This window comes from Aeribacillus pallidus (genome assembly GCF_050478865.1).
Lineage (GTDB): Bacteria > Bacillota > Bacilli > Bacillales > JACDOC01 > JACDOC01.
Genome location: NZ_JBCNBW010000009.1, coordinates 1 through 43,786, shown reverse-complemented (window position 1 = coordinate 43,786; position 43,786 = coordinate 1). Strand labels below are relative to the sequence as shown.

Here is a 43,786-nt window from a genome sequence, read left to right as displayed (position 1 = left end):
CAGTATCGTTTAACAGACATTTATGCCAATTGCCATTGGACATCGATGAATAAAATAACAGCAAAAGTTATCCACAGTTATTTTAGGGTACAGCCTATGTTTTAAAGATACTACCAAATCCTTTTACAAGAGAAGAAAATTGAGAGACGGCGTTCATCATTTGTCCGGTTGTATTCATCACTTTGTTTAAATCAAATGTTCCATCTTGTGATTTAAATGATTTTAATACGGATTGAAAGCCACTAGGAGGTGGTTTAACGAATCCGCCAATCGGGTATGGATTAGCATATTGCGGTCCATCCATTGGTTCATAACTGTACGTCCATTCGTCATCAGGTTGCAATGGATTTTGAAAAATTTGTTCATGTAACGGTTTGGATGGAACGTGTGGTTGCGTACCAAGAGCGGTCATGCCATAATTAGGTATGTTTGGCATCATCGGTGGTCGATTGTATCCCCATTGTTGTCCAGACGGAAATAGAATTGGGGGACTATATGGTACTGGTGGGACAGTATAATAATGACTATTCGTCCTTCTGTATGGGGATGTAAAACTAAGTATCGACGGATAGGGCCAATTCCGTTGACGCTTTCGGAAAAAGGTTCTTCTATTTTTGATTGCCATGGTACTTCACCCTCTTTCTTCGTTACCATTCTTCTGTGCTATTATCATATGATGGTGAACATAAAAGGTGAAGTGTTGAAAAAGGGAAGAAAAAATTACGAACTATTTACTTTGCCTTTCTAAAGCCTCTTTCACACGGTGTAATATGTATAGACATGATTGCAACGTACTTTTCAAACGCTTCCAGCTACTTGTTGGATAAAAAACTTCCACCGCTAACTTTTCCATATGTTCTTTCGTCGTGATCAGTTGTTGCGGAAATATATGATTCGGTCGGTACTGTTGTACCCATGGCAAGGCTAAGTCATTCCATTGTGCCAAAAGATGATGAACATTATCGGCAAACGGTTTTACTTCATGGAAAAAGTCTCTTTGTTCATCCGTTCTTTTTACTTCTGTAAAAATGGCTTCCATTTTTGCACAGGCATTAATAAGCTGTTCGGTCAGATAATGTAGTTGGTTACTTTCCATGACTGTTTCTCCTCCTTCCCAAACAAAAAAAAGCAGCTAATTAGCTACTCTGAATTTCTTACCATTCTAACTAGTCTTTAATGAAAATTCAAGCGATTGCTTCCACGGAATGGCCCCCAACATATCGACACAATGTTCGAGTTCCTCTACATGTTCTTTAATACTCTCTTCTTTTTGCTGTAAAACCCATAAAGAATGCTGTTTTTCGAGAAAAACTTTTTCAATCACCTGTTCTTCTAATTTCGTTAATTTTTGTTCCATATCTTCTAAACACTGTAAGATCTCTTTCCTAAACAGCATGGGGAAAGCCTCCTTTTTTCCATCCTTCCAACAACATTGTTCCTGTTGTTTATCTTAACTATTCCATGTATGAATAAAATTCCCTTCCGTGTTGACAAAACTAGAACGAATTCGTCAAACATAGAAAAAATTTTCTTTTTTTATCCTTTTTTTTCGACAAGGATGAAAACCCACCTTGATGACAACATTATCAATAGGAGGTGATAAGATGTCTCGAAAAAATGAGAATAAACGAAAAACCGCCAAACCAACAAAAGCTGGGGAAGGAAACCCAAAACTTGAAGGTCCAAACCGACCGGCGACTTAATACCCATTTGGCCCATTTGAAGGGCCAATTTTTTTTATGTCAGAAGATATTTTCAACAAATGCAACCCCCATAATAGTTGCTTTCGCTTACCGTCAAACCATTTTGTAATATCATACGTTTCACTTACTTCTGGATTGTTAAACCATGCCTGTCGAATGTTTTTTTCGTTGGACCAATCCTTTATTTCGTGAATATGGTGTTTTTCTGGTGGATATACCTCACGAAGTTTTGGAGTGAAAAAAGCAGACGAAAAACGCCCAAATTGTTCATAATCATGTCGTGATCCTGTATGTTTCGTTTCGATAGCAAAATGCATAAACTTTTCAATTAGTAATGGGTGAAATAAAATGTGGTAAAGACACTTACCTAATTTAATCCGTTGATTCACATTAGAAAAATGGGACACATTAGCACCATACAACCTACCCGTTAATGTCGGAAATAAAACGGAACTAAAATGAAGACGATCTTGTAAAAGAAAAAATAAGCGATGAAATACGCCACGTTGATAATACGGGTGCTTAATTACTGGTTGTTCAATGACGTGTTGTTCATTGATAATTAATGCATACACAAGTCGTTTTCGATCTTTTGTTTTCCAATACCGTTCCCATTCTTTTTTCATAAATGCGGAAACGCGAAGCGCCGGGAGTAAATGAAATAGTGGTTGTCCAAGAATCGAAGACAAATGATAGATTAACAATTGAGGATATGCATCTTGAAAAATGAGCCAATTCGCTTTTTCATACGTCAAAAAAATTTCTCTTCGAACGTGTTTTTGTAAAGCTTTCTGAAAAGGTTCCGACTGTAAATCACACATATTCCATCCTGCATTTCGTGACACCATTGACGCTAAAAACGACCACTCGATATCTGGGTGTAAAAAATAAAAGTTTTGATAACTGACGGTGCGGGAAATGTTATCTTGATTTAATCGAGTTGTTTCGTTCTTGATTAGTTGGATGAAGATTGAAGGATGACTAAAAGGGGAGATTTCTTGTAATAATCCGAGAAAAAGAGGATTTTTGTCCATAAATCTCGCTCCAATCAGCTGAATTACCTTTATCTTGTCAAGAATGGCAAGTTTTTATTCTACACCTCCCATTGAATTTTGATATGATAGAATTTAGCTTGTGAGGTGTGATGCTATGGAATTTCATTATCCGAATGGGCGGAAATACGGTCGGCCATCCTCATCATCTCATTTTAAAAATGAAGCGATGAAGAAACATTCTTACAGTAATCGAGGAATGACCCTCGAAGAAGATTTAAACGTAACGAATGAATATTATCGTGAACAAGGAATTGCGATCATTCATAAAAAGCCGACGCCCGTACAAATTGTACAAGTTCATTATCCAAAGCGTAGTGCAGCTGTTATTACCGAAGCGTACTTTAAACAGCCATCAACAACGGACTATAACGGTGTATATAAAGGAAAATATATTGATTTTGAGGCAAAAGAAACCCAGAGTGAAACCTCATTTCCGTTGCGAAATTTTCACGAGCATCAAATTTCGCATATTGAACAAGTGCTCAAGCATGGGGGAATTAGTTTTGTCATCATTCGATTTAAATCATCCGATGAATTATATTTATTGGAGGGATGTCATCTTTTATCGTTTTGGGCAAGAATGGTAGATGGAGGCCGAAAATCGATTTCCAAAAAGGAACTAAATCAGAAAGGACATCTTATTCCATTGCAGCTAGCTCCACGGATTGATTACTTACGAATTGTGGACGAGCTTTATTTTTCATAACCTTTTTTAATGGGACACTTGAAAGGAAGTGAACAACATGTCACAACAATATAAATCGAGAGAAGAGCGTAAAAAACAACAAGGAATAAAACGTAAAAAACAAAAGAGAGGAAAAAAACTAGTGTTTCGTCTCATTTTTATGCTATTCCTTTTAGGGGTAATTGGAGCAATTGGTGGAGGAATCACCGCTGCTTATTATATTAGTCAAGCCCCCCCTTTAGATGAAACTTTACTAAAAGATCCAATTGCATCTGAGATTTACGACAAAGATGGGAATTTTATTACTCGAATTGGGACAGAAAAACGAAAATATGTGGAATATGACGATATTCCAAAGTTAGTGGAGGATGCGATTTTAGCAACCGAAGATAACCGTTTTTACAAGCATCATGGAATCGACCTTATACGTTTAGGAGGAGCGGTGATTGCTAATATTACCGAAGGGTTTGGTTCCGAAGGAGCAAGTACGTTAACACAACAAGTAGTTAAAAATTCGTTTTTATCTGATGAAAAAACGATTAAACGTAAAATACAAGAGGCATGGTTAGCTTACCAGTTAGAGCAAAACTATTCAAAAGAAGAAATTTTTGAAATGTATGTTAACAAAATATACATGTCAGAAGGCATTCACGGAATTGCAACCGCTGCAAATTATTATTACGGAAAAGAATTAAATGATCTCAAGCTGCATGAAGCAGCTTTATTGGCAGGAATGCCTCAAGCGCCGAACCGCTATAATCCATACAACAATCCAGAAGCGGCAGAAAAACGGCGAAATACTGTGTTGTATTTAATGTATAAGCACGGTCGTATTACGAAAGAAGAAATGGAAGCGGCGAAGCAAATTCCGGTAACAGAAGGACTCCTGAGTGAAGAGTCCCATGTAGCAAGTAATAAATACGAGGCATTTATCGACTTAGTAATTGAAGAGGTCGAAGCGTTAGGTAATTATAACGTATTTTCCGATGGCCTAAAAATTTATACAACGTTAGAACCAGAAGCACAAGAATTCGTGGAAAAAATGTTGACGAACGACGGGATGATTCCATTCCCTGACGACAAAATGCAAGCAGGTATCGCATTGATTGATACAAAAACGGGTGAAATTCGCGCTGTAGGAGGCTCTCGAGAAAAAGACGTCAAACGGGGATTTAATTATGCTGTCGATGCGAAACGCCAGCCTGGTTCAACAATCAAGCCGATTTTAGACTATGGTCCGGCCATTGAATATTTACAATGGAGCACGTACCACCAAATCGTCGATGAACCGTATACGTATAAAGACGGAACGCCAATTCGCAACTATGATGGGTCATATCAAGGACAAATGACCATTCGAAAAGCCCTATACCTTTCTCGTAATATACCAGCATTAAAAGCGATGCAAGCGGTCGGTCTTGAAAAATCACGGGAATTTGGTGAAAAACTCGGCTTACATTTCGAAAACTTTTATGAATCTTATTCCATTGGTGGAATGGGAGAAGGAGTTTCACCGCTCGAAATGGCAGGTGCATACGCTGCGTTTGGGAATAACGGTTTTTATACAAAACCATATGCTGTGAAAAAAATCGTTTTACGCGACGGAGAAACAGAAATTAATACAACGCCGGAAACGACAGTCGCCATGAAAGATTATACGGCATACATGATTACCGATATGTTAAAAGACGTGTTAACGGTAGGAACTGGTCAAAAGGCGCGTGTTTCTGGTGTTCCGATAGCCGGGAAAACAGGTACAACAAACTATTCTGCTGAAGAAAGACAAAAATACAACATTACAAACAGTAAAGCGGCACCGGATATTTGGTTTGTTGGGTATTCAACGAATTATACAGCTGCTGTATGGACCGGGTATGAAAAAAGAAGTGACCCGATCCTACCAAAAGATCAAAAATTAGCCCAATACATTTTCAAAACATTAATGACGGAAGTTTCGAAAGGAAAAGATAATCCTGACTTTAAAAAGCCATCATCTGTCGTTGAAGTCCCTGTTGAAGTCGGCTCCAACCCGCCAAAGCTTGCGAGCGAATATACACCGAAAGAAGAAATTGTGTACGAATTATTCGTTCGTGGAACGGAACCAACAGAAGTATCCAAAAAATATGACAAACTAGAAGCGCCGTTCAATATTCAAGCTAAATACCATGAAGAAGAACACGAAATTATCTTAACGTGGGATTATGAAATAAATGAAGAGGAAGAGATTCCTGTTGAATTTGAAGTTAGTGTATCCTTTGATGAAGGACCAAAACAAGTGTTAACGACGACGAAAGAAATGGGATTAAACATTACGAACCCAATTAATGGTGGCGTATATACATTCTATATCACGGCTATTCGTGGCGAACAACGAAGTGAAGAAAGATCCGTCACGATTCAAATTCCAGATAAAACGAAAGAACTTTTTGATGATGACGAAGACGAAGACGAAGATGATGATGAGAAGCCATCGAAAGATAAAAATCAACAGGACGACTCACCATCCTCTCCGCCAGACGGAGAAAATCCTCCATCGGATGGAACGAACGATATTATTGACTCACTAATCCCTAATCCGGATCGACAAAACGGTTCACCAAGTAACTAAAAAAGCTTGTCAGTTTTCTACTGACAAGCTTTTCTTTTTATTTAAAGCTAATGCCTTCGCCAATTGTTTTTGTTGTTCTTGAAATAACTCTTGTAATTGAATAAACGAATGATATAAAAAAGGTCGATTAACAATGAAGGTTAGCCGTTCCACCACGTTGACTGGCGTCAAAGAACAGTCTTTCAGCGCAAGTTCCCATTGGTTCAAACAAACTGGACGGCCATTCGACCAAAATATCATCATAAAAAATAAGGCAATCGATTCTATCATCAATCGTTCAGTCCCTTTTTGCCGCTCATGATACATTTGACTTAGCACCTGAAGCCGTTCATTCCAAAGGTGAACGAGCTTAGGAACAAACTTCTCCCGTTCATTCCACGGATACGTGTCAAAGTTACCTGTCTTCTCCATCAATTCATAGTAGAATAATGGATCAAGCGGACGAAAAGATTGTTTACTTTCTTCGATAGGGACAAAGATTAAATTTTTTGGAAAAAATAACGGGTGAGCCAACGTAGATGGAAGCATAACTTTTAACACGATTATGCCTCCTTCACTTTTTTTAGCCTTTTCTTTCCTTCACGACATAAATCGTTTAACGGACAAACGGGACATTGTGGGTTTTGGGCTTTACAATGATAACGACCAAAGAAAATCATTCGGTGATGAGTAATAGCCCACTCTTCTTTCGGGACTTTTTTCATTAACGTTTTTTCCACTTCTAAAACAGAATCTTTCCAACGACAAATACCTAGACGTTTACTTACACGTTCCACATGCGTATCAACGGCAATCGCTGGAATACCAAAGGCGACAGAAACAACAACATTTGCTGTTTTTCGTCCCACTCCAGGTAAAGTCATTAATGTATCACGATCTTTTGGTACTTCTCCTCTAAAGGAGTCAATTAATGTTTGACATAGCTTTTGAATATTTTTTGCTTTATTACGATATAGACCGATTGACCGAATGTCATTTTGTAGTTCTTCTACCGGTACTTTGATGTAGTCTTCCGGTGTTTTATATTTTTGAAACAATTTTTTCGTTACTTTATTTACTAATGCATCTGTACATTGAGCAGACAAAACAACGGCAATTAATAATTCAAATGGATTGGAATGGTTAAGTTCGCAATGGGCATCTGGAAACATTTCTCCCATGACATCTAAACAATGACGAATATGTTGTTTGTTTAACATCCATTGATTTCCTTTCTACTGATTATTGTTCTAGCCAATTGTACAAAGGAAGTTTTTTCGTTCGTTTTTCATCTAGTGGCACTCCTTTTTTTCGCTCGCGAAACTTTTGTCCATAAATTCTGGCTTGCTCGATCGTATGAATTCCATTTTTCTTCCATTCAAATAATATCCGATCAATATAACGAAAATTGAGCTTTCCTGACATCACGGCTTCCCGTAAAGCCGCTTTAATAATGCTTGGGTCATGGTGATCTTGATCCATCCAAATGGCTAATGTCTCACATTCAATCGGTGACAACGGACGACCAAACTCTTGCTCGAAAACGGTATATAAATCGGTTTCTTTCTGGGTAAGTTCTATTTTATTTTGTTTCGTGTTTTGGCGCAAATGACATTCAATCAATTGGTACCAAAGTGGCTTCAAGGAATAAGCTTCGTATCGAATTTGGTCAGATGTATAATAATCCTCAATTGAAAGAAACCCTTTTTGAACAAGATAACGAAGAAGAACCGTGCACTCTTCTTCACTTATAGTCATTTGGGATGCCAACTGTTCAGGTGTTGGGAATGGATTCCCTTTTTGAATAGAAGCGTGAACGTGCATAATTAACACTAATTCTTTTTCGTTCATCCCAAGGGTTGTATAGTGCGACAACAACAAATGAGGGAATTGTACCATCCCATCGTTCATCATCGAAATCAGTAACTCTTTCTCCATGTTTAGACACCTCTCATCCAGTATACCATGAAGATGTAATTCGTGTGGGTGCTTAAACAAAAAGAATAACCACGCACATGTTGTACGTGGTTACTTTTCTTACGGATACAGACGGTTAAGAAGACGTGGAAACGGAATCGTCTCACGAACGTGTTCAACACCACTAATCCAAGCCACCGTTCGCTCTAATCCAAGACCGAATCCAGAATGCGGTACAGAACCGTATTGACGTAGTTCTAAATACCATTGATAAGCATCTAGTGGTAAGTTATGTTCCTCGAGACGTTGTTTGAGTAAATCATAATCGTGAATACGTTCGGAACCACCGATAATTTCTCCGTATCCTTCAGGAGCAATTAAATCGGCGCATAACACAACTTCAGGACGATTTGGATCTGGCTGCATGTAGAACGGTTTTAACTCTGTTGGGTAATGGGTAATAAAGACCGGTTTATCGAAACTTTCAGCAATGGCCGTTTCGTGAGGTGCACCGAAATCGTCTCCCCACTTAATATCATCGAATCCTTTTTCATGAAGAAGCTGAATCGCCTCATCGTACGTAATACGTGGGAACGGAGCTTTCACTTGCTCCAACTTGGATGTATCACGACCTAAGCGCTGAAGTTCTAATTGACAATTTTTGAGCACCGATTGAACGATATGGGATACATATTCTTCTTGAACTTTTAAATTGTCTTCAAATTCATAAAACGCCATTTCCGGTTCAATCATCCAAAACTCAATTAAATGACGACGGGTTTTGGATTTTTCTGCACGGAAGGTTGGACCAAACGAGAACACTTTTCCTAACGCCATCGCCGCAGCTTCCATATATAACTGACCTGATTGAGACAGATAAGCATCTTCATCAAAATATTTTGTATGGAATAGCTCTGTTGTTCCTTCAGGAGCACTTCCTGTTAAGATAGGTGGGTCGACTTTTACGAAACCTCGCTCGTTAAAGAATTCGTACGTAGCTCGAATAATTTCATTTCGAATTTTCATTATGGCATGTTGACGACGGGAACGTAGCCATAAATGGCGATGGTCCATTAAAAACTCGGTCCCATGTTCCTTCGGTGTAATTGGGAAATCTACCGATTCATGAATGATGTCAATGTCACGAACGTGTAGCTCATAACCAAATGGTGAACGACTATCTTCTTGTACTACACCCATTACATAAAGAGATGTTTCTTGGGTGATGGATTTAGCTTTCGCAAAAACCTCTTCATCGACTTCGCTTTTAACAACGACCCCTTGAATAAAGCCAGAGCCATCACGCAATTGTAAAAAGGCAATTTTACCGCTTGAACGTTTATTTGCCAGCCAAGCTCCAATCGTGACTTCTTGTCCGACATATTTATGCACTTCTGCAATTGTTGTTTTCACATTCATTCCCTCCAAAAAGATTCAACCAGCTATCGTATGTATCGTTAATATTATACCGATATGAATAAAATCAAGCAATACGTATATCCTTCAAATAAAAATGGCTAAGATTACTTAGCCATTTTTTGTTCAACGAATGAATGAATACGTTGAATTGCTTTTTCTAGTAATTGTAAAGATGTCGCATACGATAAACGAATGTTATCCGGTGCCCCAAAACCAGAACCAGGAATCACCGCTACTTTGGCCTCTTCAAGTAACGCTTTGGCAAAGTCATCTACGTTAGCGTATCCTGTACATTCTGCCGCTTTTTTCACATTTGGAAACAGATAAAACGCTCCTTGCGGCTTGACACAAGAAAAGCCAGGAATTGCCACTAATTGGTCGTAAATGATATTTAACCGTTCTTCAAACGCTTGGCGCATTTCTTCCACTGGTACTTGCGTGCCTTCATACGCAGCAATGCTAGCAAACTGTGCGGTTGTCGTTGGGTTGGATGTTGAATGACTCGCTAAGTCCGTCATCGCTTTTATGATTTGTTGGTTACCTGCTGCATAACCAATGCGCCAACCTGTCATGGAATGTGATTTAGAAACACCGTTAATAATGATGGTTTGATCTTTTAATTCAGAGGACAATTGGGCAATCGAAACGTGTTTGGCTCCACCATAAATGAGCTTTTCATAAATTTCATCAGAAACGATAAGAACTCCTTTTTCGATACAAACTTCACCAATGGCTCTCAACTCTTCTTCGCTATATAACATCCCTGTCGGATTGCTAGGTGAATTAATTATAACCGCTTTTGTTCGTTCGGTAATGGCTTCTTTTAATTGTTCGGGAGTAATCTTGAAATGTTGCTCTTCTTTACCTTCAATGAATACAGGAACTCCTCCAGCTAATTTCACTTGTTCAGGATAGCTGACCCAATAAGGAATTGGAATAATTACTTCGTCCCCTTCGTTTAGTAATACTTGGAAAAGAGTATATAATGCATGCTTGGCGCCACTAGTGACGATAATTTCAGAAGAGGTATAATCTAACCCTTGATCTTGTTTAAATTTTCGAATAATCGCTTCTTTTAAGGCTGGTAATCCTCCAGACGGTGTATATTTCGTTTGTCCTGCATGCATGGACTCGGTCGCTGCTTTTAAAATATGTTCTGGTGTATTAAAATCAGGCTCCCCTGCACCAAGCCCAATCACGTCAATTCCTTTTGCTTTCATTTCTTTTGCTTTTGCCGTAATTGCTAATGTAGATGAAGGTGTTAAAGCACTCACACGGTCAGCTAAAGTAATTTTCATTTTACAAACCCCCAATTTTTTAAAGTTTTTCAATAGTTCTCCACCATTCCCCAGTATCAAAACGAATGTAATAATAATTTAATTGATCATGTTCGTTAATATAAGCAATCTCCCATAAGGGAATTGTCCTCTCCATCCCTAAATGGGCATGTAGAATTTTTTTTGGCGATTTATCTGCTTTTAATTTCTGAATGGCTTCTTGTTCTGATATTCCTTGGTCCCATCGAAGGACTGTCGTTTGTTTCGTTTCCTTATTTATCCAAACAACATATTTTTTTCCGTTTTCCCTTAACCCAATGACGACATAATAACTAGATGTTCCATGATACCAATAAAAGGTCTCTGGATTGGTAATGTCCGCCAATTGTTTAGCTAAACGAAAAGCTTCTTGTTCAGCGTTTTTAAAAGGAGCGCTTGCTTGAACATATAAGTAACCCGCTCCAACAAGAAGTAATAAGCCGAAAAAAATAATGGTAACCTTTTTTTTCATATTATCACTTCACATTCTTATGTACGATAAATGGTAAAAATAGCTTTATCTTTATTTTCTGGATCTAAGCTTAAACCAAACATTAAATCGTTACGTTTCAAGGTCCGATTTAATAAATCAACAATTTTGTACAGATCTTCATGATAGTCAACTTTTACAGATGATAAAATCTCGATTTTGCTATCCACTTCATCTCCCCCATTTCAAACAAAAATTGTTACAAATACATTGCATTTTGGTGGTAACAATAAAAGTAATGACACCTATTGAATATTATATCAGCAATGTAAGTCAAAAACGTTGTAAAGTCAATAAATAATCTTTCTAGTCCACTCACACGCTGAAAGGCTGCGATTAAATCGCAGCTTTTTTGCATGTAACATTCAGTTTAGTTCATTTTAGCTCTGGCGGCAATGTGATGACTTCATAATTCGTAGGAGAAAATTTTATCGTGACTAAGCCATGATTTTTCGTATAATACACGTCAATCCACGATTCATTCAATAGTTTCATTATGTCTTCATGTGGACGTTGATTTTTCGAGTAAAAAATAATGGCCACTTGCGGGTCCATATGATGAACAATTTGTTCTGTTATGGATTGTTCTTCGGCATAGTTAGCGACTTTAATAATATTCACATTTTTTAATGGCAATTGTAAAATGTGGCGCTCCCCATCCTTGGAACATGAAGAAAACCAAACCAATTGATGTTCATAAAAAGAAAACTGGAAATTTAATAGAAGCGGATTCATTTCTTTCCACAGTATTTTAGCATGTAATTGCTCCGAAAGAGAATAGGTCTTACCTTCCTGCCAAACGGTATTAAAAACGCTTCCTTTTTGAAAAAGGATTTTTTTTCCACTAATCACTTCTTGAACATGATATTTGTGAATGAGCTCGGTTAACAGTTCAACATCAATGGCATCGTGGGAGGTAAGAAGCATTCGTTGGATATGATTTACTTTAAAGTATGATAATTGCTCCTTTAATTGCTTCACATTAGTCGATTGACCATTTGTCAATAAAATATACTGATGGTCAGGCAAATGAATTAAGGCTATTTCCCCGTTGTTTAATGACAAAAACGTGATAGCCATTTCATCGTCTTTTAAATTTAAATCGATCATTTCCGCATAAGCGATAGTAGAATCAAAACATATGCAAATTAAAATTATGTGTAAAAAAAATCGAGCACCCATCATCATTCCTCCATCCATTTGTTAGGGTGCGTCGATTTGTAGAAATTTATCATAACCATTGATGAATAAATGAAATGGTTTCTGCAATTGATTGTTCGTATACTGGAACTTGTGGAATTGATGCTAAAAACGTCTCACCATATTTCGTCTGTACGATTCGTTGGTCAAACACAATGACTACCCCACGATCAGTCTCATGTCGCAATAATCGGCCAAAACCTTGTTTAAAACGAATAACTGCCTCTGGTAGGGAATAATAATAAAACGAATTTTTTCCTTCTTGTTGAACGCGTTCACACATCGCTTCATGAAACGGCTCATCAGGTGGAGAAAACGGTAGTCGAACAATACATAAACATGATAAATCTTCTCCCGGAATATCGATTCCTTCCCAAAACGTACTTGTCCCAAACAAAATCGCTTTGTCGAAGCTACGGAATAGTTTAGTTAGACGTTGTGCTGACCCTCCGGATACACCTTGCGCAAGTAGGACGTATTGGTCCAACAATTGGGAGTCTTTCATTAACTCGTACGTTTTCTTTAACATATCATAAGAAGTAAATAATATGAGCATGCGTCCTTTCGTCGCTTGCGCAATTCCAATTAATTGGCTCGCAATCGTTGTACAATACTCTTCCATCGACACATCTCGAACTGAAGGCACATCATTTGGGACGATTAAACGGGCATTTTCCTTATAGGAAAACGGAGATGGAATGATTTTTTTATATGCAATTTCACGTTCCGATACACCTAATTGACTTAAAAAGAAATTAAAGGATCGGTTAACCGTCAATGTGGCTGATGTCATAATGACGCTCAATTTTTCGGCAAAAAACAGGTCATACATTTTTTCTTCCACATATAATGGCTGCCAATTAAGCTGAATACTATTAGGTAGCGCCCGCTCGTCTCCTTCTGCCCATTGAATAAAACTGCTTCCCGTTCTTGTAAAAAAGTAGGTCAGTTGTTCTTTTAGCCGTTGACATTCTTCCAAATAAACGGTACCTTCATTAAACACAAGATAATCACCGTCAGATAAGTTTGTTTTTACGCCTTCCAAAAGGGCCAATCGTTCATTCAAATCCTCTTCCAATTCATTCATCATAAAAATTATTCGTTCGGCAATTAGTTTCGCCGTTTTCCATGTCTCAGATTCCCAGTCATGAAGTTGAATACGTAATTTCCCTTTTCCTACTTTCCATGAGCGTCTCATCCAGTTCCCAATAATCGTAAAAAATTCATCAACTTCTTGCGAAAGGTTCTGAACAAGTTGAACGACTTCAAATGGATGTTTTGTTGGCTGAAACCCGTATTTTTCAACTACATCTTCAAATCGTCTAAGAAGCTGTTGTTGCTCGTATGAACCCAACAAGCCTAAATGATATTTAACGAAAGCATAGCTTATTTGTTCACCAAAAAAGTGCGATGCTACCTTCGGTAAATGATGGGCCTCATCAATAATCACATATTTAAATGGAGGCATAGTTCCCTTTAAAGAATTTTGTAGTAAAAACGCATGATTGGTGACGATGATATGGGCATTCTCGGCTTTCTTTAATGCTCTTAAATAAAAATCATGCTCCTTCCATTCGTTTCGTTGCTTCGCTTTTTCCCACCCATAATGCTTAATTCGATTCCAAAATAATTTCCCCCCACTCGATAAGCTTAACTCGTCCACATCTCCGGTTTCCGTCTCCGTTAACCAAACTAATATTTGCATTTTTGCTAATATATGGTCGTACGTTGTATCTAATTCAGTTAACGTTTGTTCAAACTTAAATAAATCGATGTAATACGTTTTTCCTTTTAATACATGGACACGAAGTGGAAGAAATTCGTTTAGCCACTGAACTTCTTTTTCCATTAATTGCGTTTGCAGTTGAACCGTATGAGTACTAATAACAATTTTTTCTCCTGTCTGTAAAGCAAAATTGGCTGCTGGAAGTAAGTAGGCTATAGTTTTTCCAACACCCGTTCCTGCTTCAATAACCGCATGCTGCTGGTGATGTAAAGCACGTTCAATAACATTCATCATTTCGAGTTGTCCTTTGCGATGGCGATAGTTAGGAATAGCCTTTTTTAAAACTAAATGCTTTTGGTCCCCAATGCTTGTGCTAATTGCCTCTTTTTTTTCCGACAACGAATTTTTTTCATTATTTTTTAGAGCAATACCTCTGATTACTTTGTACGTGTTGTCATTCGATAGGATTCGATTTTCATCTATGGTTTCAAATAATAACCATAAATCACTTTTTAAATATTTAGCGAATTTTTTCAATTGTTTAATCGTAACTAGTGGTAGACGGTTCAGCTTTTGATAAAACTCGATAAATAATTGTGCAGTGACGAGGGCATCACTGTCTGCTTGATGTGGACGATCATGTTGAAATCCAAATTGTGCTGCTAGGTCAATTAATTTATAACTTGGTAGTGTAGGGTACGTTATTTTCGCGAGTTCAACCGTATCAATCACGTTTCCGTTAAACGATGGATAACCGACCTTTTCCATTTCATGATTTAAAAACGTTAAGTCAAATAAAGCATTGTGAGCGACAAACACACTATCGTGTAACAAATTCCAAACAGTCGGAGCAATATCTTTAAACGTTGGAGCATTTTTCACCAGCTCATCGTTAATTCCTGTTAACTCTTCAATAAATTCGGGGATTTGTTTATCTGGTCGAACAAGTGATTGAAACGCTTCAACTACTTGTTCATTTTCAACGACAACGGCTGCCAATTGAATAATTCGATCCCCTTTTTTGGGTGTATTTCCGGTCGTTTCTATATCGATGATTACAAATCGCTGATTCATGAATGACTCACCTTTTTCTTATGACCAACTCCCAAATGGAAATCGGGAGGTGATTGTATTGCTTGAGATGTCAACGTTTTGAGTATACTTATGTGCAAAACGTTAACACGAAACGAAAAATTGTGCAATGATTCATACTTAAAACGTTTTGAATTGGTTGGTTTTTCCTTACGACACGTTATAAAAAACTTTAGTTTAGGCTACTCTTGTTCGTTATAAATTTGTTCTATTGTAAAGGTACTTTTGGTTTGCTACACAATCCATATCTCTAAAGTAATTAAAGTGTTCAAATGGAGCGTATCAAAAAAGCTCGGAATGTCTTCCGAGCTTAATTCATGACTGTATGAGCAGGTTCATAGGTGATTAATTCCTTAATTCGGTTATTTTCATCCATTATCGCTACTTTTGGACGATGGCTACTTACTTTTTCTTCTGGAACTAAGGCATAAGAAATAATAATAACGATATCCCCTTCTTGAACAAGGCGGGCTGCAGCTCCATTTAAACAAATAACTCCGCTTCCCCGTTCACCTGGAATAATATATGTTTCAAAACGAGCACCGTTATTGTTGTTAACAATTTGTACTTTTTCATTTGGAGCCATACCAACCGCATCTAAAATGTCTTGGTCAATTGTAATGCTGCCAACGTAGTTTAAGTTCGCTTCCGTTACGCGAGCACGATGAATTTTTCCATTCATTAATGTACGAAACATCGTTGTTCCTCCTTTATTTCCGGTGCAAAATAATGTTATCGATTAATCTTGCTTTAGAGAACCGTACGGCAATAGCAATTATAACCGTCCCTTCAATAACGTCAATCGGTTCAAGTGATGGATAGGAATATAACTCAATGTAATCAATCTCACCTGATGTCTGGGAAGAAAGGTAATTTCGAACGACGTTAATAATGATTTCCGGTCGTGTTTCTCCTTGTTCAATTAGTTTCTTTGCCTTTAATAGACTTTGATATAAGGCAGGCGCCTCTTTTCGCTCTTGAGCGGTTAGATTGACATTTCGTGAACTTTTCGCAAGTCCATCTTCTTCCCGTACGGTTGGAATAGGAACGATTTCAATTGGGAAAAAGAAATCCTTTACGAGCCCATCTACAACTGCTACTTGTTGGGCGTCTTTTAAACCGAAATACGCTTTATGAGGAAAAATTAAATGAAAAAGCTTGGTTAAAACGGTCACTACACCATCAAAGTGTCCTTCCCGAGAGCGTCCACACAAAACGTTGACCCTTTTCGTTACGGTCATTTGAACAGATGCCTCATAGGGATACATCTCTTGAACAGAAGGAATAAATAAATAATCAACGCCCACTTCTTTGGCAAGTTGTTGATCTCGTTCAATATCTCGCGGATAGCGTTCATAATCTTCGTTTGGACCAAATTGAAGCGGGTTAACAAAGATACTCATCACGACAATATCACAGTCTTTTCGCGCCTGTTCAGCTAAAGTTAAATGACCTTCGTGAAGATATCCCATCGTCGGGACAAATCCAATCGTTTTTCCCGCTTTTCTTTCTGCTAACATGAATTGTTGAATTTCTTTTGATGATGTAATTACTTTCATCCTTTTGTTCCTCCATACAGGCTGTTCAACTCTTCCTCTTTCATCGTAAATGAATGTTGGGTTTTTGGGAATAGATTTCGCTTCACTTCATGAACATATTGCCTGAGGGACGCTTCAATCGACTCATTGACATTGGTATACATTTTGACGAATTTTGGCACTCTGTCTACTCCATATCCGATGAGATCGTGATAAACGAGGACTTGTCCATCGGCGTCCGCTCCCGCACCAATACCAATCGTCGGAATATCCAGAATGTCTGACACTTCTTTTGTTAATTGTCTTGGAACACATTCTAACACTAAGGCAATGGCCCCTGCATGTTGACACAACTTAGCATCTTCTATCAACTTTTGGGCAGCTTCTGCTGTTTTTCCTTGCACCTTATAACCACCGAGAACACCAACTGATTGGGGTGTCAAACCAAGGTGAGCAACAACAGGGATTCCTCCGTGTGTTAACGCCTCAATCATGTGAATAACTTGACCGCTTCCTTCGACCTTAACCGCGTGTGCTCCACCTTCTTGAACGATTCGAGTAGCAGCTTTTAGCGTATCTTTCGTTGAATAGTGATACGTCATAAACGGCATGTCTGTGACAATAAACGTATTTGGAGCTCCTCTTTTTACCGCCTTCGTATGATGAATCATGTCTTCTAATGTGACCGGAATGGTTGATTCATAGCCTAACACAACCATTCCCAGCGAATCACCAACGAGAATCATGTCGACTTCCGCTTTTTCGGCTAATTTTGCCGATGGATAATCGTAGGCGGTAATCATGGCAATTTTTTCTCCATTTTGTTTCATTGTTAAAAAATCTGTTACCGTTTTCATATCGTCCCTCCTTACGATTCAGAGGGAAAGAAACTTGTCCCATAAGAAAAGGTCCTTCCCTATAGGCGGCAGAAGGACCCTTACTCTTAGATGTTTGTTTCATCCCTCTGTCCTAGTCCGTTTTGGATCAAGGCAGAATCTATTTTTTATCATACTGAGGTAAGGTGCAGTTCATGACGATACTGCCCACCAAAATTATAACAAAGATTCCCTCTTTCTGTACAAGATTAACTTTTAATTTCGATATCTGCAGAATAAATATGATGAATGATCCCTTGAGCATCTTCTAGTTGTAATATGCCTTCATCAGTAATACCCAAAGCTTTTCCTTCAATTGTACCGTTAATCGTACGAGCAATAATATTCTTTCCAATACTTACTGCACGACTTTCCCACATGAGTTTAATCGGACGAAATCCTTCTTCCATATATAAATCATAATATATTTCTAGCTTTTCTAAAATTCGCCGGACTAATTGTGCACGGGGAATTTTTTTCTTTGCTTCAATCGCAATGGAAGTGGCGATAGGCTTAATGTCAGCGGCAAAGTCAGTCGACGACTGATTGACATTGACACCCATTCCTATAATGATGGAGTGAATTTTATCCGCATCTGCTTGAAGCTCTGTTAAAATGCCAGTGACTTTTTTACCTCGAATGAGAATATCATTCGGCCACTTAATTTCCGCTTCAATACCACTGATCTCCTCAATTGCTTGGGAAATCGCCACAGCGGCAATTAACGTAAATTGCGGAGCTTTTTGTGGTGGTAAGTTTGGTCGTAAAATTAAGCTCATCCAAATGCCAGTATATTTCGGTGAGTACCATGAACGGGTCATTCGTCCTCGTCCGGCTACTTGTTCTTCGGAAATAACAAGTGTTCCTTCGGGGTACCCTTCGTAACTCAGGCGATGAGCAATTTGTTGCGTGGATTCGACCGATTCTTCATAATAAATCGTTTGACCGAGACGCTTTGTTTGAAGTCCAAATTGAATTTCATTTTCAGTTACTTTATCTGGGGCTTGAACAATTCGATATCCCTTTTTACGAACGGCTTCTAATTGATACCCTTCTTTCCTTAATTCTTCGATATGCTTCCAAACGGCTGTCCTTGAACATCCTAATATTTTGGCTAAGGTCTGCCCTGATAAAAACTCTCCATTAGCCTCAGCAAAAGCCTCTAGCAATTGTTTTCGAATTGGTGATTGCACGACTGTAGCCACTCCCTTATTTGATCTTTATCATTTTCAACGACGCCGTGTAAAACCGCCAACTCAACCTTTTCTAATACATCTTTTACCCACGGGCCACCAGGACGTTTAAACCAATCCATTAAGTCATTCCCTGATATGGTTAGCTCTGAACGATGGTGAATAGGCATTTGATTGAACTTTTCTTCCCACACATACCATACGGATGACGTTATACCATTGATGGCGTCGTACAATTTTTCTACTGAATACGCAATCGGTTTCGTTGCTTGATACAGCGTTTGGGTGGTCCATTCTTGTTGCAATCTTTGTTTTAAAAAGTTGTGAATGGTCGAAATTTCTTTGCTCTGTTTCGACGGTAATCTCCACTCTTTAAAAAAGGTTCGCTCATTTATCGGTTGAAGAGCGTAAAGCAAAAGAGCCCACATTTCATTGACAGTTAACGAATCGTTCATCCATGAAATTGCTTGATGTAGCTTTTCTCCCTTTCCCTTTAACATCGGTAAATAGTTATATAACTGGGTTAACAGTAATAACTGAAACGCCTTGTGACGATATGGTCCGGATAACAATTTTTCAAATTCGACAAGCTTTCGCTCAACAGCAATATGGGCTAATAAATGGTTATGCTTTTCCAACGCTCGCTTGGTCGATTCTTCTAACTGAAAACCTAATTGACTTACAAATCGAACGGCCCGCATCATTCGTAAAGCATCTTCCGTAAACCGTTCATCGGGGGAACCAACCGTTTGCAAAATCTTTCGCTTCATCGCTTCTTGCCCATCAAATAAATCAATAATCTTCCCATTTATGTCCATCGCCATCGCATTAATCGTAAAATCCCGTCGCTTTAAATCTTCTTCTAATGACCGAACAAAGGTCACTCGTTCTGGTCGTCGAAAATCTTTATAGTCCGATTCTGTTCGAAAAGTCGTCACTTCGTAGCCTTTTCCATTATGTAAGATTAAAATCGTTCCATGTTCAATACCAACATCAACAGTTTTTGGAAAAATCCCCTTTAGTTCATGGGGTAATGCTGACGTGGCGATATCTACATCGGAAATCGGACGGTCGAGAAGATAGTCTCTGACCGCACCTCCGACAAAATACGCCTCAAAACCATGTTGTTGTATTTTTTCAATAATTGGAATCGCGGATCGAAAAGGTTCTCTCATCATTCTAATTCCTTTCTTCCATTAAACGAACATAAAGTTGTTCATATTGTTGAACGATTTTTTCCGAATGGAATTTGTCATAAACCGTACGTACAGCCTGCTCGGAAAACGTTTTGTGCAAATCTTCATCTGTTACTAGTTGAAGGCTTCGTTCGGTGATTTGATGAATGTTTCCAACCTCACAAATAAATCCGTTTTCACCATCTGTGATAACTTCTGGAATGCCTCCGATGTTCGTTCCGATACATGGTACACCACAGGCCATTGCCTCTAATGCCACTAACCCAAAGCTTTCTTTTTCTGAAAGTAAAAGCATCACATCACTAATCGAATATAGCTCTTCTAAATTATCTTGCTTTCCTAAGAAAAGAACATGTTTTTGTAAGCCCAGCTTTTTCACTAATTGACAAACAACGGTCATTTCTGGACCATCTCCAACGAGCAATAACTTCGCCGGAATCTTTTGCTGAATGTTGTAAAAAACTTGTACAACGTCTGGTACTCGTTTGACTACTCGAAAGTTTGAAACATGAATGAATACTTTCTCCTGTTCGTTTATGCCGTATTCTTTTTTTAATGAACTAGACTCTACCTTTCGGTAAACTCGCTCATCAATAAAGTTATAAATGGTTTGAATATTTTTATTCGGTCGAATCAAATCATACGTTTGTTGAACGAGGGCATTGGATACGGCAGTGACACTATCCGATTGCTCTATCCCAAAGCGAATCGCTTCCTTTAGCGATGGATCGTATCCTAAAACGGTGATATCTGTCCCGTGTAGGGTAGTTACAATTTTTACATCATTGTTTGACATTTGTTTTGCTAAAATGGCACAGACTGCATGAGGAATCGCGTAATGGACATGCAAGATATCTAACTGTTCTCGTTGAATGACTTCCGCCATTTTATTCGCTAATGCAATATCGTACGGTGGATATTGAAAAACGGAATAACTGTTCACTTCTACTTGATGGAAATAAATATTTGAGTACATTTTTTTTAAACGAAACGGGACGCTTGATGTTATAAAATGTATTTCGTGTCCTCTCTCTGCTAAAAGCTTTCCTAATTCTGTGGCGACAACCCCTGATCCCCCAACCGTAGGATAACATGTTATACCAATTTTTAATCGCATTGATCATCACCTAGCAAATCATGATGTAATAACACCGGCTGCTTTGTCATAAACCCTTCCGCATAACGAACTCCCACTTCTTTTCCGAGAATTCGTTCTCTAGCCGTAACAGCCTCAATATACCCATCTGTTAAAGGGGTCGCGACACCATCAGGAGATAATGTAAATTGGCTTTCATACGCTTTTAAGCTTTGAATTTTCTTTTCGATAAACGGAGAGATGTCAATTGCTACATGCGGTCGATAAAAGCCATTAATCATGTAATAGAAGACCTTTTTTACTTTATGGGCATCATAAGATGATATAAATTTACGTATCCCTGCAGAAAATACCGCTTCATCCACTAATTTGGAGCAGTTGCCATGATCAGGATGCCGATCTTCCCAGTACGGGGCGAAAACAACGGTTGGCCGGTACTCACGGATGACATCGACGACCAATCGAATATGTTCGTCCGTCAAATAAAGCCCCCGATCTTTTAATGGCAATGTGATTCGTTTTTCTACACCAAGAATATGGGCGGCATGTTGCGCTTCTTTTTTTCTTCGTTCAACGGTTCCGTTGGAGGATAGCTCTGCTTCGGTCAGATCACAAATAACGATTCTTTTCCCCACCGAAGCGAGCTTGGCAATCGTTCCGCCCATTCCAATCTCCACATCGTCAGCATGGGCCCCAAAGCATAAAACATCGATTGGTGTATTCATGAAGTCTATTAGCCTCCGTTTCTTTTATGTACATTTCGCCATTGTAGGTCTCCCCTTTGTAACCCGTGAATTAAAATTTCAGCGGTTCCCATGTTGGTTGCTAACGGGATTTGGTACACATCACATAAACGAATTAATGCTGATACATCTGGTTCGTGAGGTTGAGCTGTTAATGGATCGCGAAAGAAGATAACGATATCCATTTCATTTTTAGCAATTAACGCTCCGATTTGTTGATCTCCACCTAATGGTCCAGACTGGAATCGGTGGACTTGCAAATTAGTAGCTTCCAATATCCGCTTACCCGTTGTCCCTGTTGCATATAACGTATGTTGTTTTAAAATCGGTTCATAGGCAATCACAAATTGTACCATGTCATCCTTTTTTTTATCGTGAGCAATAAGCGCAATGTTCACTTCCATCCCCCCGATGTTAATCCATAATATGCTCTAACCCGTACACCAACGTTTCTAAGTGCATAATTGTATCCACGCAATGCTTAACTCCTGTCATAAAAGACCCTCGGTGATACGAATCATGACGGATCGTTAACGATTGTCCTTCTCCTCCAAACATGACTTGCTGATGGGCAATTAATCCTGGTAAACGGACACTATGAATCCGCATCCCTTCAATATTTGCCCCTCTTGCTCCGGAAAGCGTTTCTTTTTCATCAGGGTGACCTTGAGTCTTTGGTGAACGTACTTCTTGAATTAATTGTGCTGTTTTCACTGCTGTTCCTGATGGAGCATCAAGCTTTTGGTCATGATGCATTTCAATAATTTCAACATCCGGTAAATATTTGGCGGCCATTTGAGCAAACTTCATCATCAATACCGCACCGATCGCAAAGTTTGGAGCAATAATACATCCGAGTTTTTTTTCTTCCGCTAATTGTTTTAGTTCTTCTAACTGCTCATTTGTAAAGCCCGTCGTACCTACCACTGGGCGAACTCCATACATTAATGCCGTTTTCGTATGTATGTAACCTACTTCCGGTGTCGTCAAATCAATAAAGACATCCACGCTTTCGTTTTGAAACAATTGGTCGATGTTTGTATAAATCGGAACATTTACTCCCGGAAAATCTGGTATGTCACTTAATAGTTGACCATCGTATTTTCGGTCTAATACAGCGACTAGTTCAAAATGATCCGTTTGTTGAACCATTTTCACTGCTTCTCTGCCCATTTTACCGCGTGGTCCCGCGATGGCAACGCGAATTTGACTCATCATTTGTCCTCCTTTCTTGTCCAACGATCTTTATCTCTCGTGTGAAACTTTTCCATGACCATGTCATGCGCTGACTGTAAATCGATATTTAACGAATTCGCTAAACAGATTAATACGAAAAGTAAATCACCAATTTCTTCTTCAATCGTTTTTTCTTTTTCCGTTTTTTTCTTAGGTTTTTCTCCATAATAATGATTAATTTCTCTCGCTAATTCTCCGAGCTCTTCGGTCAGCCTTGCTAACATGGCTAATGGTGAAAAATATCCTTCTTTAAATTGACCAATATACGCATCGACTTCTTGTTGAAGCTGTGCGACAGTTTTTTGCTTCTCCAAGTCCATCGTCCCCTTTCTTATCATAATTCATGTTAGCTAATTCCTTATATTTTTACAAATAATTTTTCTTTACATAATGGAGAGCATCCAAATATTGCTTGATCATCAAGCTTTAGCTATAATAGGAATTCCGATGATACACAATTTTATTCACGGGGGGGGAAGACAGATGTTCGGATTACGTTGGAAAAATACTTTATTTATTTTAATAGGTTCAGCTATTTTTTCTTTTGGCATCGTTCATTTTAATATGCAAAATAATTTAGCCGAAGGTGGATTTACGGGTATTACGTTATTGCTTTATTTTATTTTTGGAATTGACCCTTCCTATACTAACTTAGCGTTAAACATTCCACTCTTTTTCATTGGTTGGCGATTATTAGGGAGAAACGCGTTTTTTTATACGCTAATCGGAACATTGGCTGTTTCGATTTTTTTATGGGTGTTTCAACGTTTGCAATTAAACATTCCACATGAAGGAGATTTATTTTTAGCTGCTCTTTTTGCGGGTGTATCCATTGGAATTGGATTAGGAATTATTTTTCGGTTTGGTGGAACGACAGGCGGTGTTGATATTATTGCCCGATTGGCCTTTAAATATCTTGGCTGGAGTATGGGAAAAACGATGTTTTTATTCGATGCCGTTGTTATTACGTTATCGTTAATTACATATTTAGACTATCGGGAAGCGATGTACACGTTAGTAGCTGTTTTTGTCGGAGCTCGTGTCATTGATTTTATGCAAGAAGGTGCTTATGCAGCAAGGGGTGCGATGATCATTTCTGAAAAGCACGAGAAAATAGCTGATACGATTTTAGAGCAGATGGATCGAGGCGTCACCGTATTAAAAGGATATGGATCGTTTACGAAACAACCTCGTGAAGTGTTATATTGTGTTGTCGGCAAAAATGAAATCGTTCGCTTAAAAAATATTATTACTTCTGTTGACCCCCATGCATTTGTTTCTGTTACGGTTGTTCATGACGTATTAGGCGAAGGGTTTACGTTAGATGAAAACAAAAACCCGATAGAATAAATGAAAAAGGTGTCTCAGTATTTGAGACACCTTTTTCATTATTCTTCATCACCTTGCATACCAGTAAAGATTAATACGTATCGGAGTAATTCAAGTAATGCTACTGCAGCTGCAGCTACATAAGTTAACGCGGCTGCATTTAATACCTTCCGAGCATGACGCTCCTCTTCGTTTCGAATAATACCTAGTGAAACAACTTGATCCATTGCACGAGAAGATGCGTTAAATTCCACTGGTAGTGTAACGACTTGGAATAGAACAGCAGCCGCCATCATTAAAATCCCGAGTAACAAAAATCCTGAAAGCTGTGCGATAATTCCAATGAAAATGAGAATCCACGAAAAATTTGAACTAATATTGACAACCGGAACTAGCGCATGGCGAAAACGTAGAAATGCATACCCTTGAGCATCTTGAAGTGCATGTCCAACTTCGTGTGCTGCCACCGCAGCTCCAGCAACTGAGTATCCATGGTAGTTTGCTGGAGACAGATGTACCGTTTTTGTAAGTGGGTTGTAATGGTCACTTAAAAATCCATGTGTTTCCACTACTTTGATATGGTATAATCCGTTATCATCTAAAATTTTTCTCGCTACTTCTGCTCCAGTCATTCGTGATGAAGTGGGTACATTGGAATATTTATTGTACGTCCTTTTCACACGGAATGACGCCCATAGGGGAACGATTAGAATGAGCAAGAAATAAATAAGAAATCCGCTCATCTTATGCCATTACCTCCATCATTTATCAATGTTCTTCTTTTCAAGAACATTTTACTCATTCTATAAAAAGAAAGTCAATCATTTTGCTCTTGTTTCTTTTTCTGTTCATTTCCTTTATATTTTCTCCAACCGACGTAAGATAATGTAACTATGATAATACTACCAGTAGAGATAATGACCCACCATAAGGATGGATCGGCTTCATCTTCTGTCGTATTGTTAAATAAATACTGTAAATCGTTACGTAAATTCGTTAATTGATTGTGTGAATCTCTATCAGTAAGAACTTCTGTACGATAACGGTCGATAAATGCAATTTGGGCATCCAATTTTTGTACGGTTTGGACAGGAATATCTACTTTTAAACTCGGTTGAATGACACTATATTTCGATAAAAAAGAATTTAAATGTTGATGATACAATAAGGAATCTCCTTCTTGAGCCGCTTGTTCTACTTGTTGAAAGGCGGTCATAATCGAATCTTCCATTTCCGTCCATAACGGTTGGTATTGAGTAACGAGTGCATCCATAACGAGTCGGAATGTTGTTACTTTATTCAAGCGCTCTTCTGGCGTTAGTGACATGTTTGTTAAGGCCGAAAGCGCTTGGTTATGAGTCGCTGTTAAAATCCGTAACTCATCCATAGAAAACAATCGCTCTTGGATTGTTACAGTTGTAAATTTATTTGAAAAATATTCAAGCAACCGTTTGGCCTCTTCATATTTTCCTAGTTTCGTTAAAGCTAATGCTTCGTCAGCGATCTCGTCAAGTTGTCCTAACGATTCATTTGATTCAGCCAATGTAGTATGTGAAAACCAAGTAATCCCGGTCAATAGAAACCACAAAATTACTATTATAGTTACCTTCTTCATCCTTGTCCCCCCTCAAACTACTAGTAATATGTATGATAGGGTGGACAAGTATAGAACTTTCTTCCGATGAAATTTAATCGTTTTTCGCCAAACTGTAACGATGAACCGTTAAAAAGTAAGTTAAACCGATCGAAAAAATGCTTAGCCAAAACGTAAAGTATCCAATCTCTTGGACATACATATGTAATTGGGAGTAGCGAGGATATTGAGCGAACACATAATCAATCACATCGTTATGTAACGTCCAAATACTTGCGACAATAATATGGCGCAGTTTCACTTGTAAAAAAGGCGAATATAAGATACCTTGAATAGCCATCGCTAGGTGTGACACTATTAACAAATACCCTTGCCATGGTAAATATCCTGTTACTTGAAGGGTGAGAATGTTCATCACAACTGCCCAGACCCCATATTTAAACAATGTTAATAACGCGAGAGCTTCTATATAAGGGATATTTGTTCTCAACAAAAAACCTATTAATACAATGACAAAAAATAAGCTGGCTGTAGGGCTATCAGGAACAAATGGTAAAAAATGAGGCGGTGTTTCACTTAATTGAGAGCCGTACCATACATATCCGTATATCGTACCCCCAATATTAATCAATAATAGTGCCCATAAGACGAGCCGGTTCATTAATAAGTTTCGCCAATATACCAATCCTTATCTTCCTTCCTTTATCTTTTATTACATCCAAATTGTAGCATAATTAGTAGATTACCTTACAACATCTTAGTCGTAATTCAATGAATTGACGATAAAAAAGGGCCGCCCGAAATTGGACAGCCCTTAACATATCACCTTATTCAGCTTTTAAACCGGAGATAAACTCTGCTAATTTTTGAAGATCTTCGTCTGTACCTTTAAATAGCCCAGCTGGCATGCCTGGCGCTTTACCGTTCACAGCGATGTCAGCCACTTCTTCAGGTGTTAATCCTGTGTCAACTAGTGCAGGAGCAGCTCCACCTTGTAAATTATCTCCGTGACAGTTGATACATCCATTTTCTTGATAAATTTTGTAGCCTTCTGCTTCTTTATCAATTTCTACTTCAGCAACAATTTTACCTTGTGCTTCGCGTGCTTCCCAGTCAACTGCAACAGCCGACTCCCAAGTAAGATAAATGGTTGCTGCAACTGCCAGTAACATAAAACCTGTTGCAAATGGACGTTTCGTCGGACGACGATGTGGCCCTTTATCAATGAACGGTGCTAATAGCAGGGCACCAAAGGCGATACCAGGAATAACAATCGCACCAATCACGTTGTATGGACCAGAAGCGTACGTATACTTCAGTAATTGATAAAGGAATAAGAAGTACCAGTCTGGTAATGGAATGTATCCTGTATCAGTCGGATCCGCCACACGCTCAAGCGGAGACGGGTGGGCAACCGTTAAACATAAATAACCGATTAAAAACACGGAACCGACAAGCCATTCTTTTAATAAGAAGTTTGGCCAAAACGCTTCCGTTTTACCTGGATATTCCGAGTAATCTTTCGGAATATTTGGCTTTCGTTCAGCAGAGACGCGAGAGTCCCCAACGAACTTCATGCCTTTACCGCGATGCATAGCGTCCCCCTCCTTCAAATTAAACTACAAAATTATCCGAACGTACTCAATTTTACAGTGGACCTGAAATTCCTTGTTTACGAATCATTAAGAAGTGGGCACCCATTAAGCCTAATAAAGCTGCTGGTAAGAAAAAGACGTGAATCGCAAAGAAACGAGCTAATGTTTGGGCACCAACGATTTCTGGGTGACCTGCTAATAATGTCTTAATTTCATCGCCGATAAATGGAACAGCGCCAGCAATTTCAAGACCAACTTTCGTTGCGAATAGCGCTTTCATATCCCAAGGTAATAAGTATCCTGTGAAACCTAAACCTAACATAACAAAGAAAATAAGAACCCCAACAATCCAGTTTAGTTCACGTGGCTTTTTGTACGCACCTTGGAAAAATACACGTAACGTATGTAAAAACATCATTACGATAACGAGACTCGCACCCCAGTGGTGCATTCCACGAACGATTTGTCCAAAAGCTACTTCGTTCTGTAGGTAATAAACAGATTTCCAAGCGTTTTCAATATCTGGTACATAATACATAGTTAAAAACATACCAGACAAGATTTGGATAACCGTTACAAAAAACGTTAATCCACCAAAGCAGTAAACAAACGCCGAAAAATGGTGCGCTGGGTTTACGTGCTCAGGCACTTCGTGATCGGCAATATCGCGCCATAAAGGCGTAATATCTAAACGCTCGTCAACCCAATCATACAGTTTGTTTAACAATTATTACGCCTCCTTACACAAATGGATTTGCCTTTGGTTTACCTAAATAAAGGTAACCATCCACCACTTTTGTTGGGTATGCATCCAACGGAGCGGTTGGAGGTGTACCAGGTACGTTCTTACCATTCTTCTCATAAAGCCCGTTATGACAAGGACAGTAGAACATGTTTTGATGTTTTTGATCTCCGTTCCAGTTTACTGTACAGCCAAGGTGTTTACAAATTGGAGAGAGGGCAACGATTTCCCCTTTTTCATTTTTATATACCCAAGCTGTGTTCGTAACTTCTGAAACATACCATGCATCTTTTTGCTCGTATGAGAAGTCTACACGTTGAGGTTCGTTCGTAATTTCATCCACTTTCAATTTAGTTGGATGAAAATCACCTGCACCCTTTGGTTGTAATACAGGATCCACCGCAAAACGAACCATTGGCATCAACATTCCTGCTGCCATAAATCCGCCTACTCCTGTAAGCGTATAGTTAAGGAATTGACGACGTGATACACGATGTTTGCTCATCCTTTTCCCCCCTCTATCTTAAGGTCAGTCCTACGGACAAAGTATTCGCACATATACAAAACTAGGACATACTCATGATATATCAATCTTTTGACAAGGTCAATAACCACGGAGAACAAAACGTGTCAACAATGTGACGATTTTCTGAAAAATTATGGTTGATGTTGCCACTTATGAACGATAAGTTGAATCAACTGTTTCACTTGGTCGTCCATCAGCGAATGTTTAAATTGCCGGTCAACATGCTCAAGTGGTACGGAAGGAACCCATAGCACTGTTCCCTGTAATAAATCTTCATACGTTTTCCATTCAGGGTCTGAAGTTAGATAAAATACATGCACGAAACCCTGTTGTTTACATTGTTCTTCCCATCTACGGAGACGTTCTCCTTTTTCTTTTTCCTGCTCGAGGTAACTAAACGGAGGAAAAAGAAACAATCTCCCCTTAAATTGTTTTTCTAAATATGTAGATAATAATAGAATAAATTCTCCTTGTTGTGCAGCTTGTTTCATTCCTCCTTCATCGAAACGAAGTGGAAGAAGAGGGATGATGGCTGTGTCAACAAATTGTTTTTCTTTAAAATAAGTTTCTACATCTTTTCCATTCCAATTCATCCTAATTTCTCCTCTGCCTTTATGTTTCGTTACCTAGAATACCACATTCTAAAGAAAAAAGGGATTTTTTCCTCTCCTTTGTCTTATCCTTCACCGGAAGGCAAGAGTTTATGTACTGTTTCTGATTCATTCTTTTATGCCATATAAAAAGAGCCTGACGTTTTGCAACAGGCTCTTACGAATGATTTTTCTCACTTCGTTTCGGTTGTAACCGATTTAATTGTTGAACAAGTTCTTGAAAGCGGTGCTCATCTTTTTGGTCTAATGCTTGATCAATTTCTTTCAATAACCGGTTTTTTTGAAAATCTTTAATGCACATCTTTAAAAATTGTTCCGCTAGTATACGATCTTCTTCTGTAATATGGATGTTTTTCGGAACGTACGGATTTTCTTCTAATACGGCTGCATATTGATGAGATGTACGAGCAGAGCGAAAGTTTAACTGAATATAAATGTTTTCATCCTTGTTTAAACGAATATCGTGGAAGGATTTTTCAGCATCCGTGGTCATGACATTTTCTTTGTAAAAACGAAACGGAGCATCATCGACACAATGAGTAGACATGATTAACCCGCGTGGACAATACTGGGCATCTTCTACAAAATGAACTTTCTCCATCAGTTGGTCATGACTCATTAAATAATTTAAAATCCAAACACATTCTCTTCGTTTTAATTGGTAGTGATTTAAAAACCATCGAATAAATTCTTTTTTCTCATTGACAGATACAGGGGTGTTCATCTTCTCCCTCCTCTGTATTATTCATCATTCTAACATACGGGTATCTTCCTGAAGGCGTTCGACAAGCATGATATATTCTTCATTCGTAGGGTCTTGTTGTAATAATTGCTGATAAATAGTATAAGCTTCTTTTAACATTCCTTCTTCAAGCAGAAATTGTCCAAAATCGTTTAAAAATTCTGGATGATTCTTAAAGAAAGTATATGCTTGTTGGTAACGTTTTAATGCCTGCTCATACTGTTCTACCTCTTGGAGAGATACCGCCATGTCCCAATCCAATTGAGGGTCGTGCTCACCTTCTTTTTCAACCATTTCCACTAGCTCAATGACCTCTTCGTAACGCTCTTGATGAAGTAATAAACGATTTAATTGAAGGGCAGCTTCCAAATAAGATGGGTCAATTACTAACGCTTGTCGAAAAAAGTGTTCTGCTTTTTCTAAATTGTTTAGTTTCATCGCTATTTTTCCACCAAACGCAAGCAATTCTTTGTTAAATTCATTAAATTTTAACCCTTCTTCAATGGTTTTCACACTTTTTTCAAGTAGTTCTTCGTGTTCGTATGCCTTTGCTAAGTAAAGGTACAACGAATGATATTCAGGGTCTAATTCTTTTAATTCGGTAAATTTTTCAATCGCCAGCTTATAATAACCCGCTTGATAGGCAGTAAAAGCATATCCGAATAATGTATTAATTTCTAATCGTTCATCTAATGCTTTTTCATAGTATGGAAGAGCTTCTTCAAACGCTCCACCTGCACTTAACGTATCGGCTAAACGATGATGAATCGATGTTCCAGCAATTTCTGTTTCGCCTTTTTCTAATAATTGTTCGTAATGTCGGATTGCTTCTAAATGTCTCCCTTGGGAGGCATATAATTCGGCTAAAGCAAATTGAATGACTGGCTCATTCGGAAGAAGTTGTTGTGCTCGGAGTAATTTTTGTTCACTTACTTCAAAAAGCCCTTGCGATTGGTACAAATCCGCTAAAAGGACGAGGGCACGTGGATATACTGGATCGTTCTCAGGGATTTGTTCTAATTGTTCTAAAGCGGCATCTTCTTGATCCATGTCCACAAGCGTTTCCGCTAATAACACTTTTAATTCCCCTTCATCCGGATATTTTGTTAGCAATTGTTCATATAATTGTTTTGTCTCTTCTAAAAAGCCAAGATGGTATAGTTCTTCTGCCAATTGAAATTGTTCTTCATCACTTCCATTTTTAAGAATCTTTTGGAACGTTTTCTTTGCATTATCTAAGTCTCCTACCTGTAAATGTTGCAACATTTGTTGTGGCGTATTCATTAGGCATTCCCTTTCTATTTCGTTCATTTTCTATTGGAAATATAGTGGTCGTTTAATTTTTAACTCAGTTCCAAAACCAGGCCGATATTCGATTTTATCATATATTTTTATTATTTGTCCTTTAAAAACGGTTAGCAAAGGGGCGTCTGTTGGGACCGAATCATTAAGTGTTGTTTGATTATACAGGTTATAAATTATTTCTCCACCAACCATTAAATTTCCTCTAAGCGGAAACACGCCAATTTTTTTCAAAATTCGTTCTTCGATAGGTGTATACGGAACTATCTGTTGAGTATAATGAGTTATTTTTTCGTTTTTCAACACCGTATCCCATCTTTTTAGTATTTTTTTTCGTTGTTTGTCGTTTATTGACGATGGAAGATAAGGAATTAACACCAATAGATATGGGAAGATTGCTTCTTTAATCCATCCCCAAGGACAGTCTTCCCATGCTCCATCTTCATCGAGTTGAACCAAAATAGCCGGAATAAGTAATTTTTTACACGTTCTCACAAAGGAAGGGGTTAAAACTTTTGGTGGCACTAGAGGACAGATTAGGAAGTCAATAGGTGAATTAAATAATGACGTTCTTCGAAGGTTTAGTTGTTTGGACAAATCTTTTTCATACCGAATGGGAATGACGGAAAGTACGGTTGTACAGCCTTTTGATAAAAAGTGGTGAATAAAATGTTCTTTTAATTGAGAATTCGACCAGTCATCAATCGGTGCATCATCCATCATCACGTGAGTCGGTGCAATGATAAACGAAGAAATGTTCATGCGCATGTATTGGTAGCGAGAATAAGATGGGCGAATACCACGGATTTTCCCGTCTTCTACTAATAATTCCATTTCCTTTCGTTTAGTATTCGTCCACATGGTGCCTCCTTCAATGATATATTTCATCTAACCATCTCCTATGCTCATTTGTTATTGACAAGCTATGAACAGATGAAAAAAAAAATGACAAAAAGCGGGTGACAAAACTCACCCGCTTACACAATTACATAACTTATATTTGTTTAATCTTTATTCATCCCTAATATTTTTAAATCTTCAAAAAAAGTTGGATAAGAAACAGAGACGGCATGGACTCCATCAATGGTTACTTCTGATTGACATATGAGGGAGGCAATTGCTAGCATCATACCGATTCGATGGTCCCCATAAGAACGGACGTTTCCCCCTGTTAAAGTACATTTTCCATGAATGATCATTCCATCCTCGGTCGGTTGAATATCAGCACCTAATTGTTGTAGCTCATGACAAACGGCATCAATTCTGTTTGTTTCTTTCACCTTTAATTCTTCTGCATTTCGAATAATGGTTTTTCCTTCGGCTTGAGTAGCAAGTAGTGCAATAATTGGAAGTTCATCAATTAATCGTGGAATCATCTCCCCTCCAATTTCAATTCCTTTCAATTTTGAAGAGCGAATGATAATTGTTCCAACTGGTTCTGTGGAATCATAGCTTTCGTCTACAATCGTAATATCTGCCCCCATTTGTTTCATTACATCAATAATGCCTGTTCTTGTCGGATTGAGTCCAACATTTGGTAAGATAATTTCACTTCCTGGGACAATAGCGCCCGCTACGAGGAAAAACGCTGCTGAAGAGATATCCCCTGGTACAACAATATTCGTTGCTTTTAATGTTTGTTTTCCATTCAATCGAATAACATTTCCATGTTTTTCAATTTCGCCTGAAAATTGCCGAATCATTCTTTCAGTATGGTCTCGACTTGGAGCAGGTTCAAGAATCTCGGTCGTCCCTTCACTTTGTAAACCAGCTAATAAAATAGCCGACTTTACTTGCGCGCTCGCAACAGGTAATTCGTATCGAATGGCATTTAGCTGTGCTCCTCGTACGGACAACGGAGTAAATTCTCCATTTTGACGTCCGTCAATGATGGCCCCCATTAATTGTAAAGGTTTCGTTACCCGAGACATCGGTCGATTCGCAATGGATTCATCACCTATGAGGACAGAATGAAACGGGCGACCAGCTAAAATTCCGAGCATAAGGCGTGCCGTGGTTCCTGAATTTCCGACATTTAAAATGTCTTTTGGTTCTGTTAAACCGTCCCAGCCCTTCCCATGTACGGTCACAGTCGTTCCATGCTGTTCAATATGAACTCCTAAGCGTCGAAAACAAGAAATCGTACTTAAACAATCATCTCCAGTTAAAAAGTTTTCGATGGTGGTCGTCCCATTGGCGATGGCCCCGAACATAACCGCCCGATGGGAAATGGATTTATCCCCAGGCACTTGGACCGTTCCTCTTAAAGGACGACTTTGTGGTTTGAGCGATAATGTGTCCATTGTACTCCCCCTATGCTAAAAAGACTTCGTAATCGGTATGTCGTTTAATGCATTGCTCCGCACGTTTACGATCTTGATCGTTTTGGAAACTAATGACAAGGATGCCATAAATATCTTCTCTTGTTTCCATAATGCGAATATTCGTAATACTAATTTGTTCATCTGCTAAGTAACCAGTAATTTCAGAGATTACTCCTGGATAATCGGGTACATCTACGTATAGGTCATAAAACGAAGGAATGGCTCCTTGTTGAAATGCTGGCAAATCGTCACGAAATGTTTTAGCTTTTTGAAAGTACGCATAAATATTCTCACTATCTTCTTGCTCAAGCATTCGGTCAATGTGTTCCATTTCACGCTTCCAATATCGTAATAACTGCTGCATCACTTCTTTATTATGTATGGTAATTTCTTTCCACATGCGTGGGTCAGAAGAAGCGATTCGGGTAATATCACGAAATCCACCAGCAGCAAGCCGTGATAATAGCGGAAATTCGCCACCAAACTTTTCAGCTTGGTGCACAAGCGATGCCGCAATAATATGAGGAAAATGACTGATGACTCCTGTCATCATATCGTGCTCATCCGGTTTTACTTGAACAAATTTTGCCTTCGTTTCTTTCAGCCAAGTTTTTAAACGCTTCACATCTTCATCAGCACCATCAAAAGGTGTTAACAAATAAAAAGCATTTTCAAATAATATATCTTTTGCTGCGATTACACCACTTTTATGTGAGCCAGCCATTGGATGTCCACCAATAAAAGTAATACCCTTTTCATGCAATTGTGTCGCTTGTTCCATGATGCGGCCCTTTGTACTTCCGGTATCTGTTACAATCACTCCATTTTTTAAGGGAAGTTGTGAAAGTTCATGTAATAGACGTTCCGTTTGAATGACTGGAGTGGATAATATGATTAAATCGGCCTTTACCACTTCATTTTTCCAATCTTCTGCTGCTTCATCAATTACTCCGAGCGATAGACCCAACTGTAATTGTTTCTTGTCCACATCATAGCCAATAATGTGTGCGTGGGGGTGAGCTTTTTTAATACAAAGAGCAAGCGAACCCCCAATCAACCCCAGTCCAATAACAAGTACCTTTCCCTCCATATCATTCCTCTCCTTTGACCTGTTGTTCTTGAATAAAACGTTCGAGTTGTTCGATTAATTGAACATTTTGTTCATATGTTCCAATTGTAATCCGAACACAGGTCGGGAATCCGAGAGCTTTACCTGAGCGAACGATAAAACCTTTTGTTAATAAATAACGAAAAACGTCGTCTCCATCCCTTCGAAAGTCAATCAAAATAAAGTTCGTTTGAGAAGGGTAATAAAATAATCCGTGTTTTTGACAAAACTTATAATATTGTTCGAGTCCTTGGCGATTTCGCATTCGACAATCTTGTATAAAGGTTTGGTCTTCGAGCGCCATTTGGGCAGCTAGTTGACCTAATGTGTTTGTATTAAACGGTTCTCTAACCGCTTCAAGACGCTTGATGACGAACGGGTCACCCACTCCATAACCGACTCGGAAAGAAGCGAGACCGTAGATTTTGGAAAACGTGCGTAACACAAGTAAATTGGGATATCTTTCAAGCAGAGAAATCGCATCATAATAATCATCAGCGACAACGTACTCATAATAAGCTTCATCTAATACAACAAGTACGTCTTTAGGAACTGCTGATAAAAAGGTCTTGAGTTCTTTTTCCGGAATGTAGCAACCTGTTGGATTATTCGGACTACAGAGCCAAACAACCGCTGTTTGGTCATCAATGGCTTGTAACATAGATGATAAATCGTGCTCGCCGTTAACTAACGGAACTTCTCTAACTTCTGCCCCTTCAATTCGAGCATTATGTTTGTATTGAGGGAACGTCGGTGTAGCCATGACGGTATTTATCCCAGGCCGTAATAACGCTCGACTAATCATTAAGATCACTTCATCAGAACCGTTCCCAAACGTTAATTGCTCGATATTAACACCAAGATAGTTCGCTAACGTGCTCCTTAACGAATACGCATATCCATCAGGATATTTCGCTAAATCATTGGCTTGTTGTAACAAGTATTTTATTACTTTCGGGGAACAGCCGAATGGATTTTCATTTGAGGCTAGTTTAATCACTTGTTCGATACCGAATTCTCGCTTTACTTCTTCAATCGATTTTCCTGGCTGATATGGCTGTAGTTGTTTGATAGGCTCCTTCCACTTCAAAACAGTTTCCCCCTTTAATCCTTACGTACGGTTCAAATCAGGACGTAAATGTTTCGCCCCTTTCAAATAAACATGATGAATATCTTCTTGTTTCTTTGATGTATTCACATGAATCATCACACGAATACATTTTTCAAGACTATGAGGAACTGGCATTTCTTGCATACACATGACAGGAACGAATGTCCATCCTTCTAAACTTCGTAACGCTTTTGCTGGAAATGATGCATTTAAATCAGGTGTTGCTGAAATGAAAACGGAAGCTACTTCTTCAGGCAAAATGTCATTTTCTTTAATCATTACTCTCAATAATGATAAGGTCGATTCTACAATTGATTGTTCACTGTTATCATCAGCCGTAATCGCTCCACGGATGCCGCGAATCATTTCATCTCCTCCCCTAAACGAATGAATTGATCGAACGTTTCCTCAAGTATTCGTTTATCAACACTTTTCATCATTGGCTGACCGATATCTCGTAATAAAACAAACACCGGCGTTTGACGACTTGCTTTTTTATCTCTTTTCATCCGCTCCCACACGTCCGAAAATGTCAGATTACGATCAAAAGAAAGGCGATAACCTAAAGTATGAATCCATGAAAGAAATGGTTTAAACGGAAAGTTGAGCTTGTTCATTTTTTCACTTAGTAATAACGCGTAAACCATTCCCATCATGACGGCTTCTCCGTGTGTGATATTACCGTATCCATATGCAGATTCAATCGCATGTCCAAGTGTATGTCCAAAATTTAAACAGGCGCGTACCCCTTGTTCTTTTTCGTCTTCTTGGACGATTGTTCCTTTGATGCGAATTCCGTTCGAAATTAAATGGACGAGTACTTTATCCCCTAGATTATGTAAAGTTTTGACCTTTTCGACTAAAAACTCAAAAAACATTGGATCAGCAATTAATGCATGTTTAACGACTTCCGCAAATCCGGACCGCCATTCATGCATCGGTAACGTTGATAAAAAAGAGAGATCATAAAACACCGCTTCCGGTTGGTAAAAAGATCCAATCATATTTTTGCCAAGTATATGATTAATTCCCACTTTACCTCCAACCGAACTATCATGCGCAAGCAACGTCGTTGGTACTTGCACAAACGATATTCCTCTCATGTATGTCGCTGCGACAAAACCAGCTAAATCTCCTATGGCGCCCCCGCCAACGGCTATGATTTCTGATTTACGATCTACACCATGTTTTAGCGCAAAAGAAATACATTTCTCGTACTCTTGTAAACTTTTTGATTTTTCTCCAGCGGGAGCTTTATACATTATCGCTTGCTCATGACTAGAGAGTAGCTGTTGAATGGTTTGGGGATGAAAAGCAGCCACTTGCTCATCTACAATCAACAACCATTTCGATACTGTTTTATTTTTCATATATTCTTTTAATGCTCCAATTGCATCTCGTCCGACGTAAACGTTGTACGATTTTGAAGAAGTAACAATTGGTATCGTTTTGACCATATTAAAACTCCTTTGCAAAGGCACGATGTTCGGCAATCGTTTTTTTCAACGTATCCATTCGGTCCCCGTAGAACTGTTCAACTAAGGCGTTGGCTAATTCCCACGCAACTACTGCTTCCGCAACAACCGCAGCTGATGGTACTGCACAGCTATCAGAACGCTCAATACTCGCTTCAAACGGTTCTTTTGTATGAATATCTACGCTTTTTAACGGCTTATAAAGGGTTGGAATAGGTTTCATGACTCCTCGTACAACAATTGGCATGCCGGTTGTCATGCCGCCTTCAAATCCTCCTAACCGATTCGTTAAACGGTAGTACCCTTTTTCTTTAGACCAAGCAATTTCATCATGAACGGCACTTCCTGGTTTACGAGCCATATCAAAACCTAATCCAAATTCCACACCTTTAAAAGCATTAATGCTCACTATTGCACCAGCAATTTTCGCATCAAGCTTCCGGTCATAGTGAACATAGCTTCCAACGCCTGGAGGCATTCCTTCCACAATCACTTCCACGATGCCACCGATCGAATCCCCATTTTTCTTTGCTTCATCAATCGCGTCCATCATTTGTTGTTCTACTTCCTCATCAAAGCATCGAACTGGTGATTGTTCGGTTTTTTCTTGTAACTCTTTTATGGATGAATATGGTTTAGGCGAAGCTTTCACTCCACCTATTTCTACCACCTGTGAGGCAATTTCAATTCCTAATTCTTTTAATAGCTTTTTCGCTACCGCCCCAGCTGCTACACGAACAGTCGTTTCTCGAGCCGAAGAACGTTCGAGTACATTACGCATATCTTGATGGCCATATTTAATCGCTCCGTTTAAATCGGCATGCCCTGGACGTGGACGGGAAATTTTCCGTTTTATTTCATCATCAGCACCTTCTTCTAAAGGTTCGACTCCCATAATCTTTGTCCAATGTTTCCAATCTTTATTTTCTACGACTAAGGCGATGGGCGAGCCAAGCGTTTTTCCATGTCGGACGCCCCCTAAAATCTGAACACGATCCTTTTCGATTTGCATCCGCCGACCTCGTCCATACCCTTTTTGACGTCGCGCAAGCTCTATATTAATATCATCTGCTGTTAGCGTTAATCCTGCAGGCACCCCTTCGATGATGGTTGTTAATTGGGGACCGTGGGATTCTCCAGCAGTTAAGTACCTCATCATTCTTTCCCCCTTCAACTCATTAAAGAATTATGTATCAATATACCATATTTACTAAATAAATTCCTAGTACTTTCTTATGTTCTTGTAAAAATATTTTTTTAAAATAAAAAAGAACTATCATATATTGATAGTCCTTTACTCTTTCCGATAAAAAAACGTATCTTCTGTTGTAAATCGATAGTTACTAGGATTGAAAATTTGTTCCGTACTTCCGACAAACAGCACCCCACCTGAACGTAACGCACGACTAAATTTATGATAGATGTCGTTTTTCGCATCCTCTGTAAAATAGATTAATACATTTCGACAAACGATTAAGTCAAAATCTTGACCGTATGGATCAGCAAGCAAATTGTGTCGTTTAAACGTCACCGTCCGAGTGATTTCAGGGGCTAGACGATAAAAACTTCCTTCTTTTGTAAAGTATTTCTCTTTCATATCACGCGGTACTTCTTGTAGAGAGCGTTCAGGATAGACAGCTAATTTCGCTTTCTGTAAGGCATTTTGATCAATATCGGTTGCTAATATTGATATTTGAGAAAACGGTAAGTAATTCGACAACACCATCGCAATCGTATATGGTTCCTCTCCAGTTGAACAAGCGGCACTCCATATTTTTAACGGTTTCCGTTCGTTAAGTAAACGAGGGAAAATTTTCTGTTGTAAAACTTCCCAGCGTTTGGCATTACGATAAAATTCGGATACGTTTATGGTTATCCGGTCTAACAATTCGTGAAATAACTCTTGATTGTTTTCCATTTCCTGAAATAATTCAGCAAACGAGCGAAATCCTTTTTTTTCATAAAAAGAGGTTAAACGACGTTTCATTTGAGCTTCTTTATACAACGATAAATCGATGCCAGATTTTCTCTTAAAGTTTTTTATAAATTCTTGATAATCATACACCATGTCCATACCTCACCATCACGAAAAGTAACCAAATCATAGTATAAGGGAAATTTGGACGTACGTGTAAAAAAATATCAAGTTTTTACTAATATTTCACAATTTCATTACCTCACATATATAGACAATATAAAAAGTAGTAAGGAAAAGTTCCTTACTACTTTATTGAGCCTTCACTCCTTAGTAAATCCATTGGTTCATTAACTTGTTATAAGAAACAAGTTCTTCTTCTTTAAAGAACAAGCCGATTTCACGCTCAGCACTTTCTGGAGAATCAGATCCATGAATAACGTTTTTACCAACTGTTAAACCAAAGTCACCACGAATGGTACCTGGTTGTGCTTCTTTTGGATTTGTTGACCCCATCATTTGACGAGCTGTTGCAATGACATTCTCACCTTGCCATACCATGGCAAACACAGGGCCAGATGTAATGAAATCCACTAATTCTCCGAAAAATGGACGCTCTTTATGTTCAGCATAATGTTGTTCCGCAAGCTCTTTTGAAACTTGCATAAATTTTGCGCCTACTAGTTGGAAACCTTTTTTCTCCAAACGAGAAACGATTTCTCCAATTAACCCTCGTTGAACCCCATCAGGTTTAACCATTAAAAATGTTTTTTCCATGTCATCCCACTCCTAGCAACTATGTATTGATCATGTAACCGATTCCAAAATTCATAGTACCACCTATTTTCCGATTTGACAACGTTTCTATTAAAAAATTCTTAATATTTTCTTTTGCCAATATAATTTACGATTTTTTGAAAACTTTGTTTTGCCCGATTGGCTGGCAACTGATCAAGAATGTTTAGCGCCTTATTTAAATACATGCGACTTACATCATACGAACGGTCAATCGCCCCTGAAGTTTTAATACGCTCAATGATGGCACCTATTTCTTCTTTAGATGTTTGTTCATGCACCTTTTCAATTTGTTGTCGTAATAAAGGGGACTCCATTGCATATAAGACGGGTAACGTAATATTACCTTGTAATAGATCACTGCCGGCTGGTTTTCCTAATTGTTGTTCAGTGCCGACAATGTCTAAAATGTCATCCGTAATTTGAAACGCCATGCCTACATAATAGCCGAACCAATACATTTTTTTATGTATCTCTTCGGTACATCCTGCAGCGATGGCTCCTAATTGACAACTAACAGCGATTAAAAGAGCTGTCTTTCGTTTAATGCGACGTAAATAATCGCGTACTGATTGATTAAATCGGTATTTATCTTTGATTTGTTCAATTTCGCCTACACAAACTTCGACAATCGTATGAGCCAAAATTTGATGGGCAAGCGGATAAGGGATATTCGTCATCCGCTCTAATGATCGGGCGAAAATATAGTCCCCTGTATACATCGCAATTCGGTTATCCCACTTTGATTTAATGGTCGGCTTCCCACGACGGAGGGCTGCATCATCAATAACATCGTCATGTACAAGTGATGCCATATGAATCAACTCAAGGGCCACGGCGACATCCTTTATCACTTCAATGTCATAATTTCCAAACTTTCCTGCTAACAAGACAAAAACGGGGCGTATTCTTTTGCCGCCAGCTTGTAATAAATGTAAGGAAGCCTCGGAAAGGAGTGGGGAGTCGGCCTGAATGGCGACTTCTAATTCTTGCTCTATGCGATCAATATCCGGTTTTAAAAAAGTATACATCATTTGTAATTTCATGATTTCCACCTAGCTTAACGACTTCCATCTTCTTTTTTCATCCCGAAGTGGACAGCAGCCACTCCGCCAGTATACGGTTTGTATGTGACGTTACTAAAACCTGCTTGTTCGAATAATTGTGCTAATTCCTTCATCCCCGGAAAATCACGTGCTGATTCTTGTAGCCAAGAATATTCTTTATAGCTTTTGGCGAAAATTTTTCCGAAAACAGGCATGATATATCGAAAATATAAATAATACAATTGCCGGTAACCAATCATTGTCGGTTGTGAAGTTTCTAAACAAACCGCAAGTCCACCAGGTTTTAATACGCGATACATTTCTTTTAATACATGTAAATAATCAGGAACATTACGTAACCCAAATCCAATGGTCACATAATCAAACGTATGATCTTCAAATGGAATTTCCATCGCATTTCCGTGAATGAGTTCCACGTTCGTTAATTGTTCATGAGCTACTTTCTCTTTTCCGATTTTCAACATATTTTGACTAAAATCTAATCCGAAAACTTTCCCTTCAGGTCCAACAGCATGGGCTAGGGCAATCGTCCAGTCAGCTGTTCCACAACATAAATCCAACACTATAGCGCCCTTTTGAACATTCATCCGCTTCATCGTGTCTTTTCGCCAACGCAAATGTTGTTTAAAGCTAATAACGGAATTCATCCAATCATATTGTTTATAAATTTTTTCAAACACATGATGAACACGTTCTTCTTTGGATTGTTGCATCATCATTTACCCTTCTTCCACAAAAGATTTCGTATGTAAATATAACGTACCAGCTAATTGAGATAACCGATTATTCCAATAAGTGGAATTCACTTTCCCTTTTAACAATAGTTTAGCGGATGTAAATGAGGAATCAATCAATCGTTCTAAGCAATTGAAAAGTACCGTCCGTTGCTCGTTTGATAAAAGATGCGTTTTTTCTTTTTGATTTGGCAAAGTGAACGTTTGTATTAAGTTCATAAGTACGGAGTCTTGTTTTTGAAAAAAGCGCTCTTTTTCGGATTTTAATCGTTTTAAAAATAAATATTCACGAGCAAATTGAAATAAGGCATCATGCTCCGTTTGGCGAAACGGTACTAATAGTTCAACTTCTATATTTTTCATCAATTCGAGTCCCTTATCCAAACTGGAGCATTCTTTTTGATAAAGTTGAATCTTCCAATCATTAATACGTTGAATCGATTCAGCGAGACGGCGAATCATCTTAACATGGTTGGCATTCGCTAATAAATGGTAGTATAGTCCGCTAAAATAATCACCTGCTAACACGGTCAATTGCCGTTCACGTAGCATACCGTAATCATTGGTTACTTGTTCGTGGGTATCAAGGGCAATTTGAATAAGTGCAATCGTTTTCCCAATCAGCTCCAATTCTTCTCGATTTTCCACTTGCTTTTCTAGCATAGTTAACAAAAATAGCTGTTTATCTTCGTCCACTTTTGGCAAGCGGACAAAGCGTTTAATATAGGAATGATTCCGTTCTTTATCGACTTGTTCTTTTACATTAGCGAGTATGGTCAACAAATGTTCCAATCGTATCACCCTTAATCCCATTTAATCCGCATTCACTCGAAATAGCATCTTTCATTATACCATAACCACTATGTAATAGCGATTTTTTCAATAAAGTTCATTTCATTTACAATAATGATTTATTTGTTATGTTGCCGAAAAGGGTTCGTTTTCTTTTTTTTTTGGAAAGATTTTTCAAAAAAAAAAAAAAGGCTGTTTCCAATTCTTAAACATCAAAGAAAACAGCCTTATTTCATTCTATTTTTTTGTTTCACTTTCAATTTCGCCAACGCTTGTTAAAATTTTTGCCTTACCACGTACTTTGATGGCTGAAGTATGTTCCGTAAATTGAGCAATCATTACTTCACCTTTGTCTAATTTCTCCGAATGGTGAAAGCGAGTATCGGAACCACGCGTTAATCCAATGACATTGACCCCATCCTCTATCGCTTTAATCACCACAAAATCGTTTTGAACATTCACGATATCTCCATCCTCCTTTTTGCAAAAGATGTACTATTACTTAATAAATGAAAGTATTTCTGAACGTTTCACATGATCTTCTTCAAAAACTCCACGAACAGCTGTGGTCACGGTTTTTGATCCTGGTTTTTTTACACCGCGCATCGTCATACACATATGTTCCGCCTCAACAACGACCATGACACCATGCGGTTCTAGCTTTTCCATTATAGCATCGGCTACGGTTGCCGTAATTCGTTCTTGAAGTTGCGGTCTTCTTGCCACAGCCTCAACAGCTCGTGCTAACTTACTTAGGCCTGTAACACGTCCGTTACGAGGAATGTAAGCGACATGTGCTCGACCAAAAAAAGGAACTAAATGGTGTTCACACATCGAATAGAACGGTATATCTTTAACAAGCACAACTTCTTCGTGATCTTCACTAAATATTGTTTCAAAATACTCTTTTGGATCTTGATTTAATCCTGCGAAAACTTCTGGCTCTATACTAAATGT

General features: G+C 38.5%; 49 protein-coding genes. 3 read left to right on the top strand and 46 right to left on the bottom strand.

The genetic code is table 11. The features are described from left to right. Window positions 1–94 precede the first annotated feature (94 nt). The 4 genes from ABES52_RS03175 to ABES52_RS03160 all read right to left on the bottom strand — a co-directional run bounded on the left by ABES52_RS03175 (window position 95) and on the right by ABES52_RS03160 (window position 2,737). Entirely contained in the window at window positions 95–625 is a 531-nt protein-coding gene (locus ABES52_RS03175; protein WP_429648847.1) for a YppG family protein, read from the bottom strand. 102 nt (window positions 626–727) lie between these two features. Next, a complete protein-coding gene (locus ABES52_RS03170; RefSeq protein WP_429648845.1) occupies window positions 728–1,096 on the bottom strand; it encodes a YppE family protein in 369 nt (122 codons plus the stop codon). A 66-nt stretch (window positions 1,097–1,162) separates the two neighbouring features. Next, complete coding sequence (locus ABES52_RS03165; RefSeq protein WP_429648843.1) at window positions 1,163–1,396, bottom strand: hypothetical protein; 234 nt, start codon at window positions 1,394–1,396, stop codon at window positions 1,163–1,165. Window positions 1,397–1,699: 303 nt separating this feature from the next. Beyond that, the gene (locus ABES52_RS03160) at window positions 1,700–2,737 is read right to left on the bottom strand and encodes a DUF2515 domain-containing protein (protein WP_429648841.1); all 1,038 of its coding nucleotides are present in this window, start codon (window positions 2,735–2,737) and stop codon (window positions 1,700–1,702) included. A 115-nt stretch (window positions 2,738–2,852) separates the two neighbouring features. Between ABES52_RS03160 and recU the strand changes: the two genes are divergently transcribed. After that, window positions 2,853–3,464, top strand: coding sequence for a Holliday junction resolvase RecU (gene recU, locus ABES52_RS03155; protein WP_429648839.1), 612 nt, complete (start codon window positions 2,853–2,855; stop codon window positions 3,462–3,464). Between the two features lie 37 nt (window positions 3,465–3,501). Next, window positions 3,502–6,051 (top strand): transglycosylase domain-containing protein, encoded by a 2,550-nt coding sequence (locus tag ABES52_RS03150; RefSeq protein WP_429648837.1) that lies wholly within the window; start codon window positions 3,502–3,504, stop codon window positions 6,049–6,051. 9 nt (window positions 6,052–6,060) lie between these two features. Here the strand turns inward: ABES52_RS03150 and ABES52_RS03145 are convergent, their stop codons facing one another. The 19 genes from ABES52_RS03145 to ABES52_RS03055 all read right to left on the bottom strand — a co-directional run bounded on the left by ABES52_RS03145 (window position 6,061) and on the right by ABES52_RS03055 (window position 23,381). Next, window positions 6,061–6,591, bottom strand: coding sequence for a YpoC family protein (locus ABES52_RS03145; protein WP_429648835.1), 531 nt, complete (start codon window positions 6,589–6,591; stop codon window positions 6,061–6,063). 2 nt (window positions 6,592–6,593) lie between these two features. Next, window positions 6,594–7,250: an endonuclease III gene (gene nth / locus ABES52_RS03140; RefSeq protein ID WP_429648833.1), complete on the bottom strand. Its 657-nt coding sequence runs from the start codon at window positions 7,248–7,250 to the stop codon at window positions 6,594–6,596. A 22-nt stretch (window positions 7,251–7,272) separates the two neighbouring features. Beyond that, window positions 7,273–7,968: a DnaD domain-containing protein gene (locus ABES52_RS03135; RefSeq protein WP_429648831.1), complete on the bottom strand. Its 696-nt coding sequence runs from the start codon at window positions 7,966–7,968 to the stop codon at window positions 7,273–7,275. Between the two features lie 99 nt (window positions 7,969–8,067). Beyond that, a complete protein-coding gene (asnS, locus tag ABES52_RS03130; RefSeq protein WP_429648829.1) occupies window positions 8,068–9,360 on the bottom strand; it encodes an asparagine--tRNA ligase in 1,293 nt (430 codons plus the stop codon). A gap of 110 nt (window positions 9,361–9,470) precedes the next feature. Further along, a complete protein-coding gene (locus ABES52_RS03125) occupies window positions 9,471–10,658 on the bottom strand; it encodes a pyridoxal phosphate-dependent aminotransferase (RefSeq protein ID WP_429648859.1) in 1,188 nt (395 codons plus the stop codon). Window positions 10,659–10,683: 25 nt separating this feature from the next. Further along, a complete protein-coding gene (locus ABES52_RS03120) occupies window positions 10,684–11,154 on the bottom strand; it encodes a cell wall elongation regulator TseB-like domain-containing protein (RefSeq protein WP_429648827.1) in 471 nt (156 codons plus the stop codon). A gap of 17 nt (window positions 11,155–11,171) precedes the next feature. Continuing rightward, window positions 11,172–11,342 carry a YpmA family protein gene (locus ABES52_RS03115; protein WP_429648825.1) on the bottom strand — a complete coding sequence of 57 codons (171 nt, stop codon included), beginning with the start codon at window positions 11,340–11,342 and terminating at the stop codon, window positions 11,172–11,174. 205 nt (window positions 11,343–11,547) lie between these two features. Then, a complete protein-coding gene (locus ABES52_RS03110) occupies window positions 11,548–12,354 on the bottom strand; it encodes a ComEC/Rec2 family competence protein (RefSeq protein WP_429648823.1) in 807 nt (268 codons plus the stop codon). Window positions 12,355–12,403: 49 nt separating this feature from the next. Further along, window positions 12,404–15,172 (bottom strand): ATP-dependent DNA helicase DinG, encoded by a 2,769-nt coding sequence (gene dinG / locus ABES52_RS03105; protein WP_429648821.1) that lies wholly within the window; start codon window positions 15,170–15,172, stop codon window positions 12,404–12,406. A gap of 328 nt (window positions 15,173–15,500) precedes the next feature. Beyond that, entirely contained in the window at window positions 15,501–15,887 is a 387-nt protein-coding gene (gene panD / locus ABES52_RS03100) for an aspartate 1-decarboxylase (RefSeq protein WP_429648819.1), read from the bottom strand. 13 nt (window positions 15,888–15,900) lie between these two features. Next, a complete protein-coding gene (panC, locus tag ABES52_RS03095) occupies window positions 15,901–16,749 on the bottom strand; it encodes a pantoate--beta-alanine ligase (protein ID WP_429648817.1) in 849 nt (282 codons plus the stop codon). After that, window positions 16,746–17,585 (bottom strand): 3-methyl-2-oxobutanoate hydroxymethyltransferase, encoded by an 840-nt coding sequence (panB, locus tag ABES52_RS03090; RefSeq protein WP_429648815.1) that lies wholly within the window; start codon window positions 17,583–17,585, stop codon window positions 16,746–16,748. The genes panC and panB overlap by 4 nt, the downstream gene beginning before the upstream one ends. Window positions 17,586–17,812: 227 nt before the next feature. Continuing rightward, on the bottom strand, window positions 17,813–18,808 hold the full coding sequence (locus ABES52_RS03085; protein WP_429648813.1) for a biotin--[acetyl-CoA-carboxylase] ligase: 996 nt from the start codon (window positions 18,806–18,808) through the stop codon (window positions 17,813–17,815). Next, the gene (locus ABES52_RS03080) at window positions 18,766–19,971 is read right to left on the bottom strand and encodes a CCA tRNA nucleotidyltransferase (protein WP_429648811.1); all 1,206 of its coding nucleotides are present in this window, start codon (window positions 19,969–19,971) and stop codon (window positions 18,766–18,768) included. The genes ABES52_RS03085 and ABES52_RS03080 overlap by 43 nt, the downstream gene beginning before the upstream one ends. Before the next feature lie 4 nt (window positions 19,972–19,975). After that, entirely contained in the window at window positions 19,976–21,109 is a 1,134-nt protein-coding gene (bshA, locus tag ABES52_RS03075; protein WP_429648809.1) for an N-acetyl-alpha-D-glucosaminyl L-malate synthase BshA, read from the bottom strand. Next, window positions 21,100–21,813, bottom strand: coding sequence for a bacillithiol biosynthesis deacetylase BshB1 (bshB1, locus tag ABES52_RS03070; protein ID WP_429648807.1), 714 nt, complete (start codon window positions 21,811–21,813; stop codon window positions 21,100–21,102). Before bshB1 ends, bshA begins: the two co-directional genes overlap by 10 nt. A gap of 8 nt (window positions 21,814–21,821) precedes the next feature. Continuing rightward, window positions 21,822–22,229 carry a methylglyoxal synthase gene (gene mgsA / locus ABES52_RS03065; protein ID WP_429648857.1) on the bottom strand — a complete coding sequence of 136 codons (408 nt, stop codon included), beginning with the start codon at window positions 22,227–22,229 and terminating at the stop codon, window positions 21,822–21,824. 16 nt (window positions 22,230–22,245) lie between these two features. Further along, window positions 22,246–23,046 (bottom strand): 4-hydroxy-tetrahydrodipicolinate reductase, encoded by an 801-nt coding sequence (gene dapB / locus ABES52_RS03060; protein WP_429648805.1) that lies wholly within the window; start codon window positions 23,044–23,046, stop codon window positions 22,246–22,248. Further along, window positions 23,046–23,381: a nucleotide pyrophosphohydrolase gene (locus ABES52_RS03055; protein WP_429648803.1), complete on the bottom strand. Its 336-nt coding sequence runs from the start codon at window positions 23,379–23,381 to the stop codon at window positions 23,046–23,048. The genes dapB and ABES52_RS03055 overlap by 1 nt, the downstream gene beginning before the upstream one ends. Window positions 23,382–23,550: 169 nt before the next feature. On the opposite strand from ABES52_RS03055, the gene ABES52_RS03050 reads away from it, so the two are divergent. Then, entirely contained in the window at window positions 23,551–24,417 is an 867-nt protein-coding gene (locus tag ABES52_RS03050) for a YitT family protein (RefSeq protein ID WP_429648801.1), read from the top strand. Window positions 24,418–24,455: 38 nt separating this feature from the next. On the opposite strand, the gene ABES52_RS03045 is transcribed toward ABES52_RS03050, so the two are convergent. The 23 genes from ABES52_RS03045 to folE all read right to left on the bottom strand — a co-directional run. Further along, entirely contained in the window at window positions 24,456–25,139 is a 684-nt protein-coding gene (locus ABES52_RS03045) for a zinc metallopeptidase (RefSeq protein WP_429648799.1), read from the bottom strand. Window positions 25,140–25,213: 74 nt separating this feature from the next. After that, the gene (ypjB, locus tag ABES52_RS03040) at window positions 25,214–26,011 is read right to left on the bottom strand and encodes a sporulation protein YpjB (protein ID WP_429648797.1); all 798 of its coding nucleotides are present in this window, start codon (window positions 26,009–26,011) and stop codon (window positions 25,214–25,216) included. A 73-nt stretch (window positions 26,012–26,084) separates the two neighbouring features. Beyond that, window positions 26,085–26,651, bottom strand: coding sequence for a lipoprotein heptaprenylglyceryl N-acetyltransferase LhaT (gene lhaT, locus ABES52_RS03035; protein WP_429648855.1), 567 nt, complete (start codon window positions 26,649–26,651; stop codon window positions 26,085–26,087). A 166-nt stretch (window positions 26,652–26,817) separates the two neighbouring features. Then, entirely contained in the window at window positions 26,818–27,585 is a 768-nt protein-coding gene (locus tag ABES52_RS03030) for a c-type cytochrome (RefSeq protein WP_429648795.1), read from the bottom strand. 52 nt (window positions 27,586–27,637) lie between these two features. Continuing rightward, window positions 27,638–28,312, bottom strand: coding sequence for a menaquinol-cytochrome c reductase cytochrome b subunit (gene qcrB, locus ABES52_RS03025; protein ID WP_429648793.1), 675 nt, complete (start codon window positions 28,310–28,312; stop codon window positions 27,638–27,640). A gap of 13 nt (window positions 28,313–28,325) precedes the next feature. Further along, complete coding sequence (locus ABES52_RS03020) at window positions 28,326–28,832, bottom strand: QcrA and Rieske domain-containing protein (RefSeq protein WP_429648791.1); 507 nt, start codon at window positions 28,830–28,832, stop codon at window positions 28,326–28,328. Window positions 28,833–28,984: 152 nt separating this feature from the next. Next, on the bottom strand, window positions 28,985–29,446 hold the full coding sequence (locus ABES52_RS03015; protein ID WP_429648789.1) for a YpiF family protein: 462 nt from the start codon (window positions 29,444–29,446) through the stop codon (window positions 28,985–28,987). Between the two features lie 175 nt (window positions 29,447–29,621). Further along, on the bottom strand, window positions 29,622–30,188 hold the full coding sequence (locus ABES52_RS03010; protein WP_429648787.1) for a ReoY family proteolytic degradation factor: 567 nt from the start codon (window positions 30,186–30,188) through the stop codon (window positions 29,622–29,624). Between the two features lie 24 nt (window positions 30,189–30,212). Further along, window positions 30,213–31,490: a tetratricopeptide repeat protein gene (locus tag ABES52_RS03005; RefSeq protein ID WP_429648785.1), complete on the bottom strand. Its 1,278-nt coding sequence runs from the start codon at window positions 31,488–31,490 to the stop codon at window positions 30,213–30,215. A gap of 30 nt (window positions 31,491–31,520) precedes the next feature. After that, the gene (locus ABES52_RS03000; RefSeq protein ID WP_429648783.1) at window positions 31,521–32,396 is read right to left on the bottom strand and encodes a hypothetical protein; all 876 of its coding nucleotides are present in this window, start codon (window positions 32,394–32,396) and stop codon (window positions 31,521–31,523) included. 116 nt (window positions 32,397–32,512) lie between these two features. Then, on the bottom strand, window positions 32,513–33,811 hold the full coding sequence (aroA, locus tag ABES52_RS02995; protein ID WP_429648781.1) for a 3-phosphoshikimate 1-carboxyvinyltransferase: 1,299 nt from the start codon (window positions 33,809–33,811) through the stop codon (window positions 32,513–32,515). 10 nt (window positions 33,812–33,821) lie between these two features. Further along, complete coding sequence (locus ABES52_RS02990; protein ID WP_429648779.1) at window positions 33,822–34,922, bottom strand: prephenate dehydrogenase; 1,101 nt, start codon at window positions 34,920–34,922, stop codon at window positions 33,822–33,824. 1 nt (window position 34,923) lies between these two features. Then, complete coding sequence (gene hisC, locus ABES52_RS02985) at window positions 34,924–36,030, bottom strand: histidinol-phosphate transaminase (RefSeq protein WP_429648777.1); 1,107 nt, start codon at window positions 36,028–36,030, stop codon at window positions 34,924–34,926. 21 nt (window positions 36,031–36,051) lie between these two features. Further along, window positions 36,052–36,417, bottom strand: a complete 366-nt coding sequence (aroH, locus tag ABES52_RS02980; protein ID WP_429648775.1) for a chorismate mutase — start codon at window positions 36,415–36,417, stop codon at window positions 36,052–36,054. Continuing rightward, complete coding sequence (gene aroB, locus ABES52_RS02975; protein WP_429648773.1) at window positions 36,414–37,508, bottom strand: 3-dehydroquinate synthase; 1,095 nt, start codon at window positions 37,506–37,508, stop codon at window positions 36,414–36,416. Before aroB ends, aroH begins: the two co-directional genes overlap by 4 nt. 1 nt (window position 37,509) lies before the next feature. Continuing rightward, window positions 37,510–38,682, bottom strand: a complete 1,173-nt coding sequence (aroC, locus tag ABES52_RS02970; RefSeq protein WP_429648853.1) for a chorismate synthase — start codon at window positions 38,680–38,682, stop codon at window positions 37,510–37,512. A gap of 138 nt (window positions 38,683–38,820) precedes the next feature. Then, a complete protein-coding gene (locus tag ABES52_RS02965; protein ID WP_429648851.1) occupies window positions 38,821–39,591 on the bottom strand; it encodes a CheR family methyltransferase in 771 nt (256 codons plus the stop codon). A 180-nt stretch (window positions 39,592–39,771) separates the two neighbouring features. Further along, window positions 39,772–40,218, bottom strand: coding sequence for a nucleoside-diphosphate kinase (ndk, locus tag ABES52_RS02960; protein WP_429648771.1), 447 nt, complete (start codon window positions 40,216–40,218; stop codon window positions 39,772–39,774). A gap of 101 nt (window positions 40,219–40,319) precedes the next feature. Next, window positions 40,320–41,282: a heptaprenyl diphosphate synthase component II gene (hepT, locus tag ABES52_RS02955; RefSeq protein ID WP_429648769.1), complete on the bottom strand. Its 963-nt coding sequence runs from the start codon at window positions 41,280–41,282 to the stop codon at window positions 40,320–40,322. Window positions 41,283–41,296: 14 nt separating this feature from the next. Next, window positions 41,297–42,016: a demethylmenaquinone methyltransferase gene (locus ABES52_RS02950; protein WP_429648849.1), complete on the bottom strand. Its 720-nt coding sequence runs from the start codon at window positions 42,014–42,016 to the stop codon at window positions 41,297–41,299. Window positions 42,017–42,022: 6 nt separating this feature from the next. Next, on the bottom strand, window positions 42,023–42,829 hold the full coding sequence (locus ABES52_RS02945; protein ID WP_429648767.1) for a heptaprenyl diphosphate synthase component 1: 807 nt from the start codon (window positions 42,827–42,829) through the stop codon (window positions 42,023–42,025). Between the two features lie 237 nt (window positions 42,830–43,066). After that, on the bottom strand, window positions 43,067–43,291 hold the full coding sequence (gene mtrB, locus ABES52_RS02940; protein WP_429648765.1) for a trp RNA-binding attenuation protein MtrB: 225 nt from the start codon (window positions 43,289–43,291) through the stop codon (window positions 43,067–43,069). Between the two features lie 36 nt (window positions 43,292–43,327). Next, on the bottom strand, window positions 43,328–43,786 hold a 459-nt coding region (gene folE, locus ABES52_RS02935), incomplete at its 5' end, for a GTP cyclohydrolase I FolE (protein WP_429648763.1).

Coding starts and splice junctions, on each gene's coding strand:
- nth (WP_429648833.1), bottom strand. CDS start 7,250: ATGTTAAACAAACAACATATTCGTCATTGTTTAGATGTCATGGGAGAA.
- ABES52_RS03165 (WP_429648843.1), bottom strand. CDS start 1,396: ATGCTGTTTAGGAAAGAGATCTTACAGTGTTTAGAAGATATGGAACAA.
- ABES52_RS03160 (WP_429648841.1), bottom strand. CDS start 2,737: ATGGACAAAAATCCTCTTTTTCTCGGATTATTACAAGAAATCTCCCCT.
- ndk (WP_429648771.1), bottom strand. CDS start 40,218: ATGGAAAAAACATTTTTAATGGTTAAACCTGATGGGGTTCAACGAGGG.
- ABES52_RS03005 (WP_429648785.1), bottom strand. CDS start 31,490: ATGAATACGCCACAACAAATGTTGCAACATTTACAGGTAGGAGACTTA.
- panC (WP_429648817.1), bottom strand. CDS start 16,749: ATGAAAGTAATTACATCATCAAAAGAAATTCAACAATTCATGTTAGCA.
- dinG (WP_429648821.1), bottom strand. CDS start 15,172: ATGAATCAGCGATTTGTAATCATCGATATAGAAACGACCGGAAATACA.
- ABES52_RS03030 (WP_429648795.1), bottom strand. CDS start 27,585: ATGCATCGCGGTAAAGGCATGAAGTTCGTTGGGGACTCTCGCGTCTCT.
- panD (WP_429648819.1), bottom strand. CDS start 15,887: ATGTTTCGTACATTAATGAATGGAAAAATTCATCGTGCTCGCGTAACG.
- ypjB (WP_429648797.1), bottom strand. CDS start 26,011: ATGAAGAAGGTAACTATAATAGTAATTTTGTGGTTTCTATTGACCGGG.
- aroB (WP_429648773.1), bottom strand. CDS start 37,508: ATGGTCAAAACGATACCAATTGTTACTTCTTCAAAATCGTACAACGTT.
- recU (WP_429648839.1), top strand. CDS start 2,853: ATGGAATTTCATTATCCGAATGGGCGGAAATACGGTCGGCCATCCTCA.
- aroC (WP_429648853.1), bottom strand. CDS start 38,682: ATGAGGTACTTAACTGCTGGAGAATCCCACGGTCCCCAATTAACAACC.
- aroA (WP_429648781.1), bottom strand. CDS start 33,811: ATGGACACATTATCGCTCAAACCACAAAGTCGTCCTTTAAGAGGAACG.
- ABES52_RS03080 (WP_429648811.1), bottom strand. CDS start 19,971: ATGAGAGAACCTTTTCGATCCGCGATTCCAATTATTGAAAAAATACAA.
- bshA (WP_429648809.1), bottom strand. CDS start 21,109: ATGCGATTAAAAATTGGTATAACATGTTATCCTACGGTTGGGGGATCA.
- aroH (WP_429648775.1), bottom strand. CDS start 36,417: ATGATTCGCGGCATCCGTGGAGCGATTACGGCTGATGATAACAGTGAA.
- ABES52_RS02950 (WP_429648849.1), bottom strand. CDS start 42,016: ATGCAACAATCCAAAGAAGAACGTGTTCATCATGTGTTTGAAAAAATT.
- ABES52_RS03000 (WP_429648783.1), bottom strand. CDS start 32,396: ATGAAATATATCATTGAAGGAGGCACCATGTGGACGAATACTAAACGA.
- ABES52_RS03135 (WP_429648831.1), bottom strand. CDS start 7,968: ATGGAGAAAGAGTTACTGATTTCGATGATGAACGATGGGATGGTACAA.
- ABES52_RS03015 (WP_429648789.1), bottom strand. CDS start 29,446: ATGAATTGGAATGGAAAAGATGTAGAAACTTATTTTAAAGAAAAACAA.
- ABES52_RS03120 (WP_429648827.1), bottom strand. CDS start 11,154: ATGAAAAAAAAGGTTACCATTATTTTTTTCGGCTTATTACTTCTTGTT.
- ABES52_RS03020 (WP_429648791.1), bottom strand. CDS start 28,832: ATGAGCAAACATCGTGTATCACGTCGTCAATTCCTTAACTATACGCTT.
- ABES52_RS03175 (WP_429648847.1), bottom strand. CDS start 625: ATGGCAATCAAAAATAGAAGAACCTTTTTCCGAAAGCGTCAACGGAAT.
- lhaT (WP_429648855.1), bottom strand. CDS start 26,651: ATGAACCGGCTCGTCTTATGGGCACTATTATTGATTAATATTGGGGGT.
- ABES52_RS03170 (WP_429648845.1), bottom strand. CDS start 1,096: ATGGAAAGTAACCAACTACATTATCTGACCGAACAGCTTATTAATGCC.
- hepT (WP_429648769.1), bottom strand. CDS start 41,282: ATGAAATTACAAATGATGTATACTTTTTTAAAACCGGATATTGATCGC.
- ABES52_RS03050 (WP_429648801.1), top strand. CDS start 23,551: ATGTTCGGATTACGTTGGAAAAATACTTTATTTATTTTAATAGGTTCA.
- dapB (WP_429648805.1), bottom strand. CDS start 23,046: ATGAGTCAAATTCGCGTTGCCATCGCGGGACCACGCGGTAAAATGGGC.
- ABES52_RS03010 (WP_429648787.1), bottom strand. CDS start 30,188: ATGAACACCCCTGTATCTGTCAATGAGAAAAAAGAATTTATTCGATGG.
- ABES52_RS03110 (WP_429648823.1), bottom strand. CDS start 12,354: ATGGGTGCTCGATTTTTTTTACACATAATTTTAATTTGCATATGTTTT.
- bshB1 (WP_429648807.1), bottom strand. CDS start 21,813: ATGAATACACCAATCGATGTTTTATGCTTTGGGGCCCATGCTGACGAT.
- panB (WP_429648815.1), bottom strand. CDS start 17,585: ATGAAAACGGTAACAGATTTTTTAACAATGAAACAAAATGGAGAAAAA.
- ABES52_RS03045 (WP_429648799.1), bottom strand. CDS start 25,139: ATGAGCGGATTTCTTATTTATTTCTTGCTCATTCTAATCGTTCCCCTA.
- ABES52_RS03150 (WP_429648837.1), top strand. CDS start 3,502: ATGTCACAACAATATAAATCGAGAGAAGAGCGTAAAAAACAACAAGGA.
- ABES52_RS02990 (WP_429648779.1), bottom strand. CDS start 34,922: ATGGAGGGAAAGGTACTTGTTATTGGACTGGGGTTGATTGGGGGTTCG.